Source organism: Photobacterium rosenbergii (assembly GCF_033022775.1).
Taxonomy (GTDB): domain Bacteria; phylum Pseudomonadota; class Gammaproteobacteria; order Enterobacterales; family Vibrionaceae; genus Photobacterium; species Photobacterium rosenbergii_A.
This window is the reverse complement of sequence record NZ_JAWJZI010000017.1, coordinates 1-57,671: the sequence shown is the minus strand read 5'-3', so window position 1 is coordinate 57,671 and position 57,671 is coordinate 1. Positions and strand designations below refer to the sequence as shown.

The following is a 57,671-nucleotide window of genomic DNA, read 5'->3' as shown; positions in this document are numbered from 1 at the left end:
TAAATCCAGCAGCCCAGTGGTCACCGAGTTTTTCTCGTTCTACTGCCCGCACTGTAATAGCTTCGAGCCAATCATCCAGCAGCTGAAGAAAAACCTGCCGGACAATGCCAAGCTGCAGAAAAACCACGTGTCGTTCATGGGCGGCAACATGGGCAAATCAATGAGCAAGGCCTACGCGACCTCTGTGGTACTGGGTGTGGAAGACAAAATGGTGCCAGTGCTGTTCGGCCGCATCCATGACATGCAGAAGCCACCGCGCAACGATAACGAACTACGCCAGATCTTCCTCGACGAAGGCGTCAGTGCAGAAGACTTCGATGGTGCCTTCAACAGCTTCGCTGTTAACTCGATGGTCAACCGCTTCAACAAAGCCTTCCAGGACAGCGGCCTGACCGGCGTACCGGCAATCATCGTCAACAACAAATACCTAGTGGAAGCCGGCAAAGTCAAATCGGTCGACGAGTACTTCGAGTTGGTCAACTACCTGCTGACCAAATAATCCTGCTCAGTGCATACACATTCAAGACAAAAAGGCCCGACGGGCCTTTTTTGTTATCTCTCCCCTCAAGCAACAGTTCACCCGCTATACCGCCTGTGCGGTCAACTGACGCAGTAGCCTGTCCATTGCCCGGTAGCCCAGCGCTTCGGCAAGGTGCTTACGTTCAATCACCTCACAGCCTGCCAGATCGGCAATGGTCCGCGCCACCTTGATGATCCTATGATAAGCCCGGATAGACAAACCAAGCTGATGCAGTGCCGTTTCGAGAAATTCCGCATCTTGCTTGTCGAGCTTACAGAAGGTATCCAGTTCACGGGTTCCCAGCAGGGCATTGACCCGTCCGCTGCGCTCAACCATGGCCTCTCTGGCGGCCCATACCCGCTCGCGGATCACTTTGCTGGGCTCGCCCCGATCGCCGCCGTCTGCCAGTGTCCCGCGCGGCAGGGCCGGGATCTCAATCGACATATCGAAGCGATCAAGGAGCGGACCTGACAAACGGCTGAGGTAGCGAAGAATTGCCTGGGGGTTGGTACGCGACTGGTTGCCTTCGTAAAAGCCAGTCGGGCTCGGATTCAAGGCCCCGATCAGCTGGAACCGAGCCGGAAAGGTGGTCTTGCTGGTGGCACGGGAGATCACTATCTCACCGGACTCCAACGGTTCACGCAGCGAGTCCAGTACCTTGCGCTCAAACTCCGGCATTTCATCCAAGAAGAGGAGCCCGTTATTGGCCAGGGAGATCTCGCCGGGACGGGGGACAGACCCACCGCCAACCAATGCCGCCATCGAGCTGGAGTGATGAGGGGTGCGAAAAGGGCGCTGGCGCCAATTGCCTTCGTGAATGTGCTGCTGGGTCAGCGACGCAACAGAGGCAGTTTCCATTGCCTCGGCAATAGACATGGGCGGCAGCAAATCACACAGCCTTGAGGCCAGCATGGTCTTCCCGGTTCCAGGCGGCCCAAGAAATAGCAAGTTATGGCCACCTGCCGCGGCTATTTCCAACGCCCGCTTGCCTTGTTGCTGACCGATAATGTCCTGCATATCACGTTCAGGCATGTTGTCATCCACCGTATCGGCGGCCTCTGACTGTGCCAATGCCAACTCAGACTGTCCATGCAGGTAACTACAAACAGCCAGCAGACTTGGCGCCGATTTATGCTTGTCCTTACCCACCAGCGCAACTTGATCGCCATTGCCGTCGGGGACCACCAGACAACGTTTGTCCTGTCCGGCCGCCAAAGCGGCAGGTAGTCCCCCTTTCACCGGGCGTAGCTCACCTGATAATGCCAGCTCCCCCAAAAATTCATAATTTTGCAGCTTATTTGCTGGGATCTGCTCCGAAGCTGCCAGAATTCCCAGCGCAATAGGGAGGTCAAACCGACCGCCTTCCTTGGGCAAATCTGCCGGAGCCAGATTGACGGTTATACGCCGCGACGGAAACTCAAAGCCGGCATTAACGATGGCGCTACGGACCCTGTCCTTGGCTTCCTTAACACTGGTTTCCGGCAGCCCGACAAGCTGGAACGCCGGCATCCCGTTACTGATATGTACCTCGACGGTGACGGCAGGGGCCTGCACCCCAACACTGGCACGGCTATGGATAATGGCAAGGTTCATCAATAGTCATCCTGCTGTTATATCAATCAAAAAAGTTAAATTTATTCACCTAATAGGTTTCACCAATAGCCTATTTATGCAGCCGGATTGCAAAATAATTTTGATTTTTTTCTTGTCATGCGAGCGATGTCTGTGTTACCACTAGGTCAACACAACGTCTTAACATAAAAAACCGGACAGACAGTCAATGCAATTTATGGCCAACGCCCTCCTACTCATTATCAACGTCATCGTGGTGCTTATTTCACTACGAGGGGGTCGGGCAGGCGTAAATTAGCAGCAAGCACAACAAACGCAGAGAAGCCCCCTAAGCCAACAGGCTAGGGGGCTTTTTTTTGGACTATTTAATCGAATCAGCTGAAATAACCATCAGCACGTCACAGGCAAGGAACAGGGGAGAGCGGCGATGACGGGAGCAGAGTTAGTCGTAAAGGCGCTGCAGAAACATGGGATAACAACAGTATTTGGCTACCCGGGCGGGGCCATCATGCCGATCTACGATGCCCTTTACGACGGTGGTGTTGAGCATATCCTATGCCGCCACGAGCAAGGGGCAGCCATGGCGGCTATCGGGATGGCGAGAGCCACCCAGGATGTCGCAGTATGCATGGCGACATCCGGTCCGGGCGCCACCAATTTGATGACAGGCCTGGCTGACGCCTTCCTCGATTCAGTACCAATTGTTGCCATCACTGGCCAGGTTGCCAGCTCGCACATCGGCACCGATGCCTTCCAGGAAATGGATGTGATCGGCATGTCGCTAGCCTGTGCCAAGCACAGCTACCTGGTGACCGATATCAACGAGCTGATCCCAACGCTTGCCGAGGCTTTCGAAGTGGCCAAGGCCGGTCGCCCGGGACCTGTCGTGGTAGATATCGCCAAAGATGTCCAACTTGCCCTCGCACCTGAAGGCGATCTGACCCCAATTACCCCACCGGCTATCCCTGTTGTGACTAACGAGCAGATAGCGACCGCCCAGCAAGTTCTCTCCGCTAGCCAGCGCCCGGTACTGTATGTAGGCGGTGGCGTCCAGTTAGCCCATGCCACCGACACGGTTCGTACCTTCCTTGCCATGAACCCGATGCCATCGGTCAGTACCCTCAAGGGCCTGGGCACTATCGAGCGCCACGACCCGCACTATTTGGGGATGCTGGGCATGCACGGCACCAAGACGGCCAACCTGGTGGTGCAGGAGTGTGACCTGCTGATTGTTATCGGCGCCCGCTTCGATGACCGGGTGACCGGCAAGCTAGATACCTTTGCACCGCATGCCAAGGTGATCCATATCGATATCGATGCCGCCGAGTTCAACAAACTGCGTCATGCCCATGCCCCGCTGCGAGGTGACATCAACGTTATCCTGCCGCAACTGGAGCTGAGCCAGGATATCAGTGACTGGGTTGACTACACTTCAAGCCTGCGCCAACAGAACAAGTGGCGCTATGACCATCCGGGCGATCTGATCTATGCCCCGCTGCTGATGAAGCAGCTATCCGACATGATGCCGGATTCATCAATGGTCTCGACCGATGTCGGCCAGCACCAGATGTGGGCGGCCCAACACATCCAGCCACGTCAGCCACAAAACTACATCACCTCGGCAGGCCTTGGCACCATGGGCTTCGGCTTACCGGCAGCGATGGGTGCCAAAGTAGCCCGCCCGGATGACGAGTCTATCCTGATCACCGGCGACGGCTCGTTCATGATGAACATCCAGGAGCTCGGCACCCTCAAGCGCCGCCAGATCCCGGTCAAGATGGTGCTGATCAACAACCAGCGTCTCGGCATGGTACGCCAGTGGCAGTCGCTGTTCTTCGATGGCCGCCACAGCGAAACCATCCTTGATGACAACCCGGATTTCGTGATGCTGGCAAAAGCCTTCGATATCCCGGGCAAAACCATCACCCGTAAAGAAGAAGTCGAGCCGGCATTGCAAGAAATGATGGCGAGCAAAACCGCTTACCTGCTCCATGTATTGATCTCGGAAGAAGACAATGTATGGCCCCTCGTACCACCTGGCGCGGCAAATCAAGATATGCTGGAGAATACTTAATGGACAGATATTTACTCGACATCAAAGCGGATGATAAGCCAGTATTACTAGAGCGGATCTTGCGCGTTATCCGCCACCGTGGTTTTGTGATAAAACAAGTCAATGCAACCCAGAACCACGAAAGCAAAATTGCCAGTATCGAAATCCTTGTTGACAGCGACCGTCCGATAACGACGCTGATCAACCAAATCGAGAAACTTTGGGATATTCGTACCGTAGAAACCACACTCGTAGAAAACCGAGATTAGATTTTAAGGAAGGAACAAACATGGCCAACACAGCGGATTTTATTTGGTTCAACGGTGAAATGGTGCCTTGGGGCGATGCCAAGGTGCACGTCCTGACCCATGCCATGCACTACGGTACCTCGGTCTTCGAAGGTATCCGCTGCTACAACACCCCGAAAGGCCCGGCGGTCTTCCGCCACAAAGAGCACATGGATCGCCTGAAGAACTCAGCCAAAATCTACCGCTTCCCGATCCCGTACAGCTCAGACGAGCTGATGGAGATCTGCCGCGAAACCCTGCGGGCCAACAAGCTGGAGTCAGCTTATATCCGCCCGCTGGGCTATGTCGGCAATGTTGGCCTAGGCGTCTGCCCACCGGTAGACACCGAGATGGATTTGATGGTCGCCGCCTTCCCTTGGGGCTCCTACCTTGGCGAAGAAGCACTGGAAAACGGCGTTGATGCCATGATCTCCAGCTGGCACCGTGCCGCGCCGAATACCATCCCGACTGCAGCCAAAGCTGGCGGTAACTACCTGTCATCACTACTCGTCGGTGGTGAAGCTCGCCGCCACGGCTATGCCGAGGGTATCGCCCTGAGCGTTGACGGTTACCTCTCTGAAGGCGCTGGCGAGAATCTGTTCGTGGTTCGCAACGGCATTCTGTCAACACCGCCAACTACCAGCGCCATCCTGCCGGGTATTACCCGCGATACTATTATGACTCTGGCCAAAGAGCGTGGTTATGAAGTTCGTGAGGAAAACATTGCCCGCGAGGCTCTGTACCTGGCTGACGAGATCTTCATGACAGGCACTGCAGCTGAAATCGTTCCGGTCCGCAGTGTTGACCAGATCACCGTGGGCGAAGGCAAACGCGGCCCAATCACCAAGGTGCTGCAGGAAGCCTACTTCGGCCTGTTCAACGGCAGCACCGAAGACAAATGGGGTTGGCTTGACTACGTTTACCCTGCCGACAAGTAAACACTGACACAGCAGCCGGTGTGGACACCACGCCGGCCAAGCAATACAGCAAAAGGATTTTTCGTTATGCCCAAGTACCGCTCCGCCACCACCACCCACGGCCGTAATATGGCTGGTGCCCGTGCCCTATGGCGCGCCACCGGCGTAAAAGATGAAGATTTCGGCAAACCGATCATAGCGGTGGTGAACTCGTTCACCCAATTTGTTCCGGGCCATGTCCACCTAAAGGATCTCGGCCAGTTAGTCGCGAAGGAAATTGAAGCGGCGGGCGGTATCGCCAAAGAATTCAATACCATTGCCGTTGATGATGGTATCGCAATGGGCCACGGCGGCATGCTTTACTCGCTACCGTCACGTGAGCTGATCGCTGACTCGGTTGAATACATGGTCAACGCCCACTGCGCCGATGCCATGGTATGTATCTCAAACTGCGACAAGATAACCCCGGGGATGCTGATGGCTTCGCTGCGCCTCAATATCCCGGTGATCTTTGTCTCCGGCGGCCCGATGGAAGCCGGCAAGACCAAGCTGTCGGATCAGATCCTCAAGCTGGATCTGGTTGATGCCATGATCCAGGGAGCCGATCCGAATGTGTCCGACGAGCAAAGCGAGCAGATCGAACGCTCGGCGTGTCCAACCTGTGGCTCCTGCTCGGGTATGTTCACCGCCAACTCGATGAACTGCCTCACTGAAGCCCTTGGCCTGAGCCAACCGGGCAATGGCTCGATGCTGGCCACCCACGCCGACCGCGAACAGCTATTTATCAATGCCGGCAAACGCATTGTCGAGCTGACCAAACGTTACTATGAGCAGGATGATAAAAGCGCCCTGCCTCGCAATATCGCCACCAAGCAAGCGTTCGAAAATGCCATGGCGCTGGATATTGCCATGGGCGGTTCGACTAATACCGTTCTGCACCTACTAGCAGCGGCACAGGAAGGCGAGGTCGATTTCACCATGGAAGACATCGACCGCATGTCACGCCAGGTCCCACACTTGTGTAAAGTGGCCCCGTCGACCCAGAAATACCATATGGAAGATGTCCACCGTGCCGGTGGCGTATACGGCATCCTTGCCGAGCTCGACCGTGCCGGCCTGTTCCAGAGTAATTGCTACAACGTACTGGGCGAGCAGTTTTCGGAAAGTTTCAAGCACTACGATATCGTTCAAACCCAATCGGAAGAGGTGGAATCATTCTTCCGCGCCGGTCCTGCCGGGATCCGCACCACCAAGGCGTTCTCACAAGACTGCCGCTGGGACACCCTGGATAATGACCGTGAAAACGGTTGTATCCGCAGCAAAGAGCATGCCTTCAGCCAAGACGGCGGTCTGGCGGTGCTATCTGGCAACATGGCGCTGGACGGCTGTATCGTAAAAACAGCCGGTGTCGATGAAAGCTGCCTGACCTTTACCGGCCCGGCGGTGGTATTCGAAAGCCAGGAAACCGCAGTCGAAGGCATTTTGGGTGGCAAGGTCAAAGCGGGTGATGTGGTGGTGATCCGCTACGAAGGCCCGAAAGGCGGCCCGGGTATGCAAGAAATGCTCTACCCAACCACTTACCTCAAATCCATGGGGCTTGGCAAAGAATGTGCCCTGATCACCGACGGCCGTTTCTCCGGCGGTACCAGCGGCCTGTCGATTGGCCACGTCTCTCCGGAAGCTGCCAACGGCGGTACTATCGGCCTGATCCAGGACGGCGACACCATTGCCATCGATATTCCAAATCGCAGCATTGACCTGCAGGTTGATGAGGCGACACTGGCCAGCCGTCGTGCGCAAGCCGACCAGCGAGGCTGGAAGCCATTGGATCGCCAGCGTGAAGTGTCCTTTGCCCTACGCGCCTATGCCAACCTTGCGACCAGTGCCGATAAAGGTGCGGTGCGCGATAAATCGAAACTGGAAGGGTAACCTATGATGAGCGAAGCCACTCAGGCCAATGAGGTCGAGCTGCCCAGCGGGGCAGATTACCTGCGGGATATTCTCCGGGCACCGGTTTATGAAGTCGCTCAGGTCACGCCACTACAAAGCATGCCCCGCCTCGGCGGGCGCATCGGCAACCAAGTACAGCTCAAGCGGGAAGACCGCCAACCGGTTCACTCCTTCAAGCTGCGCGGTGCCTACAACATGATGTCCCAGCTCACTGACGCCCAGCGTCAGGCTGGGGTGATTGCCGCGTCGGCGGGTAATCACGCCCAAGGCTTGGCCATGTCAGGCAAGCACCTAGGCGTGCAGGCGACCATCGTCATGCCACGAACGACTCCAGACATCAAAGTGGATGCGGTTCGCGGTTTCGGCGGCAAAGTAGTTTTGCATGGCGGTAACTTCGATGAAGCCAAAGCCCATGCCGAAATGCTGGCCGGCCAGCATGGCTACACCTTCATCCCGCCTTTCGACCACCCCGCGGTGATTGCCGGGCAGGGGACGATTGGGGTTGAGCTGGTCCAGCAAAACGGTCACCTCGATTACATCTTCGTCCCTGTAGGCGGCGGCGGTATCGCGGCAGGGGTTGCGGTGCTGATCAAGCAGCTTATGCCACAAATCAAGGTGATCGGGGTCGAAGCCGAAGATTCAGCCTGCCTACGTGCGGCGCTGGATGCCGGTGAGCCGGTGACGCTTGAGCAGGTTGGTATGTTTGCTGATGGTGTAGCGGTCAAGCGGATTGGTGAAGAGACGTTCCGTCTTTGCCAGCAGTATCTCGATGACTCCATTACCGTGAGCAGCGACGAGATCTGCTCGGCAGTGAAAGATATCTTCGAAGATACCAGGGCGATTGCCGAACCTTCCGGTGCACTATCGCTGGCCGGACTGAAGAAATTTGCCGAGCGACACCAGCTCAAAGACAAACAGCTAGCGGCAGTGCTGTCGGGGGCCAACCTCAACTTCCACGGCCTGCGCTATGTGTCTGAACGTTGTGAGCTGGGTGAAAAGCGCGAGGGATTGCTGGCTGTGACTATTCCTGAGCGCCCGGGGGCGTTTCTTGATTTCTGCCATATCCTCGGCGGCCGTGCCGTTACCGAGTTCAACTACCGCTACAACAATGACAGCTTAGCCAATGTCTTCGTTGGGGTACGCTTGATACAGGGACAGGAAGAGCTCGACAGTATCATTACGGATCTGCGCAAAGGCGGTTATCCGGTGGTGGATTTATCCGATGATGAAATGGCCAAGGTCCATGTCCGCTATATGATTGGCGGCAGGCCGTCGAAACCATTGAAAGAGCGTCTATACAGCTTTGAGTTTCCGGAATATCCAGGGGCCTTGCTCAAATTCCTCAATACCTTGGGCACCCATTGGAATATCAGTCTGTTCAACTACCGTAACCATGGTGCTGACTACGGCCGGGTATTGTGTGGATTTGAATTGGAAGAGCAGGATTTGCTGTCTTTTACCAGTCACCTGCGTGAACTTGGCTACAGCTGGAAAGACGAAACCGATAACCCGGCCTACCAGTTCTTCCTTGCTCAATAATCACTGGGCCAGATCGCTCACCCAACTACAAAGCAGCCTCCTGGGCTGCTTTGTTTTCACTGTTGCCTTCCATACTCATATGTTCCAGTACCACTTTGAGCTGACTGATATGGCAGGCCAGCAATTGACTGCGCAGGGGCTCTGATAGCTTTTCATACAGAGCTGCAAGTTGGATCAACTCTGACTTCAACTGTTCATGCTGCATTTCCGGACGCTGGATATCAAACACGAACCAACCTAGAGGTTGACCTGTCAGCTCCGCAATCCTTACCAAGGTGGAAATCCGCGGCTCAGTTTTGCCCGACTCAAGATCCAGATAGGTCTGTCTGGCCACATCCAGATGTCTGGCCATCGCTACCTGGGAAATACCTTTCCACTCCCTTGCATCCTTGATCCGTTGTGCGATCCACGATTTTACTTGTTCCATAGCCTCCCCGCTTATTCCTTCCACGGCATATACTGCAACCCATGGATATGGAAAGAGTATCTCACTCCCTTAATGAGTATAATGTCATTCATATGCGGATTATTCATTAGGAACAATGATTTACATAGCAGGCAAGTGTATAAACTGTGAATCCCTCCCTGCGTTGACTAGCATTCAAGACACGCCGTATACGATTATGTCGGCATACGCCGACACAGCTCTGACCACTTTATGACTTATCCCGTTGGGTGAGTGCACGAGTGTACTCCGCCATAAATCCCGCCAAATTAATGCTTTGCTGCAAAATGACATTTCTGGCTGAGTGGGGTAATCGGCTGAAATACTGCAACAGGCGATCGATCTCTTCTTTGTATTCACTTTCCAATATTTCAATGCCTTCATCACCGTACACGAACCAGGTCAAGGGACGCTCGGTGATCTCGGAAATTTCCGACAGCATCCTGACCTTGGGCTCGGTCTTGCCGGTTTCCAAATCCAAATAAGTCTGACGCGCGACCTTAAGCTGCTGGGCCATGTGAACCTGAGTCAGGCCTTTCCATTCCCTGGCTTCTTTAATACGGGCTGCGATTTGAGCTTTCGGATCTGTCATGTCACACCTCCAATACACACAATGAATAATGCCTAGCTTTCATTACTGGATTGCACAACATAAGCCAACTTGAAATTGATTCAACAAAGCATTAAATAACAACCAGTTAGCCTCATCCAATATTTATGATTTTGTAATTTGGTTTGCAATAGTTAACTCGGGTGCCTAATTTTCCTAAAACGCAAAAAAATCATTCAGCCCTGTCTAGATAGTAGACCCTACCACCTAAGGACAATAAAAAAGGCACCCACTTGGGTGCCTTTTCTCACTTTTGAGACAAACCATTAGCGCTTTGGCTAACAGGCTGATTTTTATTCGACTGTTACCGCCTTGGCAAGGTTACGCGGCTGATCCACATCGGTACCTTTGATCAATGCAACATAGTAAGACAATAGCTGCATCGGGATGGTGTAGTAAATTGCTGCTGTGATCTCACTGACGTGCGGCATAGTGATGATCTTCATGGTTTCATCGCCTTCAAAACCAGCATCGGCATCAGCGAAGACATACAGCAGACCACCACGGGCACGGACTTCTTCGACATTTGACTTCAGCTTCTCTAGCAGGTCGTTGCTAGGTGCGACGACAACTACAGGCATGTCAGCATCAATCAGCGCAAGAGGACCGTGCTTCAACTCACCGGCAGCATACGCTTCAGCGTGGATGTAAGAGATCTCTTTGAGTTTCAAAGATGCTTCCATCGCGATTGGGTAAAACTCACCACGGCCCAGGAATAGGGTGTGGTGCTTATCGGCAAAGTCAGGTGCCAGCGCTTCGATTTCTTTTTCGAACGACAGGGCGGCGTTGATCTGCTGCGGCAGGGCATGCAGAGCCTCGACGATCTCCTTCTCTTTCTCTTTGCTGATGCGGTTTTGCTGTTTACCCAATGCCGTTACCAGCATCAAAAGGGCTGAAAGCTGAGTGGTAAACGCTTTGGTTGAAGCGACACCGATTTCCACACCCGCGCGGGTCATGAAGGCAAAATCTGATTCGCGCACCAGAGACGAGCCCGCCACGTTACAGATGGTCATTGCCGCCATATAGCCTTTTTCTTTCGCCAGGCGAAGGGCTGCTAGGGTGTCGGCCGTTTCACCAGACTGGGAAAGGGTGATCAGCAGGCTATTCGGACGAGTCACAAACTTGCGGTAGCGGAATTCAGAGGCGATCTCCACATCACAGCTTACACCGGCAATGTCTTCGAACCAGTAACGCGCAGTCATACCGGCGTTGTAAGACGTACCACAAGCCACAATCTGTACATGCTCAACCTTGCTCAGGATTTCTGCTGCGTTGACACCAATCGCTTCAGTCACCACAGAATCAGCCGTGATACGGCCTTCCATGGTGTTGATCAGCGCAGTTGGCTGCTCGTAGATTTCTTTCTGCATGAAATGACGGTACTGGCCTTTGTCACCGGCATCGTGCTCTGCATTGGATTCAGTGATTTCACGCTCGACACGCTCACCCGATGCATCAAATACCGTGACTTCACGGCGAGTAATTTCAGCTACATCACCTTCTTCCAGGTACATAAAGCGGCGAGTCACGTTAAGCAGTGCCAGTTGGTCAGAGGCCAGGAAGTTTTCCCCTACACCGAAACCGATGACGATTGGACTACCTGAGCGTGCCACTACGATGCGAGAAGGGTCTTTACGATCCAGCGCAACGGTACCGTAAGCACCTTCCAGCTGTTTTGCTGTTTTCTGTACCGCTTCTAGCAACGTTGCTGAAGTACGCAGCTCCCACTCAACCATGTGCGCGATAACTTCAGTATCAGTCTGAGATTCGAACACGTAACCACGGGACTGAAGAAGCTCACGCAGCTCTTCGTGGTTTTCGATGATACCGTTGTGGACAACGGCAATGTCACCAGACATGTGTGGGTGGGCGTTAACTTCTGATGGCTCACCGTGGGTCGCCCAGCGGGTGTGGGCAATACCGGTACCGCCAATCACTTTGGCTTGGTCAACCGCATCGGCCAGCTCCTGGACTTTACCCAGGCGGCGGACGCGCGTTAAGTTTGCGTCACCATCGACAATCGCAACACCAGCAGAGTCATAGCCGCGGTACTCAAGGCGGCGTAGCCCTTCAACCAGAATTTCCGCTACATCACGCTGTGCTACCGCACCAACAATCCCACACATAGTATTTTGCTCCTGAAATTATTCCGCTGCCGCGCAGACCACCTGCACGCCATGCTGTTCAATCTGTTGTTTCGCTTCCATGTCCAAGCCATCATCTGTGATCAGGGTACTGATATTCACCCAAGGCAGTTCAAGGTTCGGGATCTTACGGCCGACCTTGCTCGACTCCACCATCACCACGACTTCCCGTGATACCTCGGCCATCACTCGGCTCAGTCCCACCAGCTCGTTGAACGTCGTTGTTCCGCGGGCGGTGTCGATACCATCAGCGCCAATAAACAGCTGGTCAAAGTCATAGGAACGCAGCACCGATTCGGCAACCTGGCCCTGGAACGCTTCGGAATGTGGGTCCCAGGTACCGCCGGTCATCAACAAAGTGGGCTCGTTTTCCAGGCTATTGAGTGCATTGGCCACACTGAGCGAGTTGGTCATCACGATCAGGCCGTGCTTGTCATTAAGCAGGCTGATCAAGCTGGCAGTCGTACTGCCGCTATCGATGATGATCCGGTTATGGTCACGAATACGGGCCGCAGCTGCCTTGGCAATCGCCAACTTACGAACCGAAACTTGTTCTTCCGGCTCACTGACCATTTCCGTCGGTATCGATACGGCACCACCGTAGCGGCGCAGTAACAAGCCGTTTTTTTCTAGTTCAGCCAAGTCCTTACGGACTGTCACTTCAGATGTGGCAAAATGTTTTGCCAATGAGTCGACACTTACCTCGCCCTGCTCATTGACCATTGAAAGGATGGCATGGCGACGCTGCTGAGTATTACGCTTGGACATAAAATTACGAATCGATAGCTGTAAGTTTCGAACTGAAAGAAATACTAGCAGATCAAAACTTTTTTGATCAACTATGTGCAATTAATTTTTTATTCGAAAGAAGAAGGATAAACACCTGGCAACATTGGCTACAGGCATGAAAAAGGCAAGGCCGTAGCCTTGCCTTTGGATAATTAGGAGCAAAAAGAATTACTTCTTCTCTGGACGCTTCCAGCCTTTGACGGTACGGGCTGGGGCACGAGTGATCACCAACTCACCCTCACCGACATTACGGTTGATTGTGGCGCCGGCACCGATGGTTGCGCCTTTACCCACTTTCACTGGTGCGATAAGTTGGGTATCAGAGCCGACGAATACATCATCGGCGATCTCAGTCTTAAACTTGTTGGCACCGTCATAGTTACAGGTAATGGTACCGGCACCGATATTCACGCGATCGCCGATCTCGGCATCACCCAGGTAAGTCAGGTGATTGGCTTTCGAGCCCTGACCCAAACGTGCTTTCTTCATCTCGACAAAGTTACCGACGTGCGAGTCACCCACCAACTCAGCCCCCGGGCGCAGGCGGGTAAACGGGCCCACCGTACAGTCTTCACCGACGGTTGCCCCTTCAATCACGCTGTATGGGCGGATCACGGTGTTATCATCAATCTCACAATCGGTCAGGATAGAGCCCGCGCCGATCACCACGTTGTTGCCCAGCGAGACGCTGCCTTCGATAATGACGTTGGCATCGATTTCGACGTCGGTACCGCACTGCAGCTCACCGCGTAAGTCAAAACGGCTCGGGTCACGCAGCATTACGCCTTGCTCCAGCAAACGCTCAGCCTGCATGCCCTGGAAGGCACGCTCAAGCTTGGCCAGCTGAACGCGGTTATTGACGCCTTCTACCTCGATAGCACGTACCGGGTGTACCGCTTCAACCGCACGGCCTTCGTTGTGGGCGATTTCGATTATATCAGTCAGGTAGTATTCACCCTGGGCGTTGTCATTTTTAAGGGCAGACAACCAACGTTTCAGATCGCCGCCATTAGCCACCATCACACCGGTGTTGATTTCCTTGATCAACTTCTGCTCTTCAGAGGCGTCTTTCTGCTCGACAATCGCCACTACAGGGCCATTACGGCGCACGATACGACCATAACCAGTCGGATCGTCAAGAACTACAGTCAGCAGGGCAATACCGCCGTCAGGCTGGGCATCTAGTAGATTCTCCAAAGTTTCGCTGCTGATCAGCGGCACATCACCGTACAGGATAAGCACCTTCTCGTCTTCCGCCAGATCAGGGCAAGCCTGGTTGACCGCATGGCCGGTACCCAACTGCTCAGCCTGCAATACCCAGTTTACAGGCTCGGCGCTCAAAGCAGCCTGCATCTGATCGCCGCCGTGGCCGTATACCAGGTGGATATTGTTGGCGCCAAGGCCGGCACAGGTGTCAATCACGTGTTTGGCCATCGGCTTGCCTGCCAGTGTATGCAACACTTTAGGCAGGTTGGAGTACATGCGGGTTCCCTTTCCCGCGGCGAGAATCACAGCGCTAAAGCTCATGACTTAATCCTCTTGGTGCATATCAAATAAGTAACCTAGCGCCATTGTATAATGCCAAGGGCAGCGGCGGCAGGAAAAATAGATAATTTTTTACGAGTAATAACTCACTGTGAAAAGGTAAGTTGGCTCGGGGGTGGATCGTTGGGGATAGATCACAGGTATAAAAAAAGCGACCCGAGGGTCGCTTTTTTGGCCTTGCTGATCTTAGCGGGCTTTCTTGGTCAGTTCGATAACTCGAAGCTGAGCAATAGCCTTCGCCAAATCGCTGGCTGCCTGAGCGAAGTCGATGTCGCCATGCTGGTTGTGGATGCGCTCCTCAGCCTGGCGTTTCGCTTCTTCCGCTTTCGCTGTGTCCAGATCTTCACCGCGGATAGCGGTGTCAGCCAACACGGTAACCGTGCCCGGCTGAACCTCCAGCATGCCGCCAGAAAGGTAAATTACCTCTTCTTCGCCATGCTGTTTGGTAATACGGACCATACCCGGCGTGATAGCGGTCAGCAGCGGGGTGTGACCTGCGTGAATACCCAGTTCACCTTCGCTACCGGTCACCTGAATGTTTTCAGCGCGGCCAGAAAACAGACGTTTCTCTGCACTTACTACATCCAGATGGAAGGTTATCGCTGCCATGTCGCCTCCTAGTTAGCTTAAAGCTTCTTCGCGTTTTCCAATACGTCTTCAATCGCACCGCAGTACATAAATGCCTGCTCTGGGATATCGTCGTATTCACCCGCTAGAAGACCTTTGAAGCTACGTAGCGTATCTTTCAGCGATACGTAGATACCAGGGTCGCCTGTGAAGACTTCTGCAACGTGGTAAGGCTGAGTGAGGAAACGCTCAATCTTACGTGCACGGGATACAGCCTGCTTATCTTCTTCAGATAGCTCGTCCATACCCAGAATTGCAATGATGTCTTTCAGCTCTTTGTAGCGCTGCAGGATACTCTGTACGCCACGTGCGATATCGTAGTGCTCCTGACCAACCACTAGCGGATCAAGCATACGCGATGTTGAATCCAATGGGTCGATCGCAGGGTATAGACCCAGAGAAGCGATCTGACGAGAAAGTACAACTGTCGCATCAAGGTGGGCGAACGTGGTCGCCGGCGATGGGTCAGTCAAGTCATCCGCAGGTACGTAAACGGCCTGTACAGACGTGATAGAGCCTGTCTTGGTCGATGTGATACGCTCCTGAAGTACACCCATCTCTTCTGCAAGAGTTGGCTGGTAACCTACCGCAGATGGCATACGGCCTAGAAGTGCCGATACCTCTGTACCCGCAAGGGTATAACGGTAGATGTTATCGATGAACAGAAGAACGTCACGGCCTTCGTCACGGAAACGCTCTGCCATTGTCAGACCAGTCAGTGCAACACGTAGACGGTTACCTGGTGGCTCGTTCATCTGGCCGTAAACCATTGCTACTTTCGATTCCTCAGGATTTTCGATGTTTACAACACCCGCTTCCTGCATCTCGTAGTAGAAGTCGTTACCTTCACGAGTACGCTCACCAACACCGGCAAATACAGATAGACCTGAATGCTGAAGCGCGATGTTGTTGATCAGCTCCATCATGTTTACGGTCTTACCTACACCCGCACCACCGAACAGGCCGATTTTACCACCCTTAGCGAATGGACAAATCAGGTCGATAACCTTAACGCCTGTTTCTAGTAGTTCAGTCGCGTTTGACTGCTCTTCGTAGCTTGGTGCTTCACGGTGAATCGCGTAACGCTCTTTCTCACCGATCTCACCACACTCATCAATTGGCTGACCCAGAACGTTCATGATACGTCCTAGGGTTGCGTTACCAACTGGAACCTCAATTGGGCGGCCTGTATTTTCAACAGACAAACCACGACGCAGGCCATCAGAAGTACCCATTGCGATACCACGGACAACACCACCGCCAAGCTGCTGCTGAACTTCCAGTACTAGCGTACCGTTTTCTTTTGCATCAACGTGAAGGGCATCGTATACCTGTGGTACAGAGTCCTGTGGAAACTCTACGTCGACTACCGCACCGATGATCTGTACGATCTTACCTGTAGCCATCGTTAATCCTCTAAACTTATTAAATCTTTGCCTTAAACAGCAGCAGCACCAGAAACGATTTCAGACAGCTCTTGTGTGATCGCGGCCTGACGGGCCTTGTTGTACACAAGCTGCAGTTCGTCAATCAGGTTTCCTGCATTATCGGTTGCTGCTTTCATCGCGACCATTCGAGCGGCCTGCTCACTGGCAAGGTTCTCGACCACGCCCTGGTATACCTGGGATTCAACGTAGCGAATCAGCAGGGTATCCAGCAGGGCTTTCGGCTCAGGCTCATAAATGTAGTCCCAAGCATGGCTGCGCTGCATCTCTTCGTCTTCCGACTTAGGCAAAGGCAGCAATTGATCAATCACTGGTTCCTGAACCATGGTGTTCACAAACTTGTTGTAAACCAGGTACAGGCGATCCAATTGGCCTTCATCATATTTCTTCAGCATTACGCCAACGGTACCGATCAGCTCATCCACTGATGGGTTGTCGCCCAGGCCAGAAACCTGCGCGGCCACGTTGCCGCCGTAGCTGTTAAAGAATGCGGTTGCCTTGGAGCCAATCAGCGCCAAATCAACTTCTGCACCCTGTTCAGACCAGCCCTGGATATCGTGGATGGCTTGCTTGAACAAGTTAATGTTCAGGCCACCACACAGGCCACGGTCTGTAGAAACAATGATGTAACCAACGCGCTTGGCTTCACGCTCCTCGAGATAAGGATGCTTATACTCAAGGCTACCAAGGGCGATATGACCGATCACTTTGCGCATAGTTTGTGCGTATGGACGTGATGACTCCATAGCGTCTTGCGTTTTACGCATTTTAGACGCCGCCACCATTTCCATCGCTTTGGTGATCTTCTGAGTGTTTTTAACACTACCGATCTTGTTACGAATCTCTTTTGCGCCGGCCATCGTTACTCTCCGTTAGAAGGTGATCGCAAGCGATCACCAACCAATTACCAAGTCTGGGTCGCTTTGAAACCTTCAACCAGTTTCACGAACTGGGCTTCGATTTCATCATTCCAAGCACCCGTTTCATCAACCTGAGACACTAGCTCAGCAAAGTGACCTTTGGCGTATGAAAGCAACGCGGCTTCGAAATCAGCAAGCTTAGTTAGCTCGATGTCATTCAAGTAGCCTTTCTCAGCAGCAAAGATAACCAGTGACTGTTCGAACACAGACATCGGTGCATACTGCTTCTGCTTCATCAGCTCAGTTACTTTCTGACCGTGATCAAGCTGCTTCTTCGTTGCTTCATCAAGGTCAGACGAGAACTGGGCGAATGCCGCAAGTTCACGGTACTGTGCAAGAGCGGTACGGATACCACCAGACAGTTTCTTGATGATCTTGGTCTGGGCAGAACCACCTACACGCGATACAGAGATACCTGGGTCAACCGCTGGACGAATACCGGCGTTGAACAGTTCTGTCTGTAGGAAGATCTGGCCATCGGTGATAGAGATAACGTTGGTCGGTACGAATGCCGATACGTCACCTGCCTGCGTTTCGATGATTGGCAGGGCAGTTAGTGAGCCGGTGCGGCCTTTCACTTCACCGTTGGTGAATTTTTCTACGTAGTTCTCGTTAACACGAGCAGCACGCTCTAGCAGACGAGAGTGGAGGTAGAAAACGTCACCAGGGAAGGCTTCACGGCCCGGCGGACGACGTAGCAACAGTGAGATCTGACGGTAGGCAACAGCCTGCTTAGACAGGTCATCGTATACGATCAGGGCATCTTCACCGCGGTCACGGAAGTATTCACCCATTGCACAGCCAGCGTATGGTGCTAGGTACTGCAGTGCTGCCGCTTCTGATGCAGAAGCTACAACTACAATGGTGTTTTCCAGTGCGCCGTGCTCTTCCAGTTTGCGAACCACGTTTGCAATGGTTGACGCTTTCTGGCCGATAGCTACATAAACAGAGTAAATACCAGAGTTCTTCTGGTTGATGATGGCATCGATCGCCATAGCGGTTTTACCCGTCTGGCGGTCACCGATGATCAGCTCACGCTGGCCACGGCCGATTGGGATCATCGAGTCAACGGCCTTGTAACCAGTCTGTACAGGCTGGTCTACCGATTTACGGTCGATTACACCCGGTGCAATCACTTCAACAGGAGAGAATGTCTCTGTCTCGATTGGACCTTTACCATCGATTGGCTCACCTAGTGTGTTCACTACGCGGCCTAGAAGCGCAGGGCCTACTGGTACTTCAAGAATACGACCAGTACCCGTTACTTTCATGCCTTCCTGAAGGTCAGCATATGGGCCCATTACAACCGCACCAACCGAGTCACGCTCAAGGTTAAGTGCTAGTGCAAAACGGCCACCAGGTAATTCAATCATTTCACCTTGCATTACATCAGCAAGGCCATGGATACGAATGATACCGTCGCTTACCGACACGATAGTACCTTCGTTACGCGCTTCACTTACAACGTTGAAGTTTTCAATACGCTGCTTGATCAGTTCGCTAATTTCCGTGGAATTAAGTTGCATGCTCCAATTCCCCAAATCAAGACTGCAAAGTATCGCTCAGGCGGTCTAGTTTGCCGCGTACTGAGTTATCGATGACCAAGTCTCCAGCTCTAATCACGACCCCGGCAATCAGGGTCTCGTCTACACTGCAATTCAGCTTTACCTTACGGGACAAGCGCTGCTCAAGCTTCTCGCTGATGGCAACAAGTTGGCTATCGTCAAGCTCGACTGCGGAAACCACAGTGGCATCGATAGTTTTTTCCAGCTCGCTTTTCAGGAGCAGGTACTCGTCACAGACAGCAGGAAGGGCTTTCAGGCGTCCGTTTTCGGCCATCACCTTAATCAGGTTCTGGCCAGGTTCGTTGAGTTGCTCGCCGCATACTGACAAGAAGATTTCTGTCAGCTTGTCCGCCGCGTAACCGCTATCCAGGATGTCCTGGATGGTCTCGTTACGGGTGACTTCGGCAGCGAAGGTGAGCATTTGAGCCCATTGGCCCAGCTCACCTTTCTCAACCGCAAGATCAAAGGCTGCTTTAGCGTAGGGGCGTGCGATAGTAGTCATATCCGACATGTGCTTGCCCCTTTAATTACAGTTCTGCAGTGACTTTGTTAAGAAGATCAGCGTGCGCATCTTTATCGATAGAACGCTCAATGATTTTCTCAGCACCAATCACAGCCAGAGTTGCAACTTGTTTTCTTAGCTCATCGCGAGCGCGGTTACGTTCGGCTTCGATCTCAGCAAGACCTTGGGCCAGAATTTTGTCACGCTCAGCCAGGGCTTCCGCCTTCGCTTCGTCGACGATCTGAGCTTTGCGTTTGTTCGCTTGCTCTACGATCTCAGTTGCAGTGCGTTTTGCTTCTTTCAGTTGGTCCGAAGCATTAGCCTGCGCCAGGTTCAGGTCTTTGGCAGCGCGATCAGCCGCTGCCAAACCGTCAGCAATTTTTTTCTGACGCTCTTCAATCGCTTCCATGATTGGTGGCCATACATATTTCATGCAGAACACCACAAACATAAAGAATGCGATAGCCTGACCCAGCAAAGTTGCATTCATATTCACAACGCATCTCCTTAAAAAGGGTTGCTATGGGTCCGTTCGTTTTTTTTGATTAACCAGCTAGCTGGCCAACGAATGGGTTTGCGAATGTGAATAGTAGTGCGATTACGATACCGATCATTGGAACCGCATCAAGCAGACCAGCAATGATGAACATCTTAACCTGTAGCATTGGAGCCATTTCAGGCTGGCGCGCAGCGCCTTCAAGGAATTTACCACCTAGAAGGGCGAAGCCGATCGCAGTACCCAGTGCAGCAAGACCTACAATGATGCCCACGGCAATTGCAGAAAAGCTTAGTAAAGTTTCCATCACTATCTCCAGTTTATAGTTGTCGGCTAAAGTGCCAGTAAAAAATTGAATAATTTACAAATAATCGTTAATGATTGTCTTCATGCGCCTGAGACAGGTACACAATAGTCAACATCATAAACACGAATGCTTGAATTGTAATGACTAGAACGTGGAAAATTGCCCACGGTACCGAGCCCAGCCATTGTGCCCACCACGGCATAAGTGCCGCGATTAGGATAAACACCACCTCACCAGCGAACATGTTACCGAACAAACGCATGCCCAGTGATAGCGGCTTCGCCAATAGCGATACCACTTCAAGAAGCAGGTTGAACGGGATCATGACCGGGTGATTGAACGGGTGAAGAGCCAGTTCTTTCGCAAAGCCACCGAGACCTTTCACTTTGATGCTGTAGTAAATCATCAAGGCGAAAACGCCCAGCGCCATTGCCATGGTGATGTTGACATCAGCACTCGGTACAACCTTAAGGTAAGGAATACCCAACCAATGTTCAGCAGGATATGGAAGAAAATCAATTGGCACCAAGTCCATGATGTTCATCAGCAAAATCCAGCAGAAAATGGTAAGAGCCAAAGGAGCTATCAGCGGGTTGCGGCCATGGAAGGTTTCCTTGACGTTATCGTCAACGAACTCAACAACCATTTCCACAAAACACTGTAGTTTCCCAGGAACTCCTGATGTCGCTGTTTTCGCAGCCTTACGGAATACCCAAAGAAAGAGTAGACCGGTCAGGGCTGAGAAAAACAGGCTATCTATATGTACCGCCCAGAATCCTTCACCGACTGACAGATTTGTCAGGTGGTGAGTGATGTAACCTGACGGCGTTAGCGCTTCACCTGGCGCAGCCATAACTCATCCTATTTGTTGTTGTTAATGAATAAAACCGGCCCAAAGATATTAATTCCGAGAGCCAGCAAATAGGTCAGTTTGAGGGGAACAAGTTCCACCTCGACATACAGGTAAACAAAGGCAAACAGGATGACCGTAATGAGGATTTTCAGCACTTCGCCACCATAGAATGACGCCATGACCAGCCGTGCCTTGCGGGCACCGCTGAACAAAAACGCACAAGTCGCAAAGACAGCATTGGCGATCACAAAGATGCCGCCACCGATAAGTGCGGAGATTCCCCAGTCAACACTGACAGCAAAAACTGCCATGATTGCCGTTATCAAAACGACGCCAGATTGTAGCAACAGCAACCGCTTCGCCAACTGGCGTCCCGGTCTAACTAGCGCCGATACCATGTATTCGTTCCTCGAGTCCGTTCCACTGCACTTACGACGTGCTGGGAAAACAGCGAAAATTATACGGCTCATTAGATTGAATGCAATCTAATCGCAGCAAAAAAAGATGTTAGATTTTACAACACAATAACTTGATCACGATGTTGTAATTTTTGCAACAAAATATGCACGTTTTATATCACATTTCGTGACCTAACATTGCAACAATTTGCTCCAACTTGTCAGCCTGATCAAAACTGATAACGATCTTTCCTTTACCGTTTTTTTGCTGATTTATCGCCACCTGGGTGCCAAACTGCTCACTTAGCTGGTTTTCTACCGCTTCGATTTGCGGGTTGGCCACCGCCACTTTAGGCTCAGGTTCAGGCGTCAGCATCTTCTTCACCAAGCGTTCGGTGTCACGAACCGTTAACATCTTGGCTACAACAATTTGCGCCGCTTCAAGCTGGCGTTCATTGGGTAGGGCGAGCAGGGCACGGGCATGGCCCATTTCCAGCTGCCTTTGCTCTACCATTCGCTTGACCGGCGCTTCGAGCTGGTTAAGGCGCAGCAGGTTAGACACCGCCGCACGGGACTTACCCACCGCCTCGGCCACCTGCTGGTGAGTAAGTGAAAACTCACTCTGCAGCCTTTCTAGCGCCTGCGCTTCCTCAATGGCATTGAGATCTTCACGCTGGATATTCTCAATCAGGGCAATAGCAACCGTTGCCCTGTCGTTAACATCCTTAATAATACAAGGGACTTTCTGAAGGCCCGCTTGACGCGAAGCACGCCAGCGCCTCTCCCCGGCAATGATCTCAAACTGCTGCGGCGCGGTTTCGCGTACCACAATCGGCTGGATCACACCTTGGGCACGGATAGACTCGGCCAGCTCGGCCAAGGCTTCATCCGACATATCTTTGCGCGGCTGATAACGCCCCGGTGCCAATTGGCTGATGGCCAGCTCCTTGAGCGTACCATCAGCCGACAATGTTTGTGCTTTGTCAGCCTGTTGCTGTTTCGTCGCCGCAACAGAGCTGGTGGCCAGCAAGGCATCAAGACCCTTTCCCAGGCCTCGTTTATTCATATTCATGGTTACCCTTTATGCATCGACCGCACCGGCATTTTTTGCCAGCTCGTCACGGCGAATGATTTCACCGGCCAAGGCCAGGTAGGCTTTGGCACCACTCGAATACTTGTCATAGTACATGGCAGGTCTACCATGGCTAGGCGCTTCGGCAAGACGAACATTACGTGGGATCACGGTGCGATATACCTTGTCGCCAAAATGTTTCTTGAGCTGCTGCGACACTTCGTTCGCCAGTCGGTTGCGCGGGTCGTACATGGTCCGCAGCAATCCTTCAATTTTCAGCTCGCTGTTGACGACAGCGGTAAGTTTACTGATGGTGTCCATCAATGCCGTCAGCCCTTCGAGGGCGAAGTATTCGCACTGCATAGGAACCAGAACAGAGTCTGCAGCTGTCATTGCATTGATTGTAAGAAGGTTTAAGGCAGGAGGACAATCAATAAAGATGAAATCATAGTTATCACGAACTACCTCTAAGGCGTTACGCAACCTTACCTCGCGGGCAAAGACTTCCATCAGTTTGATTTCTGCCGCCGTGACATCACCGTTGGCAGCTATCAGGTGATAGCCGCCAGTGGTGTCGGTGATCACGACATCATCGAACGGGGTTTCTTCGACAAGAAGCTCATAAGCCGTTGCGTCGACTTGGTATTTATCTACGCCGCTGGCCATGGTGGCATTACCCTGAGGATCCAGATCAATGACCAGGACCTTACGCTGAGTGGCCGCCAGTGACGCTGCCAAATTGACACATGTTGTGGTTTTACCCACGCCTCCCTTCTGGTTGGCTACCGCTATGACTCTTCCCACAAAAAAACCTCATCCGTTAATCCTTTGCCGTCAAGATTACTAGATGGCGTTCGCCTTCTAACTCCGGAACTTGCAAAGATTTGACTTCCGTCACAGAACACCATTCGGGCAGTTCTGTCACTTCCTGCTGATTAAATTGCCCCTTCAGCGCCAGGAAGCACCCGTTGCTGGCAGGGAGATGGTGGCACCAGGAGACCATGTCATTCATCGAGGCAAACGCGCGGCTGAGTACGGCATCGAAGCCGATTTCAGGCTGGAATTCCTCAACCCGGCTCTGGACCGGAGTGACATTGTTGATCTTCAGTTCATGGATCACCTGACGGATAAAACGGATCCGCTTGCCCAGGCTGTCCAATAAGGTGAACTGCTTGTCCGGGTTCATGATCGCCAGAGGGATCCCTGGCAGACCCGGGCCGGTACCTACATCGATAAACCGCTCACCTTCGAGGTGAGGGCTTACCACAATACTATCCATAATATGTTTCACCAACATCTCATACGGATCACGTACCGATGTCAGATTATACGCTTTATTCCATTTATCCAGCATGGCTACATAGCCAACGAGCTGGTCAATTTGCTGTTCTGTGACTGTGAGATCAGTTTGCGCTATCAGTTGCACCAGACGTTGTTTCACAAATTACTCCTATTCGCCTTTTTTCAGCAAACCTTGCTTCTTGAGATAGACAAGCAGCAGGGAAATTGCTGCCGGGGTGATGCCTGAAATACGCGAGGCCATACCGATGGTTTCCGGTTTGGCGTCGTTAAGCTTGGCAATCACTTCGTTCGATAGGCCTTTAACCACGCTGTAGTCAAGCTCAAACGGTAGCTTGGTCTTCTCATGACGCAGGGATTTTTCCACTTCGTCTTTCTGACGGTCGATATAGCCCTGATATTTCACCTGGATTTCAACCTGCTCGCTAGCCTGGCTATCTTCATGGGCCGGGCCGAACATCTCGATGTTGGTAAGCTGGTTGTAGGTCACTTCTGGACGGCGCAGCAAATCTTCACCGCTCGCCTCACGCACGATAGGTGTTTTCAGGATCTGGTTGACCGTTTCTACCTGCTCTGAATTCGGGTTCACCCAAATACTTTTCAGGCGCTGGCTCTCCTGCTCCATATTTTCCAGTTTCTGGTTGAAACGCGCCCAACGCTCATCATCAACCAGACCGAATTCACGACCAATTTCGGTCAGGCGCAAATCAGCGTTATCTTCACGAAGCAGCAAACGGTACTCGGCGCGTGATGTGAACATGCGGTACGGCTCTTTGGTACCCATGGTCGACAAGTCATCGATCAATACGCCCATGTAGGCCTGATCACGACGCGGGCTCCAGCCTTCGCGGTCCTGCGCCAGCAGGGCAGCGTTCATACCGGCCAGCAAGCCTTGCGCAGCCGCTTCTTCGTAACCGGTGGTGCCGTTGATCTGACCTGCAAAGAACAAGCCGTTGATAAACTTGGTCTCAAAAGTCTGTTTCAGGTCGCGCGGATCGAAGAAATCGTACTCGATAGCATAACCCGGGCGAACGATATCGGCATTCTCGAAGCCTTTCATCGAACGGACAATCTGCATCTGAACATCAAACGGCAAGCTGGTGGAGATACCGTTCGGGTACAGTTCATGGGTGGTCAGGCCTTCAGGTTCGATAAAGATCTGATGGCTGTCCTTGTCGGCAAAACGCATGACCTTGTCTTCGATCGACGGACAGTAACGCGGGCCGATCCCTTCGATCACCCCAGAATACATCGGGCTGCGATCCAGGTTATTGCGGATCACATCATGGGTTTTCTCGTTGGTATGGGTAATAAAGCATGGGATCTGACGCGGATGATCCGAAGCTTTGCCCATGAACGAGAACAGGGGAGTCGGGTTGTCGCCATGCTGGGCTTGCAGCTGGCTGAAATCAACACTGCGGGCATCAATGCGCGGCGGCGTCCCCGTCTTGAGACGATCAACGCGGAAAGGCATTTCACGCAGGCGAGAAGCCAAGGTGATCGAAGGTGGATCACCAGCACGTCCGCCGTTGTAATTTTCCAGACCAATGTGGATCTTACCGCCAAGGAAGGTCCCTACGGTCAACACGACCGCTTTGGCACGGAACTTAAGGCCCATTTCGGTCACGGCACCGACAACGCGATCGTTTTCGATGATCAGATCATCGACGGCCTGCTGGAACAGTTTCAGGTTCGGCTGGTTTTCCAGCACCTCGCGAACTGCAGCCTTGTACAGGGCACGGTCTGCCTGGGCACGCGTGGCCCTCACGGCAGGGCCTTTTGACGAGTTCAAAGTACGGAACTGGATCCCGCCTTTGTCAATCGCCCGGGCCATCAAACCTCCAAGGGCGTCAACTTCTTTAACCAGGTGTCCTTTCCCGATCCCGCCGATTGCTGGGTTGCATGACATTTGTCCCAACGTATCGATGTTGTGTGTCAGCAGTAGGGTATTTTGTCCCATACGGGCTGCTGCCAATGCCGCTTCTGTTCCGGCATGACCGCCACCTACGACGATGACATCAAAATTTTCCTGGTAAAACATGAAACTACCTCGGGTATTCAAAATTGCCAGTGAGTTATCTTTGAGCAAAGGTGCAACATTCTATCCTGTTTCCGCCGTGGAGAGAATCTTTCCTGAAGATCATTTGATCCTGGAGGGGATACCGTTTTGAATATAGATAAGATCTTTTAAATAGATCTTCTGTTAGATCTATTATATAGATCCGCCGATCGTGTGGATAAGTGATAAATGATCCTAATGATCATGATGTTAGAGAGGATCATTTGTTGTGGAGCAGCATGGATCTCCGCAAGGATTAGCTGGGATCAAAATAGCTAGTTATCAACAGGCGTGTGAGGGCTGAGAAGTTATTAAAGGGATAACTATCGGTTGATCACCGTTTAGATCTATAGTTATCCACAGAAAAAAGTTTATTGATCGCCTTTTATTGAGTAAAAACCTGTTTGTTTTTTGCTCAATTCAGGTCGTTTTTCCAGTTTTCCAGCCATACTTCTGCCGGATCTTCCGGTACCGGATCCTGCGACACATCGATTTCCAATCGCTCACCGAGGCGGATCGCCCCCAATTTTGCCAGTTGCTGATCAATATTCTTGGCGGCGGCACAGAATGTATCGTAACTGGAATCACCCAGACCGATCACGCCGTAGCGCAAGCGGGCAAGATCCGGATGCTGGTTGGTCAACTGTTCGACGAAAGGCTGGAAATTGTCAGGAAACTCGCCAGCACCGTGGGTAGAGCAGACCACCAGCCAGATATTGTCAGTGGAAAGCTGCTCCAGTTCGGCCTGATTAATAATATCGGTGCTGTGGCCGGCCTGTTCGAGCAAGTCACTGAGGTGATCAGCGACATATTCGGCACCACCGAGGGTGCTGCCGGTAATAAGGGTGATATGACTCATGGGATACATACCTGTGTAGATATTCACAACAAATTTATACACAGCATTGTACTGGCTCAGAGCAGGGATGAAAGCCTGATATTGCAGGGGGAAGGATCTTTTTCGAAAGGTTATTCACAGCCTGCCCCGAAGATCTGAAGCAGGCCGTGAAGGGGATCACATTGGCAGGATCGGTTATTTACCGATACAGAACGAGGTAAAGATCCGGCCGAGCAGATCATCGGAGGTGAACTCGCCGGTGATCTCACTCAAGTGCTGCTGGGCGAGGCGCAGCTCCTCGGCCAGGATTTCCCCGGCCATGAAGCCTTCGAGCTGCTCTTTACCCGTTTCCAAGTGGCTGGCTGCGCGCTCCAGGGCATCGAGGTGACGCCTGCGGGCCATGAAGCCGCCTTCGGTGGTGCCGGCAAAGCCCATGCACTCCTTGAGGTGGTCACGCAGTGGCTCGACGCCATCACCGGTGCGGGCAGAAAGGCGAATTAGAGTCGGGTTGTTGACGTGGCAGATCCCGGCGTCTTCGCCTGTTAGCTCGACCTTATTGCGGATCACCGTGATACCCAGCCCTTCAGGCAGGCGCTCGACAAACTCCGGCCAGATCTCGGCCGGGTCGGTGGCGTCGGTAGTGGTACTGTCGACCATGAACAGCACCCGGTCTGCCTGCTGGATTTCTTCCCATGCGCGCTCGATACCGATGCGCTCAACTTCGTCAGAAGCCTCACGCAGACCGGCGGTGTCAATAATGTGCAGCGGCATGCCATCGATGTGGATATGCTCGCGCAGGACGTCACGGGTGGTACCGGCGATGTCGGTGACAATCGCGCTGTCTTTGCCTGACAGGGCATTGAGCAGGCTGGACTTACCGGCGTTAGGGCGGCCGGCGATGACGACTTTCATCCCCTCGCGCATAATCGCACCTTGGTTGGCTTCCCGGCGCACAGCGTCAAGGCGGTCGATGATACCGTTCAGATCGCCGGAGACTTTACCGTCAGACAGGAAGTCGATTTCTTCTTCCGGGAAGTCGATAGCGGCCTCGACGTAGATACGCAGGTGGATAAGGGCTTCCACCAGCTCGTTAACTCGAACCGAGAAAGCGCCCTGGAGCGATTTGAAGGCACTTTTCGCGGCTTCTTCTGAGCTAGCATCAATCAGGTCGGCAATCGCTTCTGCCTGTGCCAGATCGAGCTTGTCGTTCATGAAGGCACGCTCCGAGAACTCGCCCGGGCGGGCGGCACGGATGCCGTCGATTTCCAGGATGCGGCGGATCATCATATCCATCAGCACCGGGCCGCCATGGCCCTGAAGTTCCAGCACATCTTCACCGGTAAAGGAGTTCGGCCCCTTGAAGAACAACGCAATACCCTGATCCAACGCCGTGCCGTCTTCATTCTTGAAGGGCAGGTACTCGGCATAACGAGGCTTGAGTTCGCGACCGGCTACGGCAAGGGCGACTTCTTTGGCTTTCGGGCCCGAGACGCGGATGATGCCGACGCCGCCACGCCCCGGTGGGGTGGCTTGGGCAACAATGGTATCTGTATGTTCAGTCATAATTTTGGCTTAGCTTGATAAATACGCTGCAATTGTAAACAGAGTAGTGGCGATTGCCCAGCAATGGCAAGCGCTTGGGGTTAAGGGAATAAAAAAGGCGGCCCGCAGGCCGCCTTTTATCTCAACATGGGTCTGCACTATTTACTATGCAGGCCTTTCTTCTCCAGCGAGCGGTAAATCAGCGTCTGCTGGATCAGTGTTACGATGTTCGATACTAGCCAGTAAAGTACTAGACCTGATGGGAAGAACAGGAAGAAGAAGGTGAACATCACCGGCATGAAGGTCATGATCTTCTGCTGCATCGGGTCTGTTACCGTCGTCGGGCTCATCTTCTGGATCAGGAACATGGTCGCACCCATCAGGATCGGCAGGATGTAGAACGGGTCCTGTGCTGATAGGTCGTGGATCCAACCGAAGAACGGCGCGTGACGCAGTTCAACCGATTCCATCAGTGCCCAGTAAAGCGCGATGAAGATTGGCATCTGCAGCAAGATTGGTAGACAGCCACCCAGTGGGTTCACTTTCTCTTTCTTGTACAGTTCCATCATTTCCTGGCTCATGCGCTGGCGGTCGTCGCCAAGGCGCTCACGCATTGCCTGCAGTTTTGGCTGCAGCATACGCATTTTCGCCATAGAGGTGTACTGCGCTTTAGTCAGCGGGTACATCGCACCACGAACGATGAAGGTTAGGATGATGATCGCCAGACCCCAGTTCACCACGATACCCTGGATAAACGACAGCAGGCTGTGTAGCGGGCTTGCAATGAACCATAGCCAGCCGTAATCAACAGTCAGGTTAAGGTTGTTGGCCGTTGCCGCCATTTGGTCTTGCAGCTTAGGACCAACCCAAAGTGTTGCCGTTAGTGATTCCTCACTACCCGGTGCAACCGTTGTGGTTGGCATGCGAACACCGATGTAGCCCTGACCATTGCTGGTACGGGTGTATAGGTTGCTCGCTTGTTCAGCGCGCGGGATCCATGCAGTTACGAAGTAGTGCTGCATCATTGCCGCCCAGCCTTGATTCATATCCAGGTTCAAGTTTTTGTCCTGCATATCATCGAAGCTGTATTTCTTGTACTTCACGTTGTCAGCCGAGTAAGCACCGCCGCGGTAAGTCGGCATGGTCAGGCTGCCACCGTCATCCATCAGGTTCTGCTTCAGCTGAGCATACATCTGCACGTTAGCAGGTTGTTCTGATTGGTTGTTGATGGTGTATTCAACATCAACGGCGTAGCTGTTGCGCTTAACGATGATAGTTTTGGTGTAGCTGATGCCGTCCTGCTCGTAGGTCATCGGAACACGAAGTTCGTCCTGGCCATCTTCCAGCGTGAAGCTGTCAGCCGATACCTGTAGCTGGGCACGGCCAGCTGCTGTATCGATACCCTGGGCACCGATAAGGCCTGATTGAGCCGTGTAGCTGTGGCCCTGGTCATTTTTCAGTAGAACGAATGGGTCTTCCGATTCCAATTCGTTGTCGTAAGCCAGTAGTTTGGCTTCGATGATGTCACCACCAAGCGTATCGACAGTAAGCGCCAGTACATCAGTGTTAATGGTGATAAGGTTGTTTGACGTGCTTTGGTCAGTGATTGGCTGGCCGTCAGCGGAATGCGAAGGGACATCACCACTGTGAGTTACTTGTTGCGCTACACCCTGCGGTTGCGGGTTGCTGTCAGTATTCCACTGCTGGAACAGCAGGAAAGAGACAAACAGTAGGGCAATTAACAGAATATTGCGTTGGGAATCCATCGTTACTTATCTCTGTCGTTATGCTTGGTTGGCGGAACGGGGTCATAACCACCGTCGTTTAAAGGGTGACATCTTAATAGACGTTTCGCCGCGAACCAACCTCCTTTTATTGCTCCGTGCGTTTTTATGGCTTCGATCGCGTATTGGGAACAGGTAGGGGTGAAGCGACAACGCGGCCCGATGAGAGGGCTAATTGCCAGTTGGTAAAAGCGGACTAGTCCAATGACTAGCCACGCGAAGGGCGAGACAGGCGATGCCATAATTTATCTAGCAGCTTGAAAAGTTCTTCGTTGCTCAACTCACTGGCACTCTTCTTGGCGATAACGACAAAATCCTTCGCCGGCAGATCGTGTTGCTTCTGGCGGAAACTCTCACGCACGATACGTTTGAATTTGTTGCGGCCAACGGCGGTTTTGATCTGTTTCTTAGGGACAGCCAAGCCAAGACGCGGATGGTCTAGGTTGTTATTGCGGGCAAGAATAGTTAAGTGGGGAGAGCCAGCACGATGAGCTTGCTGGAAGACTTGTTTGTAATGTTCGGGAGTTAACAGACGTAACTCCCGAGAGAAAGCGTGCTTACTCAAAATAATCTAATGATTACTTAGAAAGACGCTTACGGCCTTTAGCGCGACGAGCATTGATTGTTGCGCGACCGTTCTTAGTAGCCATGCGTGCACGGAAGCCGTGAGTACGCTTGCGCTTTAGAACTGAAGGTTGAAAAGTGCGTTTCATGGGTTTTACCTTAAATTAACTGATCAGTTTTTAAGTTTGGTTAGAGTTTAGCGACTGTTTTCAGTCGTTGCCTCTAATCAAAGAGGCGGAATTGTAATCACTGACTCTTAAATAGTCAATAATTATGCCCAGCAGAGAACTGCGGGCGCTGAATTATACTTCCTATACGCTGGAGTGCAAGGATCCTTAGCGGATCCCGACCTGGCTCAGGAACTTTTTCAGCCTCGGATCTTGCGGGTTACCGAAGATCTGATCCGGTGGACCTTGCTCGACGAAGCTACCATCGGCCATAAAGATCACTCGATCGGCCACTTCGCGGGCAAATTGCATTTCGTGGGTGACGACCAACATCGTCTGGTGGCGTGTCGCCAGTTTCTGCATCAGGCTCAGCACTTCGCCGACCCATTCCGGATCCAGTGCTGACGTCGGCTCGTCAAACAGCAGTAGCTCGGCTTCGAGCGCCATGGCACGGCCGATGCCGACCCGTTGTTGCTGCCCGCCTGACAATGCGGCCGGGTAGTGATCGCCTTTATCGCCCAGGCCGATATCATCCAGGATTTGCTGCGCTTTGTTGTAGGCTTCCTCTTTGTTCCAGCCTTTTACCGTGATCAACCCTTCGGCAATGTTTTGTCTCGCTGTCAGGTGGGCAAATAGGGCATAGTTCTGGAACACAAAACCGGTTTTGCGGCGTAGGGCCAAAATATCTTTCTGGCTGGCCTGCATACTCTCAACCGAGACATCACCGAGGGTCAGATGTCCTTCATCAGCGGTTTCGAGGAAATTAATGCAACGCAGCAGGGTGGATTTACCGGTACCCGAAGGGCCGATGACCACCACGATCTCCCCTTTGCTGATCGTCAGCTCCAAACCGGAGAAAATCGTCGCTTCACCAAATCGTTTGGTCAGGTTTTCAATCTTAATCATCGTGTGTAGGCCCTGTTGAGTTTAGCTTCTGCCCAGTTTTGCACCCGGGTCAGGACTAGGACGATACCCCAGTAAATCAGGGCAACGGCAAGGAAGGCTTCGAAGAACTTGAAGCTCGACGAGGCTTCCATCTGAGCCGTAGCCATGATTTCTGCTACCCCGAGGGTAAAAGCCAGAGAGGTCGATTTGATCATGTCGATAAAATAGTTCATCAGTGAAGGCAGGGCGACCCGCGTAGCCTGTGGTAGGATGATCCGGCGCATGGCTTGCAGCTCGGTCATGCCTATCGACAGGCTGGCTTCCCGTTGGCTGCGGTCGATACCAATAATTGCCGCGCGGATACTCTCGGCCATGTAGGCGGCAAAGTGCAGGCTTAGGCCGATAATGGCTGCGGTAAAGGCATCGAGGCCGACGAAAACCGGCATCACTTGCGGCAGACCGTAGTAAAGCAGGAACAGCTGTACCAGCAGCGGGGTGCCGCGGAAGAAGCTGATATATAGCTGGCTAAGCTGATCGAGCACCGGAATACGGTAAATACGAAGCAGGGCCAGTACCAATGCAATGATCAGGGCGAATACCAGGCCCCAAAGTGCCATTCCCATGGTGGTGCCGAGGTAGTTGAACAGGATCGGCATCAGGGAAAGCATGTAGTCAAAATCAAAACCCATAGTGGTGTCTTCTTATTTACCGTGGTTTATCAGCGACAAAGACCCACCCGGGGGTGAGTCTTGTGATTATGAAGGATAGCCGTTGGACTTAGTGGGTGATGTCGGCATCAAACCACTTGATAGAAATCTCTGCCAGAGTGCCGTCTTGGCGCATGGCCTCTAGGGCAACGTTAACCTCGTCACGAAGCTTCTCGCCTTTTTCGCCTTGAACAAATGGCCAGGCGTTTTCAATCTTCTCGAACGGTTCGCCTGCCAGTTGAAGCGGCAGGTTCGCTTTCTTGATCAGCTCAAGCGACGATAGGCGGTCCATCACGAACGCATCGGTACGGCCCAGGGCCACATCGTGTTCGATACCGGTGTCGTAGGTTTTAATTTGGATCTTTCCGTCGGTATCGAGCTGGCGCAGCAGCTGCTCGTAGTTTGAACCTAGGTTAACCCCGACGGTTTTTCCGGCCAGATCATCCGTGCTGGTGATCTTGTCATTACCTTTGCGAACCACCAGCTGTGCACCATCAACGACATAAGGCTGCGAGAACAAGTATTTGGCTTTGCGCTCTTCGGTCATGGTGATCTGGTTGGAGATGGTGTCGATACGACCGGTTTCCAGCAAACCAAATAGACCTGAGAAGTTAGCGGTAACAAACTCGACATTATAGTCATTGCGTTTGCCGATTTCGTTCCACAGATCGACCTCAAAACCTTGTAGCTGATCTTGCTTAACAAAAGTAAAAGGGAAATAGCGTCCTGACATTCCTACTTTTACATCGGTGGCAGCCATCGCGGCTTGGCTAACAGACAAGGTTAGGGCGATTGCGGTCAATGAAGTTGTTACCCAGCTTTTCATCCTGTTTACTCCTCAGGTTGCTGTGATGATGTTCTGTTGGAATCATCCTATCTGTTAATAACAGGTTTCTATAAATAACTTGGAGTTATTTTAAATAACAGAAAGTATGGCTTATGTTCATGGATTTGTGGGTAAGCAGGGGTAAAATTGTGGTGATCACACGTATAATTGTGCGATCTATGTGAATAAGTCGGATCTTATTCACTTGATCTGCGATCTCTTTGCTGGCGATCCTGAGCCAGCGGGTATAAAATTGCATCCCTTTTAGTGTTTAGTTATTCAGTGTGGAGTCGAGCTTGTCATCTTCGCTTTGGTTGCAGTGCCTTCAACGCCTTCAAGAGGAACTCCCTGCAACAGAATTCAGTATGTGGGTTCGACCGCTTCAAGCCGAGTTGAGCGACAATACGTTGACCCTGTTCGCACCCAACCGTTTTGTGCTCGATTGGGTCCGTGATAAGTACCTCAACAATATCAACCGCCTGCTCAACGAGTTCTGCGGTAATGATGTGCCGATCCTGCGTTTCGAGGTTGGTAGCAAGCCTGTGGCAGCTCCGCCGCCGCAGCCTGCTGTTACGCCGCCGCCGATCCTGACCCCGGCACCGGCGCCTATACAGGCAGAGCCTGCTCCGACGCTGGATGACGATGCGCCTTCGCGTACCTGGGAGCCCGCTCCCTCGCCGGTCCAGCCTGAATCGCAGGCCGGTTACCGCTCGAACGTCAACCCTAAGCACAACTTCAACAACTTCGTTGAGGGTAAGTCGAACCAGCTGGGCCTGGCGGCTTGCCGTCAGGTTGCCGACAACCCGGGTGCAGCGTATAACCCATTGTTCTTATATGGTGGTACGGGCCTGGGTAAAACCCACCTGTTGCATGCGGTGGGCAATGCCATTGCCGATCGCAAGCCCAATGCCAAAGTGGTGTACATGCACTCGGAGCGCTTTGTCCAGGATATGGTTAAGGCTCTGCAGAACAATGCCATCGAAGAGTTTAAACGCTACTACCGTAGCGTCGATGCCTTGCTGATCGATGACATCCAGTTCTTCGCCAACAAGGAGCGTTCGCAGGAAGAGTTCTTCCACACGTTTAATGCGCTACTGGAAGGCAACCAACAGATTATCCTGACTTCTGACCGCTACCCGCGTGAGATCAACGGGGTAGAAGATCGTCTGAAATCACGCTTTGGCTGGGGTCTGACAGTGGCGATTGAGCCGCCTGAACTGGAAACCCGCGTGGCGATCCTGATGAAGAAGGCAGAAGATCACAATATCCGCCTGGCAGACGAAGTGGCGTTCTTCATTGCCAAGCGCCTGCGCTCCAATGTCCGTGAGTTGGAAGGGGCACTGAACCGGGTGATTGCCAATGCCAACTTTACCGGCCGGGCAATCACCATTGATTTTGTCCGTGAGGCACTGCGCGATTTGCTCGCCTTGCAGGAAAAACTGGTCACGATTGATAATATTCAAAAGACCGTGGCCGAGTACTATAAAATTAAGATGGCTGATATGCTATCCAAGCGCCGTTCCCGCTCGGTTGCCCGCCCGCGCCAGATGGCGATGGCGTTGGCCAAGGAGTTGACCAACCACAGCTTGCCGGAAATCGGCGATGCCTTTGGTGGCCGGGACCATACCACGGTGCTTCACGCCTGCCGCAAGATCGAGCAGCTGCGTGAGGAAAGCCATGACATCAAAGAAGATTATTCTAACCTAATAAGAACACTGTCATCTTAATATGAAATTTACAGTTGCACGCGAACAGCTACTAAAACCCCTGCAGCAGGTCTCTGGTGCATTGGGTAGCCGTCCTTCATTGCCGATCCTCGGCAATATTCTGTTGGTTGTCGAGCAGGGTTGCCTGTCGATGACAGGTACCGACCTCGAAGTTGAGATGATTGCCAAGCTAGCCTTGGAAGGCGACTTCGAAGAAGGTGCCGTGACGGTACCGTCACGTAAGTTCCTGGATATCTGCCGTGGCCTGCCTGACAGTGCCAATATTGCGATTTCCCTGGAAGGGGACCGCGCGATCATCCGCTCTGGCCGCAGCCGTTATACGCTTTCTGTATTGCCAGCTGCAGATTTTCCGAATATCGAAGATTGGCAGAGCGAAGTGGAAATTACCCTTCCTCAAGGCCAGATGCGCCAGCTTATCGACAGCACTCAATTTTCGATGGCCCACCAAGATGTGCGTTATTACCTTAATGGTATGCTGTTTGAGACCGATGGCCAGTTGCTGCGTTCGGTAGCGACTGATGGTCACCGTATGGCGGTGTGCGCCGTCTCAACCAGCGCAGAGCTGCCTGCCAAGCAGATCATTGTCCCACGCAAAGGGGTGATGGAGCTGATGCGTCTGCTTGATAGCCCAGACGAAGAGGTTCGCCTGCAGATCGGTCACTCCAATATCCGCGCCGAAGTGAACAATTTCGTGTTTACTTCTAAGCTGGTAGATGGTCGATTCCCTGATTACCGCCGAGTGATGCCGCAGAACAGCACTAAGGTCGTGGAAGCGAGCTGTGACGAGCTGCGTAAGGCATTCTCACGTGCGGCTATTCTGTCTAACGAGAAATTCCGTGGTGTCAGGCTTAATCTGTCACAGGGTGAAATGCGCATTACCGCCAATAACCCTGAGCAGGAAGAAGCGGAAGAGTTCCTGGATGTCGATTACCAGGGCGAGCCGCTCGAAATTGGCTTCAATGTGAGCTACGTGCTTGATGTTCTTAACACACTCAAGTGCGAGCAGGTACGTTGGTCGCTGACTGATGCCAATGCCAGTGCCTTGCTGGAAGACAGTGCCAGCGGTGATGCCATGTACGTGGTGATGCCAATCAGGCTATAAGGTCATGTCGTTAACACGTCTGATCGTAAAGGATTTCCGAAACATTGAAGCCTGTGACTTGTCGTTGTCGCCAGGCTTCAATTTTCTTGTTGGCGCCAACGGCAGCGGCAAGACCAGTGTTTTGGAGGCAATCCATTTTCTCGGCCATGGCCGCTCTTTCCGTAGTCATCTGACAGGCAGGGTGATCCGCCATGACCAACAAGAGCTGTTTGTCCACGGTCGTTTGCAATCCTCCTCGTCTTTCGAGCTGCCTGTTGGTATCAACAAAAAGCGCGATGGTACGACCGAGTTAAAAATTGGTGGTGAAGGAAGTCAGAAGTTGGCTCAGCTCGCCCAGTTGCTGCCGTTGCAGTTGATCACGCCCGAAGGCTTTGATTTGCTCATCGGCGGGCCGAAATTCCGTCGCTCTTTCATTGACTGGGGCGTGTTTCACGTGGAACCCCAGTTCTATCATGCTTGGGCGAGGGTCAAACGACTAACCAAACAGCGCAATGCCTTGCTCAAAACGGCCCGGCATTACCGTGAGCTGAGTTACTGGGATCAGGAACTTAGCCTACTGGCTGAAGAGATTTCGCAATGGCGCCATGATTATCTCGAGGCGGTAAAACTAAAAGCCAAAGAGATCTGCGAAGTCTTTTTGCCAGAATTTGATATCCAACTCGGGTACTACCGGGGTTGGGAAAAAGACACCCCTTATGCTGAATTGCTTCAGCGTAATTTCGAACGGGATAGCCAACTGGGTTACACCGCCAGCGGTCCGCATAAAGCAGACTTGCGGGTGAAGGTAGCCGGCACCCCAGTAGAGGATGTGCTTTCCCGCGGTCAGCTCAAGCTGATGATGTGTGCTTTGCGCCTTGCGCAAGGATTGCACCTGACCGAAGCAACGGGTAAGCAGTGTATATATTTAATTGATGATTTTGCTTCCGAGCTGGATAGCCATCGTCGGGCACTGTTGGCGCAACGGTTGAAAGAGACCGGGGCACAAGTCTTCATCAGTGCGATCAGCATTGACCAAATAGCGGAAATGCATGATGAAAATGGCAAGATGTTTCATGTGGAACACGGTAAAATAACCGCAGGATAATTTAAGCGAGAGTAACTCAATGTCCAACAACTACGATTCATCAAGTATCAAGGTACTTAAGGGCCTTGATGCGGTACGTAAGCGCCCAGGGATGTATATTGGCGATACCGATGACGGTACAGGCTTGCACCACATGGTATTTGAGGTAGTCGATAACTCTATCGACGAAGCTCTTGCTGGCCACTGTGAAGATATCATCGTCACTATCCACGAAGATGGCTCTGTGTCTGTGAGTGATGATGGTCGTGGTATTCCGACTGAAATGCACCCTGAAGAAGGCGTGTCGGCAGCGGAAGTTATCATGACGGTACTGCACGCTGGCGGTAAGTTCGATGATAACTCGTACAAGGTATCCGGTGGTCTGCACGGGGTAGGTGTTTCTGTTGTTAATGCCCTGTCTGAAAAAGTCGAGCTGACTATCCACCGCGGCGGCTCTGTCCACCAGCAGATTTACCACCATGGTGAGCCTCAGGCGCCACTGGGTATTATTGGTGAAACCGAGAAAACCGGTACCCGTATCCGCTTCTGGCCGAGCGCTGAAACCTTCAGCAACATTGAATTCCAATATGAAATCCTGGCTAAGCGCCTACGCGAACTGTCGTTCTTGAACTCCGGTGTGTCGATCAAGCTGATTGACGAGCGTGAGGAAGACAAGCAGGACCACTTCATGTACGAAGGTGGTATCCGCGCATTCGTTGAGCACCTTAACCGCAACAAGACGCCAATCCACCCGAAAGTTTTCCACTTTGAGTTTACCCGCGAAGACGGTATTGGTGTGGAAGTGGCAATGCAGTGGAACGATGGTTTCCAGGAAAACATCTACTGTTTCACCAATAACATTCCGCAGCGTGATGGTGGTACCCACCTTGCAGGCTTCCGTGGTGCATTGACCCGTACGCTGAATAACTTCATGGACAAAGAAGGTTATTCGAAGAAGGCCAAAACGGCGACATCAGGTGATGATGCCCGTGAAGGTCTAACGGCAGTAGTATCGGTGAAAGTGCCGGATCCTAAGTTCTCAAGCCAGACCAAAGACAAGCTGGTATCGAGTGAAGTGAAGCCGGCGGTTGAATCGACCATGGGTGAGAAGCTGAGCGAGTTCCTGTTGGAAAACCCAGCTGACGCTAAAACGGTATGTACTAAGATCATCGATGCATCACGTGCCCGTGAAGCGGCCCGTAAAGCCCGTGAAATGACCCGCCGTAAAGGTGCGCTTGACCTGGCTGGCCTGCCGGGCAAACTGGCGGACTGCCAGGAAAAAGACCCTGCGCTTTCTGAACTCTACATTGTGGAGGGTGACTCTGCGGGCGGTAGTGCCAAGCAGGGTCGTAACCGTAAAAACCAGGCTATCCTGCCGCTGAAAGGTAAGATCCTGAACGTAGAGAAAGCCCGCTTTGACAAGATGCTGTCTTCACAGGAAGTTGCAACGCTTATCACTGCTATGGGCTGTGGTATCGGCCGTGACGAGTACAACCCGGATAAACTGCGTTACCACAACATCATTATCATGACCGATGCCGATGTCGATGGTTCCCACATCCGTACGCTGCTGCTGACGTTCTTCTATCGTCAAATGCCAGAGCTTATCGAGCGTGGCCATATCTACATTGCCCAGCCACCGCTTTACAAAGTGAAGAAGGGCAAACAGGAGCAGTACATCCAGGATGACGAGGACATGGGTCAGTACCAGGTTGCCTTGGCACTGGACAACGCTGCGCTGTTTACAGCTGAAGGCGCGCCTGCTATTTCCGGTGAAGCGCTAGAGTCTCTGGTTAAGCAGTTCAACGGCGCGAACAAGCTGATTGAACGTATGAGCCGTCGTTACCCGACCTTGATGCTGAACGAGTTTACTTACCAGCCTCGCTTGTCGGCAGAGATGCTAAATAGCGAAAGTGATGTTGAAGCTTGGACCAAGGCACTGGTTGCCGCGTTGAACGCCAAGCAATCTGGCGAGAGCCAGTACACCTTTGCCGTTGTTCGTGATGAAGAGCTGGGCTTGTGGTTGCCGAAAGTGACCGTTCGTACCCACGGTGTGGAGCATGAGTACCTGCTAAGTGCTGATCTGCTTAACTCGAAAGAGTACGGCAAGCTGGCATCATTGTCAGAAGCGTTGTTCGAGCTGCTCGAGGAGTCTGCCTACGTACAGCGTGGCGAGCGCAAGCAGCCGGTAAGCAGCTTCAAGGAAGCCTTGGAGTGGCTGATCAAAGAATCCCGTCGCGGCCTGTCGCTACAGCGATACAAAGGTCTAGGAGAGATGAACCCTGAGCAGCTTTGGGAAACCACCATGGATCCTGAAACACGTCGTATGATGCAGGTAACGATCAACGATGCAGTGGCTGCGGACGAGTTGTTCACTACACTGATGGGCGATCACGTAGAACCGCGTCGTAACTTCATCGAGGCGAACGCCCTGAATGCGAACCTGGACGTGTAATTAAACGCGCACTGCTCTCCAGTTTCAAAACTCTCTAGTTGTAAAGCGCCGCACTCAGTGCGGCGTTTTTTTATCTCTGCTAGTTAGGGTAATGATGGCCCGGAGTCACAAAAGCAGGGGAGGCGAGTTATTCCCTTGGCAAAACCGCTCGCGCCATTATTCGGCTTTTCATTATTCAGGGCATCTCTTCCTTTTAATCGGAACCCAATTTACCTAGCACAGATCTTACCTAGAGCTCATCACTCCAAAATCCACATCCACATGAACAGATAACTTCGAGCTGCTGGTTAAAAGAGTCACCTTCTAAGAAATGGCTAGTGCTGTTTATGCTCGCTAAACGATCAGTGTGGTGCTGGTGGCTGTACGGAATTAAGGTGTATGGTAAAAATTTTTTCTATCGGGGTTGGAATTATATTGCGCTGACCCTATATCTATTTATGAAGAGCAAGGTGCCAAAGATTGGGCCTGCGACCGGCTTGTCCGCAGAAGGAAAGCCACTTCGACAATTCAATCGTTTAATATATTGCTTCATAAGAAGGATAAAGTTTATGCGTAACCTAGATTTCACTCCTCTATACCGCTCTGCTATCGGCTTCGATCGTCTTTTCAACCAAATGGAAAAATCGGCAACCAACGCTAACGCTGGTTACCCGCCATATAACATCGAACAGCAAGATGAAAACCACTACCGTATTACTATGGCAGTGGCAGGCTTTGCCGATGAGCAACTGGATATCACCCAGCAGCAAAACAAACTGATTGTTCGTGGTACCCGCGAAGCTAGCGGTGAGGCTGAACGCCAGTATCTGTACCAAGGCATTGCCGAGCGTGATTTTGAGCGTAAATTCCAGCTGGCTGATTACGTTAAAGTTGTCGGTGCCGAGATGGAAAATGGCCTGCTGCATATTGATCTTGAACGCGAGATCCCTGAAGAGCAGAAACCGCGCAAGATCGCGATCAACGGTCGTCGTTTGCTTGAAAGCGAGTAATTCCAAACAGGAGCATTTCTCCCGTTAGAGGTGTGAAAGGTCAGCCAGCGTGCTGGCCTTTTTTATTTTCCTACTTTTCCTTTGTCTTTGCTTTCGTCGCTGTCTCATCATGTTCATCCAAAGCAACAGGTATATCAGCGAGATCTGTTCAAAGCCACCTCTTTGTTTTTGGGCACTTACCGATTTGTAAGATGGCTTGCTTCAAAGTCATTAATGCATCTTTCATTCTGAAGTACGTTAAGTTGTTCGTGTGTGGTGATGAGGGTGGTGATGAGGGTGGTGATGAGGGTGGTGTGGTATCCGTTTGTATCTCAGTGCGCTGCAGCTCTGTTTCACGTGAAACCTTGGCCAAGAAAATGTGCCACCTAGTAAAGGTGAAAGTGACCTAGCGAGAGTAAACCGTATATCACCAAGCTAAGTTGATACTGTTTAGAAGGAAACATAAAACCGGCCTAAGAGGCGATCTTTAAAGCTTCTATATGAGTGAAATAGTAAAAGCAAAGATAGTTGCGTATTGGTATAGATTGCTTTCGGAAAGATTGGTTGTGGAATTAGTGGTGGTGGAGTAATTAGCTTCGCATTGGCTGGTAGCGAAAATAAACAGGCTACCCGAGGTAGCCTGTGTATGTTGCTTAGTCTTATGCCCGTGTGGTTTAGCGTTCTTGGTAGGCCTTTTCCACTTCCTCGGCAATGATTGCGATGCCTTTGCGCATCACCTCATCTTCCTGAACGTAGTTCATCCGCAAACACTCGTGGCCATGCTGCCAGTCTTCATCCAGGCCTATGAAGAAATACTCACCAGGTACAATGAGTACACCACGGGCTTTCAATCGGCGGTAAAGCTCCATGGTGCTGATTGGCAAATCCTTGAACCATAGCCATAGGAACATCGCGCCTTCAGGCTTATGGATCCTAAAACGCGGATCAGTAATAGCCTGTTGCAGCATCTCAACTGCATGCTTGGACTTGCGCAGGTAGAAAGGCTTGATGACATCTTCGCTCAAACGCATGAGGTCATTTTGCTCAATCATCTTATAACCGATGGCAGGGCCGACACTGCCCGGTGCCAGGCTGAGTACGCCGTTCATGTTGGCGATGGCGGTGGCGATTTCTTCGCTGGCAACCACAATACCGCAGCGCACGCCGGGCAGGCCAAGTTTCGACAAGCTCATGCACAAGATAGTGTTGTCGTTCCAGAATGGGGTAACATCTTCAAAGATAATATCCGGGAACGGCATGCCGTAGGCATTGTCGATGATGAGCGGGATATTGTGTTCGCGAGCCAGCTGATCAAGGTGGTGAATTTCCTCGTCAGTTAGAACATTGCCTGTTGGGTTGGTAGGGCGCGATGCACAAATGGCGCCAATACTGTCATCTACGACGAGGTGGTTGAAGTCGATATGGTATTTGAATAGGCCATTGTCGAGCAGGCTGATCTCCGGTTTGTAGGAGATAAACATATCTTCACTCAAACCTGAGTCACCATAGCCAATATATTCAGGTGCCAGTGGCAACAAGATTCTTTTCTTCTTGCCGTTCTCGAATTTCCCTGCCAGCAAGTTGAACAGGTTGAAGAAAGCACTCTGGCTGCCGTTGGTCAGGGCTATATTATTGGCACTGATGTCCCAGCCATAGCGTGATTTGAGGAGCTGGGCGAGGGCATTGATAAAAACATTCTTGCCCTGGGGGCCATCGTAATTGGTCAGTGCCTGGGTGAGCTCACCGGTGGCTGCCATCTGGCTGCAGAGCTGATTGAAGTACTCTACCATTTCAGGGATCTGGGCAGGGTTACCGCCGCCGAGCATGATGGCATCGGGGTTACGTAATCCATCGTTCAAATCATCCATCAACTGGGTGATACCTGAGTAGCGGGCGAACTTGTCACCAAATGTAGAAAACTCCATCTTTACTTCTGACCTCGGGGCGTTGTGTTTATCTTATTCGATATGGTTATGGTTTATGTTGTGCTGTTCGTCAACATACCTTAACGAAGCGCTTTATTAAACCCTTTGTAACACCGGATCTCCATCCCACTCTTTTACGTATATTTTCACGAGGCAATCAGCTGGTATATATAGTCTAGCGGTACCTGTTCGCAGGGTAAGCTATCTATTGTTTCACATGAAACCGTGATGACCTGGAGTGCCGTTTATATCTGTGTGTTCCACGTGAAACAGCTAAAGCGAATTGGCGCGGGGGAAATAGATTTGATAACAGTTCGGGGAAAACCTAAGGGCACATATAAAAAAGCCCCGGTATAACCGGGGCTGTAATATCGTTGTTGCTCTTTCGCGATTACTTTTGCAGTAGCGAAATATCAGCCACTTTTAGGAACTCGTTACGCAGCTGGTTCAGCATGGTAAGACGGTTCACTTTTAGTTTCTCGTCATCAGCCATAACCATTACGTTATCGAAGAACGCATCGACTGGCTCACGAAGGTTTGCTAGCTCAGACAGAGCCTGCTGGTAATCACCTTCGGCGAAGACAGGGGCAAGCTGATCAAGAGTTGATGCGATATCAGTCGCCAATGCTTTCTCTGCATCTTCAACCAATAGGCTGCTATCAACATCTGCAGCTAGCTCACCGTCGAATTTCGCCAGGATGTTACCTACACGCTTATTCGCGGCTGCTAGTGATTCAGCTGCGTCTAGAGAGCGGAAGTGCGTTACCGCTTTAACACGCTTGTCAAAATCAGCTGGCTGGGTAGGGCGAAGTGCCAGTACTGCCTGGATAACGTCAACGCTGTGGCCTTCGTCTTGGTACCAAGCGCGGAAGCGGCCTAGCATGAAGTCGATCACTTCGTCTGCCACATTGGCGTTCGTCAGCTTGTCGCCGAACAGTGATTGCGCTTTGGCAATCAGGTCAACCAAGTCTAGGTTGTAGCCTTTCTCGACGATGATACGCAGAACACCAAGAGCGGCACGGCGCAGGGCAAATGGATCAGAACCTTTTGGTGCCTGGCCAATGCCGAAGATACCTACTAGCGTATCTAGCTTGTCTGCCATTGCAACTGACGCTGACACGCCTGTGCTTGGTAGTTCGTCGCCGGCAAAACGTGGCATGTATTGCTCGTTTAGCGCCAGGGCTACTTCTTCTGCTTCACCGTCATGGCGAGCGTAGTGCATGCCCATCACACCTTGGGTATCGGTAAATTCGAATACCATGGAGGTCATCAGGTCACACTTGGCCAGTAGGCCTGCGCGCTTAGCGTTAGCCACATCAGCGTCGATCTTCTCGGCAATGTAACCGGCCAGCTCAGTAATACGGTCAGTCTTGTCTTTGATCGTACCTAGCTGCTTCTGGAAGATAGCCGTTTCTAGTTCAGGCAGGCGATCGATCAGCGGACGCTTACGGTCGGTGTTGAAGAAGAACTCTGCATCGGCAAGGCGAGGGCGGACAACCTTCTCGTTACCTTCGATGATTTGCTGAGGATCTTTCGAAATGATGTTGGTTACGAAGATGAACTTAGGCACTAGGTTGCCTTCTGCATCGTAAACCGGGAAGTATTTCTGGTCACCTTTCATGGTGTAAACCAGCGCTTCAGACGGTACGTTCAGGAAGTCTTCTTCGAAAGATGCAGTCAGTACGACAGGCCATTCAACCAGAGACGTCACTTCTTCCACTAGCTCATCTTCAAGGTCGGCTATACCACCAACTGCTTCAGCAGCTTTCTGGGCGTCAGCCAAGATGATGGCTTTACGTGCTTCGTAATCAGCCATTACCTTGCCGCGCTCTTCCAGGATCGCTGGATACTGATCGGCATTGTCGATAGTAAACTCAGCTTCACCCATGAAGCGGTGGCCACGGATTGTGCATGCAGATTCCACACCTAGGATAGTACCCGGGATCAGCTTGTCACCCAGAAGCATGGTCAGGGTTTTCACCGGACGGATAAACTGAGTGTCTGTGTCACCCCAGCGCATTGGCTTAGGAATTGGCAGTTTAGCAAGCGCATTGGCAGCCATATCGCATAGCAGTGCATCAGCCGCTTGGCCTTTGACTTCTTGCTTGAACAGTAGCCATTCGCCTTTGTCGGTAACCAGGCGGTCAGCTTGTTCAACGGTGATGCCATTACCACGTGCCCAGCCTTGAGCCGCTTTGGTTGGGTTACCGTCTGCATCGAATGCCACAGAAATCGCCGGGCCGCGCTTTTCTACCACCTTGTCAGGCTGGTTTTCAGCAAGGCCAGCAACCTTAAGTGCCAGGCGGCGAGGAGAAGCAAACCACTTCACACCCTGGTGTGGTAGGTCTGCTGCTTTCAACTCAGCTTCGAAGTTCGCTGCAAAGGCTTCTGCCAGTGTGCGCAGTGCCGTTGGCGGTAGCTCTTCGGTACCAAGTTCAATAAGGAAATTGTGTTCAGCCATGGTGATCCTTACTTGTCTTTTTTGCACATTGGGAAGCCAAGAGCTTCACGGGAAGCGTAGTAGGCTTCAGCCACTTGCTTGGTTAGGTTACGGATGCGCAGGATGTAGCGCTGACGCTCTGTAACAGAAACGGCTTTGCGTGCATCAAGAAGGTTGAATGCATGGCCTGCTTTTAGAATACGTTCGTAAGCAGGTAGAGGAAGTGGTTTCTCTAGTGCTAGTAGCTCCTGACATTCCTTTTCGCACTGGTCGAAGAATGTGAATAGGAAATCAACGTCTGCGTATTCGAAGTTGTAAGTTGACTGTTCAACTTCGTTTTGGTGGAAGATATCACCGTATGTCACTTTGCCTAGCGGACCGTCTGTCCATACTAGGTCGTATACGGAATCAACACCCTGGATGTACATCGCCAGACGTTCGATACCGTATGTGATTTCACCGGTTACTGGCTTACATTCAAGACCACCAACCTGCTGGAAATAAGTGAACTGAGTCACTTCCATACCGTTTAGCCATACTTCCCAGCCTAGACCCCAGGCACCCAAGGTTGGGTTTTCCCAGTTATCTTCTACGAAGCGGATGTCGTGGACTTGGGTGTCGATGCCAAGAGCTTCCAGCGAGCCTAGGTATAGCTCCTGAATATTGTCCGGTGATGGCTTGATGATCACCTGGAACTGGTAGTAGTGCTGAAGGCGGTTCGGGTTCTCGCCGTAGCGGCCGTCGGTAGGACGGCGTGATGGTTGCACATACGCTGCTGCAATAGGTTCTGGACCCAGAGCACGAAGACATGTCATCGGGTGAGAGGTACCTGCACCTACTTCCATGTCCAGAGGTTGCACAATAGTACAACCCTGTTGGCCCCAGTAATCCTGCAGCGCGAGGATCATGCCCTGAAAGGTTTTAATATCGTATTTCTGCATTGTCAGCTTCGCGTGATTAATGGATTGAGAGATTTTTAGTAACTATCCAGTATACCTTGCCAACACCTGCGCTAGTAGGGGGAGTGCATGTTTTTTGGTCATCTTTGATTAATTTGCTTAAATTAATGTGCCTCGCTTGTCATGGTATGGAGTTTTTTGACATTGTTCTGATATCAGCTTATGACGGGCAGATACAATACGGCCGCCAATGAACAGCTTTGGCTTGCCAAAGACGCTGCACACAATGACATCGGCCCTGAGCCGAGAAATAAGAAAGGTAAACAATATGGATTTGACTAATCGCGCTAAATCTAGCAAATGGATTCGTAACCTGGTGTTTGCTACGGCAACGGCTGTGGTTGCGACAGGTTGTTCAACAACCAACCCTTACACAGGTGAAGACCAAACGGCGAAAGCGACCAGTGGCTCTATCATCGGTGCGGTGGCGGGTGCTGCTATCGGTGCTGCGTCTTCGAGCAAGAGTGACCGTGGTAAGGGTGCACTGATTGGTGCGGCTTCTGGTGCTGCTCTGGGTGGCGGTATCGGCTACTACATGGATGTGCAGGAAGCTGAGCTGCGCAAGCAATTGCAATCGACCGGGATCAGCGTAACCCGTGACGGTGACAATATTATCCTCAACATGCCTAACACCATTACTTTCGCTGTGGACGACACGGCGTTGAGCGGCCAGGCTAAAAATGCTCTTAGCAGTGTGGCCTTGGTGGCCAAAGAATACGATGAGACCATGCTGAATGTTTACGGTTTTACCGATAGCACTGGTGCGGCGTCTTATAACCTGCGCCTATCCCAGGTTCGTGCCAGCGAAGTGAGCAACGAGCTGATGCGCGGTGGTGTGGCTAGCAACCGTATCGTGACCAAAGGCATGGGTGAGTCACACCCGATTGCTTCGAACGATAACGAGCAGGGTCGTGCCCAGAACCGCCGTGTAGAAATCGTGCTTTCTCCACAAGGTTAATTTCACCCAAAAAACCTTGATTGGATAAAAGGGCCTCAAGCAGGCCCTTTTTTGTGCCTTGCGATCCGTGTTGCTGCTGTGTAGAATTGCCGCACCTTTGGGGAGTAGCCTCTTGTCCTGGCAAGACAAGCGTCAACATAATTGAAGCAAAATCTTCATGGCGTTTGTGACTCACGTTTATCCTACTAGTGAGTTTGGCGAGACCATCGGTAAACCAGCATGAACCGGGGTGGGGCATGTGCGTTTACCTGTGGTTTTTTTATCGTATTCCTCGCCCCAAAGAGCATGTCGTGAGTGTTTTAGCTATCTCTATTACGTCGGTTGCCTTGGCAGAAATTGGCGATAAAACCCAGTTGCTGTCCCTGTTGCTTGCTAGCCGCTACCGCAAACCTATTCCTATCATCCTGGCGATCTTCTTCGCTACGATTGCCAACCACGCATTGGCAGCCTGGTTGGGTGTGGTTGTTGCCGACTACCTAACACCTGAAGTGCTTAAGTGGGTGTTGGTGGTGAGCTTTGTCGCGATGGCGGGTTGGATACTTATCCCCGATAAGCTTGATGATGACGAACAGATCTCCAACCGTGGGCCGTTTGTCGCCAGCTTCATTGCTTTCTTCATTGCCGAAATCGGTGACAAGACCCAAGTGGCGACCACTATGCTGGGTGCGAAATACAGTGATGCGCTAGTGTGGGTGGTATTGGGTACCACTATTGGTATGTTGCTGGCCAATGTGCCAGTGGTCTTGATTGGTAAGTTGTCAGCCGAGCGTATGCCGTTGAGTTTGATCCGTAAAATCACTGCGGCGCTGTTCTTTGGCCTGGCTCTTGCCGCCGCGTTTGGCATGTAATCTCCGCTAGCTGTGTTCCACGTGGAACACGGCTATTAGAGCCTTGCTCACAAGCCATTATGACACTGTGATAACAACCACTTAAATTGTGAGCATGGCAGCAGTGCCGGGAAGGTTGGCGTGATATGTTGGTACCAGTACCTTAGGACGGTTACCGCTGTATAGGAGGGGGTTATGAACCGTTTTCTTGCAATATCGCCCCAGAGCCAATTCTGGTTATTCAACTTTGCGTTGGCGCTGAATATTCTCGGTATGGTGCTGACGGACATGTGGCTGCCGATGGTGGTCGGTGCCATTGTGACGACGTACCTATCGGTTGATGCCTTGGTTCGCTTGCGTTATGTCCTGCCGATGAAGAAGGAAATCCGCGACCTGCGCCACGAACTCGATAAAGCCAACCGCCAATTGCGGGATTCGTACCGTAACGAGGATTAGCCGTTAGCTGGTAACAAGACAGTAAAAAGGCAGCTCAATGAGCTGCCTTTTTTTGATCGTTTAGTTAGTGCCTTTTTTTATCAAGTAACGGTAAGGCAGGCTGTCGGTTTCTGCCGCAACCAAGGTGTGATCCATGAAACGGCAAAAGCTTGGAATATCCCTAGTAGTTGAAGGGTCATCGGCAGTGACGAGCAGGGTATCGCCTTCGGCCATTTTCCTTACGGTTTTACGCACCATCATCACAGGCTCAGGGCAGCGGAGTCCTTCAGCTTCCAAACTGTGGGTGGGGTTGTCAAAAATAGCGGTCATAGCATCTACATCTTCTGTTGAAGATTGTGATCATACTTATGGGCAAGAATTAATCAATAAGGGTTGGCAAATCAAAATAAAACGTGTAACGTATTTAACAAGTCATTAACGTTTATCTTCTGAAGGATTAGGAGGAACTATGTTGACTCAGATGGATCGCCTGACAATTTATAGCGTACTGTGCTTCATTACGTTTTGCTCTTTGATGCTACGTTCACCGAATGAGACCAGTTTTATCGCGCTGGGTGGCCTAATTGCCGCCGCGCTAGGACTTTGGCTCGAGCTCACCAATTCTCCCGAGCTCGAGGAAGAAGAAAGCTAACATTGCACATCTACTACACTCCCCCAGTTTTCTTGGGCTTCCCCGCTTTTATAGCGGGATTTTTTTTATCTGGACGATAAAATAATACCAAACTAAGTAATATGTTGTTTGGTATTACTCCCAATATCTTGCCAAGGTAGCTCGAAGTGGAACTAGAAGACATCTATCGCCGTGATTTGAATTTGCTGGTGGCATTGCGGGTACTGATTGAAGAGAGCAGTGTCAGCAAGGCTGCCACGCGCCTGAACCTGAGCCAGTCGGCGATGAGCAGGGTGCTGGGTAGGCTGCGCGACTTGCTTGGCGATCCGCTTTTTACCCGCCAGGGCCAGCATTTGATCCCCACTGAAAAGGCGTTGGAGTTTGATCGGGCATTGGGTGAACCATTGGAATCCCTGCGCCAGTTGCTGTCACCGGTTGAGTTTGATCCGCGCCGCTGCGATCAGACCTTTGCCATCGCGACCACAGACTACGCGATGCAGACGATTTTGCCGTTTGCCCTGCCGCGAATTTACCAAGAGGCACCGGAGGTCTCGTTTGAGTTCCTGCCGTTGCAGCATGACAGGCTAGCCGACCAGCTGACTTATGAAGGGGCGGATTTGGCGATCTGCCGTCCGATCGGCCCTGTTGAGCCGCTGCGCAGTGAGATTTTGGGGCGCGTCGGCGTGTTATGCCTGCTATCAAAGCATCATCCGCTGGCTGATAAAGAAATGAGCCTGGCAGACTACCTTGCCCATCCCCATGCGATGATTGCGATCAGTGATGGGGTAAAAGCGCTGATTGAGCAAGCGTTGGTTGGCCAGCCGAAACGGAAAATGGTTTTACGGGCTTACCACCTTGAAGCGGCACTGGCGATTGTCGATACCATGCCACTCATCATTACTGTGCCGGCGGATTTGGCTTACCTGGTAGCTGAGCGCTACGACTTGGTGGTTAAACCGCTACCGTTTGCCTTTATGCCATTTGATTATTCGATGATCTGGCATCCGCGCTGCGAACATTCGCCAGCCCAGGAGTGGCTGAGGGCGATTGTCAAAGAGGAGTGTAGCCGCCTGATCGCCAAGCGCATCGATGATATGGGATTGGAATAAAAAAGCCGGGATAAACCCGGCTTTAGTCATTGGAATTACGTTCGCAATTGCTGTTATAGCTTGATCACGACTCGGCCGGTTACTTGGCCGTTGGTAATATCTTCCGCGTACTTAGGCGCAGCATCTAGCTCAACCTCGGTACATGCTTGCTCATAGAAGCTCTCAGGTAGTAGCTCGACCAGTTTTTCCCAAGCCGCGATACGCTTCTCTGTAGGGCACATTACCGAGTCAACACCCTGTAGGCGCACGTTACGTAGGATGAACGGCATCACTGTTGTCGGCAAATCAAAGCCGCCAGCCAAACCACAAGCGGCAACCGCGCTGTTGTAGTCCATCTGTGCCAGTACTTTTGACAGCACTTTGCTACCTACGGTATCGACAGCACCTGCCCACACTTGCTTCTCTAGCGGGCGTGCCGGCTCTTCAAATTCACTGCGATCGATAATACGGCTGGCACCAAGCTTTTCTAGCAGTGGGCCGTTTTGCTCTACACGGCCAGTAACAGCCGCAACCTTGTAGCCAAGCTGGGCCAGCAGGGTAACTGCAACTGAGCCCACACCACCGCTGGCACCGGTTACTAGGATTTCACCCGCGTCTGGTTTGACATCGGCATCCAATAGCGCCTGTACACATAGCATGGCGGTGAAACCTGCTGTACCGACCATCATGGCTTTTTTGCTATCTAGGCCTTTAGGAAGTGGCACTAGCCAATCTGCTTTTAGGCGGGCACGCTGTGACATGCCGCCCCAGTGGTTTTCACCGACACCCCAGCCAGTGAGTACGACTTTGTCACCTTCTTGGTAGCGGGCATCTTCGGAGCTGACGACAGTACCGGCGAGGTCGATACCCGGCACCATCGGGAAGTTACGGATGATCTTGCCTTTACCTGTGATGGCCAAGCCGTCTTTGTAGTTCAGGGAAGAGTAATCAACATCAATCAGAACATCGCCTTCAGGAAGATGGCTATTGTCCAACTGTTCGATTGTCGCAATTGTTTTTTTCTCTTCTTGGTTTAGAACCAGTGCCTTAAACATAGGGATGCTCCGAATTAATACAAGCGTCTTAAGTGGTTATGAGTGTAGACCTGAAATAACTATGAATAAAATGAAAGTTAATCATTTAATCTATGTTATTACTGCATATGTGGAAAAGATCAAAAAAGCCCGCCGAAGCGGGCTCTTGGAGGAGGAAGGGGGCTACTCAACCCGCTCGAAAACGGTGGCAATACCTTGGCCTAAGCCAATACACATTGTTGCCAGACCGAATTGGACATCATGGTGCTCCATCAGGTTGATCAGGGTGGTGGAGATACGCGAACCTGAGCAGCCTAGTGGGTGACCGAGCGCAATGGCGCCGCCATTGAGGTTGACCTTTTCCTCGACCACATCCAGCAAACCGAGATCTTTGGCACAAGGGAGTGACTGGGCAGCAAAAGCTTCGTTGAGCTCCACCATACCGATATCCTCAATGGATAGACCGGCACGTTTCAATGCTTTCTGGCTGGCCGGTACCGGCCCATAACCCATGATAGAAGGATCGCAGCCGGCAATCGCCATTGCTTTGACTCGGGCACGGATAGTCAGGCCGAGCGCTTTGGCTTTGTCTTCGCTCATCACCAGCATGGCTGATGCGCCATCCGACAGGGCGGAAGACGAACCGGCAGTGACGGTACCGTTGGCCGGATCGAACACCGGGCGTAGTGCTGACAGTGACTCTGCGGTTGTTTCAGGACGAATAACCTCATCATGGCTAAGTAGGGTCAAACGACCATCGGCATCATGGCCTTCGGTCGGGTAAATCTCGTTGGCAAACCGGCCTTCGATAGTCGCGGCATGGGCACGCTGGTGGGAGCGGGCGGCAAAGGCGTCCTGCATCTCACGGTTAATGCCATGCATCCGGCCGAGCATTTCGGCAGTGAGCCCCATCATCCCCGCCGCCTTGGCAACAGATTTCGACAACCCCGGGTGGAAGTCGACACCATGGTTCATCGGCACGTGGCCCATGTGTTCGACACCGCCGATCAGGCAGGTCTCGGCATCGCCGACCATGATGGCGCGGGCAGCATCGTGTAGCGCCTGCATTGAGGAGCCGCACAAGCGGTTGACGGTTGTCGCGCCTACAGTGTGGGGGATACCGGCCAACAGCGCGGCATTTCGACCAACATTGAAGCCTTGTTCCAAGGTTTGCTGGACACAGCCCCAGTAGATATCTTCTATGCTGCTAGGATCGACCTGCGGATTACGTGCCAGCAGGCCTTTCATTAGGTGGGCTGATAAGTCTTCAGCGCGTACATGGCGGAAAGCGCCGCCTTTAGAGCGTCCCATCGGGGTACGGATACAATCAACGATTACAACGTTATTCATTTTCAATTCCTCATCCTTAAGCCATGGTTACGCGTTGCTCGGTACAGGGTAGTAACGACCATCTTGTTCTGCTTTCTCACGCAGGCCTGCCGGTACCTGGTAAACGGCACCAAGGTGGGCATAGCTATCTGCCAGCTGAACATAGTTGGCAAGGCCGAGGGTATCGAGGTAACGGAATACGCCGCCACGGAATGGAGGGAAGCCGAGGCCGTAGACCAATGCCATATCAGCTTCTGCTGGGCTGGCGATGATCCCTTCTTCGAGACAGCGCACCACTTCATTGATCATCGGGATCATCATTCTGGCAATGATCGCTTCGGCATCATATGGGGTTGCATTGCCGGTAACTGGGGCAATTAACTCGCTAACGTCAGCATCGGCGGTTTTCTTCGGCTTGCCCTTACGGTCAATGGTATAGGCGTAGAATCCTTTGCCGTTCTTCTGGCCATAGCGACCGTTTTCGAACATCACATCCACACCATCTTTGTAGTCTTTGCCCATACGCTCAGGGAAGCCTTCGGCCATCACGGCCTGAGCGTGGTGCGCAGTATCAATACCGACTACATCCAGTAGGTAGGCCGGACCCATTGGCCAACCGAATTGTTTTTCCATCACTTTGTCGATTTGCTGGAAGTCAGCCCCGTCACGCAATAGTAGGCTAAAGCCGGCAAAATAAGGGAACAGCACGCGGTTGACGAAGAATCCCGGGCAGTCATTGACCACGATTGGGGATTTGCCCATCTTGGAGGCATAGGCCACAACGCGGTTGATGGTTTCATCCGACGTATGTTCGCCACGGATGATTTCAACCAGCGGCATACGGTGAACCGGATTGAAGAAGTGCATGCCGCAGAACTTGTCTGGACGCTTGAGCGACTTGGCCAGCAGGTTGATAGGAATGGTGGAAGTATTTGAGGTGATAACCGTATCGTCACCCACCAAGCCTTCGACCTCACTGAGCACAGCGGCTTTAATTTTCGGGTTCTCTACTACAGCCTCGACGATCACATCGGCCTCTTCGGCGCCGGCATAATGCAGGCTCGGTGTGATCCCGCCGAGCACTTTGGCCATACCAAGGCCATCAATACGGCCACGCTCTAGCTGCTTGTTAAGCAGTTTGGCGGCTTCGCCCATGCCTAAATCAAGTGAGGCGTCGCTGATGTCCTTCATCAATACCGGTACCCCTTTGAGGGCAGACTGGTAGGCGATGCCACCTCCCATGATCCCGGCACCCAGCACCATGGCCTTGCTGGTGGGCTGCCCGGCCTTCGCGGCTTGCTTGGCCTGGCCTTTGATGTACTGGTCGTTGAGGAAGATCCCGACCAGAGACTGGGCGACATCGGTTTTGGCAAGGGTGACGAAGTGCTTGTTTTCAATCTTCAGTGCTTCGTCGCGCTCACAGCGTGCTGCTTCCTCGATGGTTTTGACGGCCGCCATCGGAGCCGGATAGTGAGGGCCAGCTACTTGAGCCACCATACCTTTAGCCATCGTAAAGCTCATGGTCGCTTCGATTTTATTCAAAGCCAAAGGTGCTTTTTTCTGTGCCCGGCGGGATTGCCAGTCCAGTTTGCCGGCAATAGCGTCCTTGAGCATGGCCAGTGCTGCAGTGTGCAGTTGCTCCGGTTCGACAACCCCATCGACAATACCAAGCTTGAGGGCATCGAGGGCTTTCTTGTCTTTACCGGTAGTAATGATTTCCATTGCCGAGTCGGCACCGATCAAGCGCGGCAGGCGGACGGTACCGCCAAACCCCGGCATGATACCGAGCTTGGTTTCTGGCAGGCCAATACGCGCTTTACTATCAGCCAGGCGCAGATCTGTGGCTAATATACATTCACAGCCACCGCCCAGAGCGTGGCCGTTAACCGCTGACAGGGTCGGAACCGGTAAGTCTTCCAATTTATTGAAGATGTCGTTGGCATGGGTGACCCACTGCGACAGCTCCTCAGCAGGTTTGGCAAATAGGCCAAGGAATTCGGTGATATCAGCTCCCACCACAAAGGCATCTTTGCTTGAGGTTACTAGCAGCCCCTTCAAATCACTCTGGTGGTAGAGCGCATTCAGGGCTTCATTGAAGCTTTCCAGGGTTTTGAGGTCGAACTTGTTGATTGCGCCGGGTGCATTGAGGTTAAGCTCGGCGATGCCATCATCCAGATAGCGAACGGATAGGGTTTCACCTTGGTAAATCATCTTCTATCTCCATGAGTTCCAGTCTGTGCCGGATTTGATTTAACTGGTTTGACCTGTCAGTAGGTTAAATAATAGTCTGAACCTGTTGTGCAACGATTACAATACCTATTTTAAACATTTGTTTAACTTTTTGTGTGGAATAGAAACTCATTTGATGTGAAATATTAGGTAAGTGGTGGGGTATTATCTTTATTTTCAAAAGGATGATTGGGTGTTGAGTTCGATGGATAGAAGTTGCGTCATGTTGTTTTTTTGTTGTAATGAGTGAATTGTTGATAAGAACAAGCATAATTTTATGCTTGGGACCGTTGTTGCAAATACACCGAAGAATTATTTATTGCCACAACCCCTTTTGGGTCTTGTACTGTCCTGTAGATACATCAACAACCGGTGATATGGTATCCTGAGAGATTCCATTGATTACAGAGAAATACGGCAGCATATGAGCGTCAGTGAGCCTTATTTGATCCCGGCAGACAGTGCGACTTTCGAAGAAGAAATAAAGAAAAGCCGCTTTATTACCTATCTGGCACACACACCAAATGTCGAGGCGGCCAAGGCGTTTGTCCAAAGCATTAAGGATAAACACCATGATGCCAGGCATAACTGCTGGGCGTTTGTTGCCGGACGCCCCGAGGACTCAATGAAATGGGGCTTTAGCGATGATGGTGAGCCGTCAGGTACGGCGGGCAAGCCGATCCTTGCTCAGCTGACAGGCTCTGGGGTCGGGGAGATCACCGCAGTAGTGACCCGTTACTCTGGCGGTATAAAACTCGGTACCGGTGGTTTGGTCAAAGCATATGGCGGAGGGGTCCAACAGGCCCTAACTGTGCTGCAAACCAAAGAAAAGTTAATAACTTCAGAACTGCTGATCAGCTGCGAGTATAATCAGGTATCGCTGGTGGAGTCATTGGTTGCTGAGTTTTCTGGTCAGCAGGTTGAGGCTGACTATGGTCAACGTGTCACTATGGTGGTTGAGTTGGATCGCCGTCAGGTCGAGGCATTTAGTGCGACGCTGTTCAGTCGCAGTGGCGGGCAGGTGAGTGCGGTCGACCGTTCTGAATAGTCCCGTTAACTTTTTCAAAATATAGATGAGAGCCGAATAGGCAATGCAATTTCGTTCCATTATCAGGATTGTCGGGCTTTTGCTCGCCTTGTTCAGTGTCACCATGCTGGCACCCGCCCTCGTGGCATTTATTTACCGTGACGGTGCCGGTCTACCGTTTGTTGTGACCTTCTTCCTCCTTTTTGCTGGTGGTGCATTGTTGTGGGTGCCTAATCGGCATTATCGCAAGGAACTTAAAGCGAGGGACGGCTTCCTTATTGTTGTCTTGTTCTGGACCGTAATCGGCAGTGCCGGTGCTGTCCCTTTTATACTGGCAAAAACCCCTGATCTCTCGGTGACCGACTCCTTTTTCGAATCTTTTTCTGCCCTGACAACGACCGGGGCTACCGTGATTGTCGGGTTAGACCATCTTCCCAAGGCGATTTTGTTCTATCGTCAGCTGCTGCAGTGGTTCGGCGGTATGGGGATAATCGTATTGGCCGTGGCCATCTTGCCGGTGTTAGGTATCGGTGGCATGCAGTTGTATCGTGCCGAGATCCCGGGGCCGGTTAAGGACAGCAAGATGACCCCGCGTATTGCCGAAACCGCCAAGGCGCTGTGGTACATCTATTTGGCTTTGACCATCAGCTGTGCCCTGGCTTTTTGGCTGGCGGGAATGACAGCCTTTGATGCGATTGCCCACAGCTTTTCGACGGTGGCGATCGGGGGGTTCTCTACCCATGATGCCAGCATGGGGTATTTCAACAGCCCGACGATAAACATGATCACCGTGGTGTTCCTGCTGATCTCAGCCTGTAACTTCTCATTGCACTTTGCAGCTTTTGCCAATGGCGGCATTCACCTGCGGACGTATTGGCGTGACCCTGAATTCCGGGCTTTCTTTGCTTCCCAGCTAATTTTGTTCCTAATTTGTTTTGGCATGTTGCTCAAGCACCATTCCTATAACTCGTATCATGATGCATTTGATCAGGCTCTGTTCCAAACCGTGTCGATTTCAACCACGGCAGGCTTTACCACCACAGGGTTCTCTGAATGGCCACTGTTTTTGCCAGTCTTGCTATTGTTCTCATCGTTTGTTGGCGGCTGTGCCGGTTCAACAGGTGGTGGTATCAAGGTGATCCGGATGTTCTTGCTGTTGCTGCAAGGGGTCAGGGAGCTCAAGCGATTGGTTCACCCGAGGGCGGTTTATACCATCAAAGTAGGCAATAAGGCTCTTCCGCAACGTGTTGTCGATGCGGTGTGGGGATTCTTCTCGGCGTATGCTTTAGTGTTTGTGATTTGTATGTTGGCTTTGATAGCGACTGGGCTGGATGAGCTCACCGCTTTCTCTGCTGTAGCGGCAACTTTGAATAACTTAGGCCCTGGTTTGGGGGAAGTGGCGGTACACTTTGGCGAAATCAACGATCCTGCCAAGTGGGTATTGGTTATTGCGATGCTGTTTGGCCGCTTGGAAGTCTTTACCTTGTTGGTGCTATTTACCCCTACGTTTTGGCGTAGTTAACAATTAATAAGGAAATGTCGTGGAAAAAGTCCTTTTTCTTCATTCGAGCAGTGATGGGCAAACCATCAAAATTATGCGCCATATAGAAAAGACGCTGGGTGAAGGGTATCAGTGCGAACTGGCAGACCTCAATCAGCTACCAGTCATCGCTTTTGACCAGTATGACCGCATCTTGGTTGGAGCCTCAATTCGTTATGGCCACCTTAATAAAAAGCTGTATCAATTCATCGATCAGAACCTGGCTGCGCTAGAACAACATAAAGTGGGCTTTTTCTGTGTGAACCTGACTGCTCGCAAAGAAGGTAAGAATACGCCGGAAACGAGCGTGTATATGAAAAAGTTCCTAACGAAGTCGCCATGGCAGCCTGGCTTACAGGCGGTTTTTGCTGGCGCACTACGTTATCCACGCTATAGCTGGTTTGACCGGGTTATGATCCAGTTCATTATGCGCATTACTGGTGGTGAAACAGATACCAGTAAAGAAGTCGAATATACCGATTGGCAAAAAGTAGAGGTGTTTGCAGACCACTTTAAAGCCTTTTAAGCTGGCTTTTTGATGGTTTTGGGTGTTTTTTGTTCGAACTGTCAGGTTTGGCCATTTTTTTTAAAAAAGCCCCTTGCCAACGTGATCGAACTCTCTATAATGCGACCTCACTGACACGGAGCACGGCAACTTAAGCCGCTAACCAATCAGTATTGTTCTTTAACAATTTGACCATGCAATC

Annotated in this window: 55 protein-coding genes and 1 riboswitch (1 of these 56 running past the window's edge); of the genes, 20 read left to right on the top strand and 35 right to left on the bottom strand. The window is 51.9% G+C overall.

Annotated features, from left to right (window positions below):
• Positions 1-499, top strand: partial view of a thiol:disulfide interchange protein DsbA/DsbL gene (locus R2X38_RS22790; protein WP_107301386.1) — the 3' portion only. Its footprint begins 104 nt before the window's first position; only the last 499 of its 603 coding nucleotides appear in the window; its start codon lies beyond the left edge, outside the window; the stop codon is at positions 497-499.
• 84 nt (positions 500-583) lie between these two features.
• Here the strand turns inward: R2X38_RS22790 and R2X38_RS22785 are convergent, their stop codons facing one another.
• Positions 584-2,113, bottom strand: coding sequence for a YifB family Mg chelatase-like AAA ATPase (locus tag R2X38_RS22785; protein WP_317524652.1), 1,530 nt, complete (start codon positions 2,111-2,113; stop codon positions 584-586).
• Between the two features lie 406 nt (positions 2,114-2,519).
• Here R2X38_RS22785 and ilvG point away from each other — a divergent pair, with 406 nt between their 5' ends.
• The 5 genes from ilvG to ilvA all read left to right on the top strand — a co-directional run bounded on the left by ilvG (position 2,520) and on the right by ilvA (position 8,838).
• Complete coding sequence (gene ilvG / locus R2X38_RS22780; protein WP_317524651.1) at positions 2,520-4,166, top strand: acetolactate synthase 2 catalytic subunit; 1,647 nt, start codon at positions 2,520-2,522, stop codon at positions 4,164-4,166.
• Positions 4,166-4,414: an acetolactate synthase 2 small subunit gene (gene ilvM, locus R2X38_RS22775; protein WP_107300824.1), complete on the top strand. Its 249-nt coding sequence runs from the start codon at positions 4,166-4,168 to the stop codon at positions 4,412-4,414. Before ilvG ends, ilvM begins: the two co-directional genes overlap by 1 nt.
• Positions 4,415-4,434: 20 nt before the next feature.
• The gene (gene ilvE, locus R2X38_RS22770; protein ID WP_317524650.1) at positions 4,435-5,370 is read left to right on the top strand and encodes a branched-chain-amino-acid transaminase; all 936 of its coding nucleotides are present in this window, start codon (positions 4,435-4,437) and stop codon (positions 5,368-5,370) included.
• Between the two features lie 66 nt (positions 5,371-5,436).
• Complete coding sequence (gene ilvD / locus R2X38_RS22765; protein WP_317524649.1) at positions 5,437-7,278, top strand: dihydroxy-acid dehydratase; 1,842 nt, start codon at positions 5,437-5,439, stop codon at positions 7,276-7,278.
• 6 nt (positions 7,279-7,284) lie between these two features.
• On the top strand, positions 7,285-8,838 hold the full coding sequence (gene ilvA / locus R2X38_RS22760) for a threonine ammonia-lyase, biosynthetic (RefSeq protein ID WP_107300867.1): 1,554 nt from the start codon (positions 7,285-7,287) through the stop codon (positions 8,836-8,838).
• 25 nt (positions 8,839-8,863) lie between these two features.
• Here ilvA and R2X38_RS22755 read toward each other — a convergent pair whose 3' ends face one another.
• The 27 genes from R2X38_RS22755 to R2X38_RS22625 form a co-directional block, all read right to left on the bottom strand.
• Positions 8,864-9,265: a helix-turn-helix transcriptional regulator gene (locus R2X38_RS22755; RefSeq protein ID WP_317524648.1), complete on the bottom strand. Its 402-nt coding sequence runs from the start codon at positions 9,263-9,265 to the stop codon at positions 8,864-8,866.
• 229 nt (positions 9,266-9,494) lie between these two features.
• Positions 9,495-9,875, bottom strand: a complete 381-nt coding sequence (locus R2X38_RS22750) for a helix-turn-helix transcriptional regulator (protein ID WP_039468230.1) — start codon at positions 9,873-9,875, stop codon at positions 9,495-9,497.
• A 311-nt stretch (positions 9,876-10,186) separates the two neighbouring features.
• Positions 10,187-12,019: a glutamine--fructose-6-phosphate transaminase (isomerizing) gene (gene glmS / locus R2X38_RS22745; RefSeq protein ID WP_317524647.1), complete on the bottom strand. Its 1,833-nt coding sequence runs from the start codon at positions 12,017-12,019 to the stop codon at positions 10,187-10,189.
• Positions 12,020-12,037: 18 nt separating this feature from the next.
• Complete coding sequence (locus R2X38_RS22740) at positions 12,038-12,805, bottom strand: DeoR/GlpR family DNA-binding transcription regulator (protein WP_317524646.1); 768 nt, start codon at positions 12,803-12,805, stop codon at positions 12,038-12,040.
• A gap of 189 nt (positions 12,806-12,994) precedes the next feature.
• Entirely contained in the window at positions 12,995-14,353 is a 1,359-nt protein-coding gene (glmU, locus tag R2X38_RS22735; protein ID WP_317524645.1) for a bifunctional UDP-N-acetylglucosamine diphosphorylase/glucosamine-1-phosphate N-acetyltransferase GlmU, read from the bottom strand.
• Positions 14,354-14,557: 204 nt separating this feature from the next.
• A complete protein-coding gene (locus R2X38_RS22730) occupies positions 14,558-14,980 on the bottom strand; it encodes a F0F1 ATP synthase subunit epsilon (RefSeq protein ID WP_107300831.1) in 423 nt (140 codons plus the stop codon).
• 17 nt (positions 14,981-14,997) lie between these two features.
• Positions 14,998-16,404 carry a F0F1 ATP synthase subunit beta gene (gene atpD / locus R2X38_RS22725; protein WP_107300832.1) on the bottom strand — a complete coding sequence of 469 codons (1,407 nt, stop codon included), beginning with the start codon at positions 16,402-16,404 and terminating at the stop codon, positions 14,998-15,000.
• A 32-nt stretch (positions 16,405-16,436) separates the two neighbouring features.
• A complete protein-coding gene (gene atpG / locus R2X38_RS22720; protein WP_317524643.1) occupies positions 16,437-17,303 on the bottom strand; it encodes a F0F1 ATP synthase subunit gamma in 867 nt (288 codons plus the stop codon).
• Positions 17,304-17,347: 44 nt separating this feature from the next.
• Positions 17,348-18,889: a F0F1 ATP synthase subunit alpha gene (gene atpA, locus R2X38_RS22715; RefSeq protein ID WP_044622200.1), complete on the bottom strand. Its 1,542-nt coding sequence runs from the start codon at positions 18,887-18,889 to the stop codon at positions 17,348-17,350.
• 16 nt (positions 18,890-18,905) lie between these two features.
• Positions 18,906-19,439, bottom strand: a complete 534-nt coding sequence (gene atpH / locus R2X38_RS22710) for a F0F1 ATP synthase subunit delta (protein ID WP_317524642.1) — start codon at positions 19,437-19,439, stop codon at positions 18,906-18,908.
• A gap of 16 nt (positions 19,440-19,455) precedes the next feature.
• A complete protein-coding gene (gene atpF, locus R2X38_RS22705) occupies positions 19,456-19,926 on the bottom strand; it encodes a F0F1 ATP synthase subunit B (protein WP_317524641.1) in 471 nt (156 codons plus the stop codon).
• Between the two features lie 49 nt (positions 19,927-19,975).
• Positions 19,976-20,233 (bottom strand): F0F1 ATP synthase subunit C, encoded by a 258-nt coding sequence (atpE, locus tag R2X38_RS22700; RefSeq protein ID WP_005302247.1) that lies wholly within the window; start codon positions 20,231-20,233, stop codon positions 19,976-19,978.
• Between the two features lie 67 nt (positions 20,234-20,300).
• A complete protein-coding gene (gene atpB, locus R2X38_RS22695) occupies positions 20,301-21,086 on the bottom strand; it encodes a F0F1 ATP synthase subunit A (protein WP_317524640.1) in 786 nt (261 codons plus the stop codon).
• Between the two features lie 8 nt (positions 21,087-21,094).
• Positions 21,095-21,484 carry a F0F1 ATP synthase subunit I gene (locus R2X38_RS22690; protein ID WP_107351518.1) on the bottom strand — a complete coding sequence of 130 codons (390 nt, stop codon included), beginning with the start codon at positions 21,482-21,484 and terminating at the stop codon, positions 21,095-21,097.
• Positions 21,485-21,662: 178 nt separating this feature from the next.
• Entirely contained in the window at positions 21,663-22,550 is an 888-nt protein-coding gene (locus R2X38_RS22685) for a ParB/RepB/Spo0J family partition protein (protein WP_317524677.1), read from the bottom strand.
• Between the two features lie 15 nt (positions 22,551-22,565).
• Positions 22,566-23,360 carry a ParA family protein gene (locus tag R2X38_RS22680; RefSeq protein WP_317524639.1) on the bottom strand — a complete coding sequence of 265 codons (795 nt, stop codon included), beginning with the start codon at positions 23,358-23,360 and terminating at the stop codon, positions 22,566-22,568.
• Between the two features lie 16 nt (positions 23,361-23,376).
• A complete protein-coding gene (gene rsmG, locus R2X38_RS22675) occupies positions 23,377-23,997 on the bottom strand; it encodes a 16S rRNA (guanine(527)-N(7))-methyltransferase RsmG (RefSeq protein ID WP_317524638.1) in 621 nt (206 codons plus the stop codon).
• Positions 23,998-24,006: 9 nt separating this feature from the next.
• Positions 24,007-25,896 carry a tRNA uridine-5-carboxymethylaminomethyl(34) synthesis enzyme MnmG gene (mnmG, locus tag R2X38_RS22670; protein WP_317524637.1) on the bottom strand — a complete coding sequence of 630 codons (1,890 nt, stop codon included), beginning with the start codon at positions 25,894-25,896 and terminating at the stop codon, positions 24,007-24,009.
• 433 nt (positions 25,897-26,329) lie between these two features.
• The gene (gene mioC, locus R2X38_RS22665; RefSeq protein ID WP_317524636.1) at positions 26,330-26,773 is read right to left on the bottom strand and encodes an FMN-binding protein MioC; all 444 of its coding nucleotides are present in this window, start codon (positions 26,771-26,773) and stop codon (positions 26,330-26,332) included.
• 174 nt (positions 26,774-26,947) lie between these two features.
• A complete protein-coding gene (gene mnmE / locus R2X38_RS22660; RefSeq protein WP_317524635.1) occupies positions 26,948-28,315 on the bottom strand; it encodes a tRNA uridine-5-carboxymethylaminomethyl(34) synthesis GTPase MnmE in 1,368 nt (455 codons plus the stop codon).
• A 137-nt stretch (positions 28,316-28,452) separates the two neighbouring features.
• On the bottom strand, positions 28,453-30,060 hold the full coding sequence (gene yidC / locus R2X38_RS22655; protein ID WP_317524634.1) for a membrane protein insertase YidC: 1,608 nt from the start codon (positions 30,058-30,060) through the stop codon (positions 28,453-28,455).
• A gap of 2 nt (positions 30,061-30,062) precedes the next feature.
• Positions 30,063-30,320, bottom strand: coding sequence for a membrane protein insertion efficiency factor YidD (gene yidD / locus R2X38_RS22650; RefSeq protein ID WP_317524633.1), 258 nt, complete (start codon positions 30,318-30,320; stop codon positions 30,063-30,065).
• Complete coding sequence (gene rnpA / locus R2X38_RS22645) at positions 30,287-30,643, bottom strand: ribonuclease P protein component (RefSeq protein WP_187460167.1); 357 nt, start codon at positions 30,641-30,643, stop codon at positions 30,287-30,289. Before rnpA ends, yidD begins: the two co-directional genes overlap by 34 nt.
• Before the next feature lie 13 nt (positions 30,644-30,656).
• Complete coding sequence (gene rpmH / locus R2X38_RS22640; protein WP_004411068.1) at positions 30,657-30,791, bottom strand: 50S ribosomal protein L34; 135 nt, start codon at positions 30,789-30,791, stop codon at positions 30,657-30,659.
• A 186-nt stretch (positions 30,792-30,977) separates the two neighbouring features.
• Positions 30,978-31,715 carry an amino acid ABC transporter ATP-binding protein gene (locus tag R2X38_RS22635; protein WP_317524632.1) on the bottom strand — a complete coding sequence of 246 codons (738 nt, stop codon included), beginning with the start codon at positions 31,713-31,715 and terminating at the stop codon, positions 30,978-30,980.
• Positions 31,712-32,383 (bottom strand): amino acid ABC transporter permease, encoded by a 672-nt coding sequence (locus tag R2X38_RS22630; protein WP_039463493.1) that lies wholly within the window; start codon positions 32,381-32,383, stop codon positions 31,712-31,714. Before R2X38_RS22630 ends, R2X38_RS22635 begins: the two co-directional genes overlap by 4 nt.
• Positions 32,384-32,471: 88 nt before the next feature.
• Positions 32,472-33,161, bottom strand: coding sequence for an amino acid ABC transporter substrate-binding protein (locus R2X38_RS22625; RefSeq protein ID WP_411185802.1), 690 nt, complete (start codon positions 33,159-33,161; stop codon positions 32,472-32,474).
• Positions 33,162-33,523: 362 nt separating this feature from the next.
• Between R2X38_RS22625 and dnaA the strand changes: the two genes are divergently transcribed.
• The 6 genes from dnaA (at position 33,524) to R2X38_RS22595 (ending at position 40,952) form a co-directional block, all read left to right on the top strand.
• Positions 33,524-34,954, top strand: a complete 1,431-nt coding sequence (dnaA, locus tag R2X38_RS22620; RefSeq protein ID WP_317524630.1) for a chromosomal replication initiator protein DnaA — start codon at positions 33,524-33,526, stop codon at positions 34,952-34,954.
• A 1-nt stretch (position 34,955) separates the two neighbouring features.
• Positions 34,956-36,056: a DNA polymerase III subunit beta gene (gene dnaN, locus R2X38_RS22615; protein ID WP_317524629.1), complete on the top strand. Its 1,101-nt coding sequence runs from the start codon at positions 34,956-34,958 to the stop codon at positions 36,054-36,056.
• A 4-nt stretch (positions 36,057-36,060) separates the two neighbouring features.
• The gene (gene recF / locus R2X38_RS22610) at positions 36,061-37,140 is read left to right on the top strand and encodes a DNA replication/repair protein RecF (protein WP_317524627.1); all 1,080 of its coding nucleotides are present in this window, start codon (positions 36,061-36,063) and stop codon (positions 37,138-37,140) included.
• A 19-nt stretch (positions 37,141-37,159) separates the two neighbouring features.
• Positions 37,160-39,574: a DNA topoisomerase (ATP-hydrolyzing) subunit B gene (gyrB, locus tag R2X38_RS22605; protein ID WP_317524625.1), complete on the top strand. Its 2,415-nt coding sequence runs from the start codon at positions 37,160-37,162 to the stop codon at positions 39,572-39,574.
• 548 nt (positions 39,575-40,122) lie between these two features.
• Positions 40,123-40,563: a small heat shock chaperone IbpA gene (gene ibpA / locus R2X38_RS22600; protein WP_317524624.1), complete on the top strand. Its 441-nt coding sequence runs from the start codon at positions 40,123-40,125 to the stop codon at positions 40,561-40,563.
• A 191-nt stretch (positions 40,564-40,754) separates the two neighbouring features.
• Positions 40,755-40,952 (top strand): hypothetical protein, encoded by a 198-nt coding sequence (locus R2X38_RS22595; protein WP_317524623.1) that lies wholly within the window; start codon positions 40,755-40,757, stop codon positions 40,950-40,952.
• Between the two features lie 264 nt (positions 40,953-41,216).
• Here R2X38_RS22595 and R2X38_RS22590 read toward each other — a convergent pair whose 3' ends face one another.
• The 3 genes from R2X38_RS22590 to glyQ all read right to left on the bottom strand — a co-directional run bounded on the left by R2X38_RS22590 (position 41,217) and on the right by glyQ (position 45,848).
• Positions 41,217-42,467 (bottom strand): valine--pyruvate transaminase, encoded by a 1,251-nt coding sequence (locus R2X38_RS22590; RefSeq protein ID WP_317524622.1) that lies wholly within the window; start codon positions 42,465-42,467, stop codon positions 41,217-41,219.
• A gap of 391 nt (positions 42,468-42,858) precedes the next feature.
• On the bottom strand, positions 42,859-44,928 hold the full coding sequence (gene glyS, locus R2X38_RS22585) for a glycine--tRNA ligase subunit beta (protein ID WP_317524621.1): 2,070 nt from the start codon (positions 44,926-44,928) through the stop codon (positions 42,859-42,861).
• 8 nt (positions 44,929-44,936) lie between these two features.
• Entirely contained in the window at positions 44,937-45,848 is a 912-nt protein-coding gene (gene glyQ / locus R2X38_RS22580) for a glycine--tRNA ligase subunit alpha (RefSeq protein ID WP_039463466.1), read from the bottom strand.
• Positions 45,849-46,134: 286 nt separating this feature from the next.
• Between glyQ and R2X38_RS22575 the strand changes: the two genes are divergently transcribed.
• The 3 genes from R2X38_RS22575 (at position 46,135) to R2X38_RS22565 (ending at position 48,107) form a co-directional block, all read left to right on the top strand.
• Positions 46,135-46,824 carry an OmpA family protein gene (locus R2X38_RS22575; RefSeq protein WP_317524619.1) on the top strand — a complete coding sequence of 230 codons (690 nt, stop codon included), beginning with the start codon at positions 46,135-46,137 and terminating at the stop codon, positions 46,822-46,824.
• Positions 46,825-46,916: 92 nt separating this feature from the next.
• Positions 46,917-47,019: riboswitch (yybP-ykoY riboswitch) on the top strand.
• A gap of 95 nt (positions 47,020-47,114) precedes the next feature.
• Positions 47,115-47,672 (top strand): TMEM165/GDT1 family protein, encoded by a 558-nt coding sequence (locus R2X38_RS22570; RefSeq protein WP_317524618.1) that lies wholly within the window; start codon positions 47,115-47,117, stop codon positions 47,670-47,672.
• Positions 47,673-47,846: 174 nt separating this feature from the next.
• A complete protein-coding gene (locus tag R2X38_RS22565; protein WP_044622218.1) occupies positions 47,847-48,107 on the top strand; it encodes a hypothetical protein in 261 nt (86 codons plus the stop codon).
• 60 nt (positions 48,108-48,167) lie between these two features.
• Here the strand turns inward: R2X38_RS22565 and tusA are convergent, their stop codons facing one another.
• Positions 48,168-48,416 (bottom strand): sulfurtransferase TusA, encoded by a 249-nt coding sequence (tusA, locus tag R2X38_RS22560; protein WP_317524616.1) that lies wholly within the window; start codon positions 48,414-48,416, stop codon positions 48,168-48,170.
• 139 nt (positions 48,417-48,555) lie between these two features.
• Between tusA and R2X38_RS22555 the strand changes: the two genes are divergently transcribed.
• Together R2X38_RS22555 and R2X38_RS22550 are read left to right on the top strand one after the other, a co-directional pair.
• Positions 48,556-48,738, top strand: coding sequence for a hypothetical protein (locus R2X38_RS22555; protein ID WP_044622220.1), 183 nt, complete (start codon positions 48,556-48,558; stop codon positions 48,736-48,738).
• A 146-nt stretch (positions 48,739-48,884) separates the two neighbouring features.
• Positions 48,885-49,826, top strand: coding sequence for a LysR family transcriptional regulator (locus tag R2X38_RS22550; RefSeq protein ID WP_317524614.1), 942 nt, complete (start codon positions 48,885-48,887; stop codon positions 49,824-49,826).
• Positions 49,827-49,879: 53 nt separating this feature from the next.
• Here the strand turns inward: R2X38_RS22550 and R2X38_RS22545 are convergent, their stop codons facing one another.
• The 3 genes from R2X38_RS22545 to fadB form a co-directional block, all read right to left on the bottom strand.
• On the bottom strand, positions 49,880-50,860 hold the full coding sequence (locus R2X38_RS22545) for an MDR family oxidoreductase (protein WP_317524612.1): 981 nt from the start codon (positions 50,858-50,860) through the stop codon (positions 49,880-49,882).
• 162 nt (positions 50,861-51,022) lie between these two features.
• Positions 51,023-52,189, bottom strand: coding sequence for an acetyl-CoA C-acyltransferase FadA (fadA, locus tag R2X38_RS22540; protein WP_317524611.1), 1,167 nt, complete (start codon positions 52,187-52,189; stop codon positions 51,023-51,025).
• A gap of 27 nt (positions 52,190-52,216) precedes the next feature.
• Positions 52,217-54,379: a fatty acid oxidation complex subunit alpha FadB gene (gene fadB / locus R2X38_RS22535; RefSeq protein ID WP_317524610.1), complete on the bottom strand. Its 2,163-nt coding sequence runs from the start codon at positions 54,377-54,379 to the stop codon at positions 52,217-52,219.
• A gap of 442 nt (positions 54,380-54,821) precedes the next feature.
• Between fadB and R2X38_RS22530 the strand changes: the two genes are divergently transcribed.
• From R2X38_RS22530 to hemG, 3 genes are read left to right on the top strand one after another with little or no spacing between them, the layout of a single operon-like run.
• Positions 54,822-55,445 (top strand): YigZ family protein, encoded by a 624-nt coding sequence (locus R2X38_RS22530; RefSeq protein ID WP_317524609.1) that lies wholly within the window; start codon positions 54,822-54,824, stop codon positions 55,443-55,445.
• 43 nt (positions 55,446-55,488) lie between these two features.
• Positions 55,489-56,946: a TrkH family potassium uptake protein gene (locus R2X38_RS22525; RefSeq protein WP_317524608.1), complete on the top strand. Its 1,458-nt coding sequence runs from the start codon at positions 55,489-55,491 to the stop codon at positions 56,944-56,946.
• A gap of 19 nt (positions 56,947-56,965) precedes the next feature.
• Complete coding sequence (gene hemG / locus R2X38_RS22520) at positions 56,966-57,490, top strand: menaquinone-dependent protoporphyrinogen IX dehydrogenase (RefSeq protein WP_317524606.1); 525 nt, start codon at positions 56,966-56,968, stop codon at positions 57,488-57,490.
• Positions 57,491-57,671 lie beyond the last annotated feature (181 nt).

Bases quoted from the DNA above. Each gene is read 5' to 3' on its own strand.
- tusA (WP_317524616.1), bottom strand. From the start codon at position 48,416: ATGACCGCTATTTTTGACAACCCCACCCACAGTTTGGAAGCTGAAGGA.
- glyS (WP_317524621.1), bottom strand. From the start codon at position 44,928: ATGGCTGAACACAATTTCCTTATTGAACTTGGTACCGAAGAGCTACCG.
- rpmH (WP_004411068.1), bottom strand. From the start codon at position 30,791: ATGAAACGCACTTTTCAACCTTCAGTTCTAAAGCGCAAGCGTACTCAC.
- R2X38_RS22755 (WP_317524648.1), bottom strand. From the start codon at position 9,265: ATGGAACAAGTAAAATCGTGGATCGCACAACGGATCAAGGATGCAAGG.
- R2X38_RS22690 (WP_107351518.1), bottom strand. From the start codon at position 21,484: ATGGTATCGGCGCTAGTTAGACCGGGACGCCAGTTGGCGAAGCGGTTG.
- R2X38_RS22635 (WP_317524632.1), bottom strand. From the start codon at position 31,715: ATGATTAAGATTGAAAACCTGACCAAACGATTTGGTGAAGCGACGATT.
- R2X38_RS22740 (WP_317524646.1), bottom strand. From the start codon at position 12,805: ATGTCCAAGCGTAATACTCAGCAGCGTCGCCATGCCATCCTTTCAATG.
- R2X38_RS22785 (WP_317524652.1), bottom strand. From the start codon at position 2,113: ATGAACCTTGCCATTATCCATAGCCGTGCCAGTGTTGGGGTGCAGGCC.
- mnmE (WP_317524635.1), bottom strand. From the start codon at position 28,315: ATGACTGAACATACAGATACCATTGTTGCCCAAGCCACCCCACCGGGG.
- gyrB (WP_317524625.1), top strand. From the start codon at position 37,160: ATGTCCAACAACTACGATTCATCAAGTATCAAGGTACTTAAGGGCCTT.
- atpH (WP_317524642.1), bottom strand. From the start codon at position 19,439: ATGTCGGATATGACTACTATCGCACGCCCCTACGCTAAAGCAGCCTTT.
- R2X38_RS22555 (WP_044622220.1), top strand. From the start codon at position 48,556: ATGTTGACTCAGATGGATCGCCTGACAATTTATAGCGTACTGTGCTTC.
- ilvD (WP_317524649.1), top strand. From the start codon at position 5,437: ATGCCCAAGTACCGCTCCGCCACCACCACCCACGGCCGTAATATGGCT.
- mnmG (WP_317524637.1), bottom strand. From the start codon at position 25,896: ATGTTTTACCAGGAAAATTTTGATGTCATCGTCGTAGGTGGCGGTCAT.
- ilvM (WP_107300824.1), top strand. From the start codon at position 4,166: ATGGACAGATATTTACTCGACATCAAAGCGGATGATAAGCCAGTATTA.
- fadB (WP_317524610.1), bottom strand. From the start codon at position 54,379: ATGATTTACCAAGGTGAAACCCTATCCGTTCGCTATCTGGATGATGGC.
- R2X38_RS22750 (WP_039468230.1), bottom strand. From the start codon at position 9,875: ATGACAGATCCGAAAGCTCAAATCGCAGCCCGTATTAAAGAAGCCAGG.
- R2X38_RS22590 (WP_317524622.1), bottom strand. From the start codon at position 42,467: ATGGAGTTTTCTACATTTGGTGACAAGTTCGCCCGCTACTCAGGTATC.
- R2X38_RS22630 (WP_039463493.1), bottom strand. From the start codon at position 32,383: ATGGGTTTTGATTTTGACTACATGCTTTCCCTGATGCCGATCCTGTTC.
- dnaN (WP_317524629.1), top strand. From the start codon at position 34,956: ATGAAATTTACAGTTGCACGCGAACAGCTACTAAAACCCCTGCAGCAG.
- R2X38_RS22575 (WP_317524619.1), top strand. From the start codon at position 46,135: ATGGATTTGACTAATCGCGCTAAATCTAGCAAATGGATTCGTAACCTG.
- glmU (WP_317524645.1), bottom strand. From the start codon at position 14,353: ATGAGCTTTAGCGCTGTGATTCTCGCCGCGGGAAAGGGAACCCGCATG.
- atpD (WP_107300832.1), bottom strand. From the start codon at position 16,404: ATGGCTACAGGTAAGATCGTACAGATCATCGGTGCGGTAGTCGACGTA.
- R2X38_RS22685 (WP_317524677.1), bottom strand. From the start codon at position 22,550: ATGAATAAACGAGGCCTGGGAAAGGGTCTTGATGCCTTGCTGGCCACC.
- ibpA (WP_317524624.1), top strand. From the start codon at position 40,123: ATGCGTAACCTAGATTTCACTCCTCTATACCGCTCTGCTATCGGCTTC.
- atpE (WP_005302247.1), bottom strand. From the start codon at position 20,233: ATGGAAACTTTACTAAGCTTTTCTGCAATTGCCGTGGGCATCATTGTA.
- R2X38_RS22730 (WP_107300831.1), bottom strand. From the start codon at position 14,980: ATGGCAGCGATAACCTTCCATCTGGATGTAGTAAGTGCAGAGAAACGT.
- fadA (WP_317524611.1), bottom strand. From the start codon at position 52,189: ATGAATAACGTTGTAATCGTTGATTGTATCCGTACCCCGATGGGACGC.
- mioC (WP_317524636.1), bottom strand. From the start codon at position 26,773: ATGAGTCATATCACCCTTATTACCGGCAGCACCCTCGGTGGTGCCGAA.
- ilvA (WP_107300867.1), top strand. From the start codon at position 7,285: ATGAGCGAAGCCACTCAGGCCAATGAGGTCGAGCTGCCCAGCGGGGCA.
- ilvE (WP_317524650.1), top strand. From the start codon at position 4,435: ATGGCCAACACAGCGGATTTTATTTGGTTCAACGGTGAAATGGTGCCT.
- R2X38_RS22595 (WP_317524623.1), top strand. From the start codon at position 40,755: ATGGCTTGCTTCAAAGTCATTAATGCATCTTTCATTCTGAAGTACGTT.
- yidD (WP_317524633.1), bottom strand. From the start codon at position 30,320: ATGGCATCGCCTGTCTCGCCCTTCGCGTGGCTAGTCATTGGACTAGTC.
- R2X38_RS22530 (WP_317524609.1), top strand. From the start codon at position 54,822: ATGAGCGTCAGTGAGCCTTATTTGATCCCGGCAGACAGTGCGACTTTC.
- R2X38_RS22525 (WP_317524608.1), top strand. From the start codon at position 55,489: ATGCAATTTCGTTCCATTATCAGGATTGTCGGGCTTTTGCTCGCCTTG.
- glmS (WP_317524647.1), bottom strand. From the start codon at position 12,019: ATGTGTGGGATTGTTGGTGCGGTAGCACAGCGTGATGTAGCGGAAATT.
- R2X38_RS22565 (WP_044622218.1), top strand. From the start codon at position 47,847: ATGAACCGTTTTCTTGCAATATCGCCCCAGAGCCAATTCTGGTTATTC.
- glyQ (WP_039463466.1), bottom strand. From the start codon at position 45,848: ATGCAGAAATACGATATTAAAACCTTTCAGGGCATGATCCTCGCGCTG.
- R2X38_RS22545 (WP_317524612.1), bottom strand. From the start codon at position 50,860: ATGTTTAAGGCACTGGTTCTAAACCAAGAAGAGAAAAAAACAATTGCG.
- atpG (WP_317524643.1), bottom strand. From the start codon at position 17,303: ATGGCCGGCGCAAAAGAGATTCGTAACAAGATCGGTAGTGTTAAAAAC.
- yidC (WP_317524634.1), bottom strand. From the start codon at position 30,060: ATGGATTCCCAACGCAATATTCTGTTAATTGCCCTACTGTTTGTCTCT.
- ilvG (WP_317524651.1), top strand. From the start codon at position 2,520: ATGACGGGAGCAGAGTTAGTCGTAAAGGCGCTGCAGAAACATGGGATA.
- R2X38_RS22625 (WP_411185802.1), bottom strand. From the start codon at position 33,161: ATGGCTGCCACCGATGTAAAAGTAGGAATGTCAGGACGCTATTTCCCT.
- recF (WP_317524627.1), top strand. From the start codon at position 36,061: ATGTCGTTAACACGTCTGATCGTAAAGGATTTCCGAAACATTGAAGCC.
- atpB (WP_317524640.1), bottom strand. From the start codon at position 21,086: ATGGCTGCGCCAGGTGAAGCGCTAACGCCGTCAGGTTACATCACTCAC.
- atpA (WP_044622200.1), bottom strand. From the start codon at position 18,889: ATGCAACTTAATTCCACGGAAATTAGCGAACTGATCAAGCAGCGTATT.